Source organism: Nocardioides sp., assembly GCF_029937575.1.
Taxonomy (GTDB): Bacteria; Actinomycetota; Actinomycetes; order Propionibacteriales; family Nocardioidaceae; genus Nocardioides.
The window spans coordinates 230-57,900 of the sequence record NZ_JAPYPS010000019.1 but is presented as its reverse complement, the minus strand read 5'-3'; the positions used below and the strand labels follow the sequence as shown (position 1 = coordinate 57,900).

The 57,671-nt window shown below is 70.2% G+C and carries 48 protein-coding genes (1 of these 48 cut by a window edge); 14 read left to right on the top strand and 34 right to left on the bottom strand.

All coding sequences use genetic code 11. The features are described 5' to 3' along the window. From Q1K33_RS09090 to trpS, 3 genes are all read left to right on the top strand, one after another. On the top strand, positions 1–826 hold the 3' portion of the coding sequence (locus Q1K33_RS09090) for a hypothetical protein (protein WP_300403054.1). 473 nt of this gene lie to the left of the window's left edge; 826 of the gene's 1,299 nt are visible here — the last part of the coding sequence; its start codon lies off the left edge, out of view; the stop codon is at positions 824–826. A 39-nt stretch (positions 827–865) separates the two neighbouring features. Then, the gene (locus tag Q1K33_RS09085) at positions 866–1,687 is read left to right on the top strand and encodes a potassium channel family protein (protein ID WP_300403051.1); all 822 of its coding nucleotides are present in this window, start codon (positions 866–868) and stop codon (positions 1,685–1,687) included. Positions 1,688–1,983: 296 nt separating this feature from the next. After that, positions 1,984–3,021, top strand: a complete 1,038-nt coding sequence (trpS, locus tag Q1K33_RS09080) for a tryptophan--tRNA ligase (RefSeq protein ID WP_300403048.1) — start codon at positions 1,984–1,986, stop codon at positions 3,019–3,021. A 4-nt stretch (positions 3,022–3,025) separates the two neighbouring features. Here trpS and Q1K33_RS09075 read toward each other — a convergent pair whose 3' ends face one another. After that, on the bottom strand, positions 3,026–3,949 hold the full coding sequence (locus Q1K33_RS09075) for a haloalkane dehalogenase (protein ID WP_300403045.1): 924 nt from the start codon (positions 3,947–3,949) through the stop codon (positions 3,026–3,028). A gap of 172 nt (positions 3,950–4,121) precedes the next feature. Between Q1K33_RS09075 and Q1K33_RS09070 the strand changes: the two genes are divergently transcribed. Then, a complete protein-coding gene (locus Q1K33_RS09070) occupies positions 4,122–5,060 on the top strand; it encodes a VOC family protein (RefSeq protein ID WP_300403043.1) in 939 nt (312 codons plus the stop codon). Positions 5,061–5,099: 39 nt separating this feature from the next. Here the strand turns inward: Q1K33_RS09070 and Q1K33_RS09065 are convergent, their stop codons facing one another. The 9 genes from Q1K33_RS09065 to Q1K33_RS09025 form a co-directional block, all read right to left on the bottom strand. Next, positions 5,100–6,605, bottom strand: a complete 1,506-nt coding sequence (locus tag Q1K33_RS09065; RefSeq protein WP_300403040.1) for a carboxyl transferase domain-containing protein — start codon at positions 6,603–6,605, stop codon at positions 5,100–5,102. Continuing rightward, positions 6,602–7,783, bottom strand: a complete 1,182-nt coding sequence (locus Q1K33_RS09060) for a CoA transferase (protein ID WP_300403037.1) — start codon at positions 7,781–7,783, stop codon at positions 6,602–6,604. Before Q1K33_RS09060 ends, Q1K33_RS09065 begins: the two co-directional genes overlap by 4 nt. Further along, positions 7,780–8,643: a fumarylacetoacetate hydrolase family protein gene (locus Q1K33_RS09055; RefSeq protein ID WP_300403035.1), complete on the bottom strand. Its 864-nt coding sequence runs from the start codon at positions 8,641–8,643 to the stop codon at positions 7,780–7,782. The genes Q1K33_RS09060 and Q1K33_RS09055 overlap by 4 nt, the downstream gene beginning before the upstream one ends. Then, entirely contained in the window at positions 8,640–10,121 is a 1,482-nt protein-coding gene (locus Q1K33_RS09050) for an NAD-dependent succinate-semialdehyde dehydrogenase (protein ID WP_300403033.1), read from the bottom strand. The genes Q1K33_RS09055 and Q1K33_RS09050 overlap by 4 nt, the downstream gene beginning before the upstream one ends. Positions 10,122–10,134: 13 nt before the next feature. Continuing rightward, a complete protein-coding gene (locus Q1K33_RS09045; protein ID WP_300403030.1) occupies positions 10,135–11,097 on the bottom strand; it encodes a cyclase family protein in 963 nt (320 codons plus the stop codon). A 52-nt stretch (positions 11,098–11,149) separates the two neighbouring features. Further along, positions 11,150–11,980, bottom strand: coding sequence for a prephenate dehydratase domain-containing protein (locus Q1K33_RS09040; protein WP_300403029.1), 831 nt, complete (start codon positions 11,978–11,980; stop codon positions 11,150–11,152). Between the two features lie 130 nt (positions 11,981–12,110). Further along, positions 12,111–12,788: a GntR family transcriptional regulator gene (locus Q1K33_RS09035; RefSeq protein ID WP_300403027.1), complete on the bottom strand. Its 678-nt coding sequence runs from the start codon at positions 12,786–12,788 to the stop codon at positions 12,111–12,113. A 55-nt stretch (positions 12,789–12,843) separates the two neighbouring features. Further along, a complete protein-coding gene (locus tag Q1K33_RS09030) occupies positions 12,844–13,860 on the bottom strand; it encodes a dihydrodipicolinate synthase family protein (RefSeq protein WP_300403025.1) in 1,017 nt (338 codons plus the stop codon). Between the two features lie 32 nt (positions 13,861–13,892). Further along, positions 13,893–14,879, bottom strand: a complete 987-nt coding sequence (locus Q1K33_RS09025) for a hypothetical protein (RefSeq protein WP_300403023.1) — start codon at positions 14,877–14,879, stop codon at positions 13,893–13,895. A gap of 235 nt (positions 14,880–15,114) precedes the next feature. Here Q1K33_RS09025 and Q1K33_RS09020 point away from each other — a divergent pair, with 235 nt between their 5' ends. Then, positions 15,115–16,161, top strand: coding sequence for a hypothetical protein (locus Q1K33_RS09020; protein WP_300403019.1), 1,047 nt, complete (start codon positions 15,115–15,117; stop codon positions 16,159–16,161). Further along, positions 16,158–17,822: an FAD-dependent monooxygenase gene (locus tag Q1K33_RS09015; protein WP_300403016.1), complete on the top strand. Its 1,665-nt coding sequence runs from the start codon at positions 16,158–16,160 to the stop codon at positions 17,820–17,822. The genes Q1K33_RS09020 and Q1K33_RS09015 overlap by 4 nt, the downstream gene beginning before the upstream one ends. 94 nt (positions 17,823–17,916) lie before the next feature. Here the strand turns inward: Q1K33_RS09015 and Q1K33_RS09010 are convergent, their stop codons facing one another. From Q1K33_RS09010 to Q1K33_RS08975, 8 genes are all read right to left on the bottom strand, one after another. Beyond that, positions 17,917–19,674, bottom strand: a complete 1,758-nt coding sequence (locus tag Q1K33_RS09010; protein ID WP_300403013.1) for a thiamine pyrophosphate-binding protein — start codon at positions 19,672–19,674, stop codon at positions 17,917–17,919. 36 nt (positions 19,675–19,710) lie between these two features. Beyond that, positions 19,711–21,168 (bottom strand): aldehyde dehydrogenase family protein, encoded by a 1,458-nt coding sequence (locus tag Q1K33_RS09005; RefSeq protein WP_300403010.1) that lies wholly within the window; start codon positions 21,166–21,168, stop codon positions 19,711–19,713. Positions 21,169–21,314: 146 nt separating this feature from the next. Continuing rightward, positions 21,315–22,385, bottom strand: a complete 1,071-nt coding sequence (locus tag Q1K33_RS09000; RefSeq protein ID WP_300403007.1) for an ABC transporter substrate-binding protein — start codon at positions 22,383–22,385, stop codon at positions 21,315–21,317. Further along, positions 22,385–23,185, bottom strand: a complete 801-nt coding sequence (locus Q1K33_RS08995; protein WP_300403004.1) for an ABC transporter permease — start codon at positions 23,183–23,185, stop codon at positions 22,385–22,387. The genes Q1K33_RS09000 and Q1K33_RS08995 overlap by 1 nt, the downstream gene beginning before the upstream one ends. A gap of 62 nt (positions 23,186–23,247) precedes the next feature. Then, positions 23,248–24,144 (bottom strand): ABC transporter ATP-binding protein, encoded by an 897-nt coding sequence (locus Q1K33_RS08990; protein WP_300403001.1) that lies wholly within the window; start codon positions 24,142–24,144, stop codon positions 23,248–23,250. Between the two features lie 197 nt (positions 24,145–24,341). After that, the gene (locus Q1K33_RS08985; protein WP_300402998.1) at positions 24,342–25,322 is read right to left on the bottom strand and encodes a hypothetical protein; all 981 of its coding nucleotides are present in this window, start codon (positions 25,320–25,322) and stop codon (positions 24,342–24,344) included. 76 nt (positions 25,323–25,398) lie between these two features. Continuing rightward, entirely contained in the window at positions 25,399–27,111 is a 1,713-nt protein-coding gene (locus Q1K33_RS08980) for a copper resistance protein CopC (protein WP_300402995.1), read from the bottom strand. Beyond that, a complete protein-coding gene (locus tag Q1K33_RS08975; RefSeq protein WP_300402992.1) occupies positions 27,108–27,848 on the bottom strand; it encodes a YcnI family protein in 741 nt (246 codons plus the stop codon). The genes Q1K33_RS08980 and Q1K33_RS08975 overlap by 4 nt, the downstream gene beginning before the upstream one ends. Before the next feature lie 242 nt (positions 27,849–28,090). On the opposite strand from Q1K33_RS08975, the gene Q1K33_RS08970 reads away from it, so the two are divergent. Next, on the top strand, positions 28,091–28,312 hold the full coding sequence (locus Q1K33_RS08970; protein WP_300402989.1) for a tautomerase family protein: 222 nt from the start codon (positions 28,091–28,093) through the stop codon (positions 28,310–28,312). 162 nt (positions 28,313–28,474) lie between these two features. Here Q1K33_RS08970 and Q1K33_RS08965 read toward each other — a convergent pair whose 3' ends face one another. The 10 genes from Q1K33_RS08965 to kduI form a co-directional block, all read right to left on the bottom strand. Next, positions 28,475–33,922, bottom strand: a complete 5,448-nt coding sequence (locus Q1K33_RS08965) for a LamG-like jellyroll fold domain-containing protein (protein WP_300402986.1) — start codon at positions 33,920–33,922, stop codon at positions 28,475–28,477. 279 nt (positions 33,923–34,201) lie between these two features. Then, complete coding sequence (locus Q1K33_RS08960) at positions 34,202–35,323, bottom strand: sugar kinase (RefSeq protein ID WP_300402983.1); 1,122 nt, start codon at positions 35,321–35,323, stop codon at positions 34,202–34,204. Next, complete coding sequence (eda, locus tag Q1K33_RS08955) at positions 35,320–35,976, bottom strand: bifunctional 4-hydroxy-2-oxoglutarate aldolase/2-dehydro-3-deoxy-phosphogluconate aldolase (RefSeq protein ID WP_300402981.1); 657 nt, start codon at positions 35,974–35,976, stop codon at positions 35,320–35,322. The genes Q1K33_RS08960 and eda overlap by 4 nt, the downstream gene beginning before the upstream one ends. Beyond that, the gene (locus Q1K33_RS08950; protein ID WP_300402978.1) at positions 35,973–37,469 is read right to left on the bottom strand and encodes an aldehyde dehydrogenase family protein; all 1,497 of its coding nucleotides are present in this window, start codon (positions 37,467–37,469) and stop codon (positions 35,973–35,975) included. Before Q1K33_RS08950 ends, eda begins: the two co-directional genes overlap by 4 nt. Positions 37,470–37,594: 125 nt before the next feature. Then, positions 37,595–38,587 carry an ABC transporter permease gene (locus Q1K33_RS08945; protein WP_300402974.1) on the bottom strand — a complete coding sequence of 331 codons (993 nt, stop codon included), beginning with the start codon at positions 38,585–38,587 and terminating at the stop codon, positions 37,595–37,597. Further along, positions 38,584–40,155 (bottom strand): sugar ABC transporter ATP-binding protein, encoded by a 1,572-nt coding sequence (locus tag Q1K33_RS08940; RefSeq protein ID WP_300402971.1) that lies wholly within the window; start codon positions 40,153–40,155, stop codon positions 38,584–38,586. Before Q1K33_RS08940 ends, Q1K33_RS08945 begins: the two co-directional genes overlap by 4 nt. Then, positions 40,152–41,162 (bottom strand): ABC transporter permease, encoded by a 1,011-nt coding sequence (locus Q1K33_RS08935; RefSeq protein WP_300403075.1) that lies wholly within the window; start codon positions 41,160–41,162, stop codon positions 40,152–40,154. The genes Q1K33_RS08940 and Q1K33_RS08935 overlap by 4 nt, the downstream gene beginning before the upstream one ends. Positions 41,163–41,164: 2 nt before the next feature. After that, positions 41,165–42,253, bottom strand: a complete 1,089-nt coding sequence (locus Q1K33_RS08930; RefSeq protein WP_300402969.1) for a sugar ABC transporter substrate-binding protein — start codon at positions 42,251–42,253, stop codon at positions 41,165–41,167. Between the two features lie 139 nt (positions 42,254–42,392). Further along, the gene (locus Q1K33_RS08925; RefSeq protein ID WP_300402966.1) at positions 42,393–43,172 is read right to left on the bottom strand and encodes an SDR family oxidoreductase; all 780 of its coding nucleotides are present in this window, start codon (positions 43,170–43,172) and stop codon (positions 42,393–42,395) included. Beyond that, a complete protein-coding gene (kduI, locus tag Q1K33_RS08920; protein WP_300402963.1) occupies positions 43,169–43,951 on the bottom strand; it encodes a 5-dehydro-4-deoxy-D-glucuronate isomerase in 783 nt (260 codons plus the stop codon). Before kduI ends, Q1K33_RS08925 begins: the two co-directional genes overlap by 4 nt. A gap of 192 nt (positions 43,952–44,143) precedes the next feature. Between kduI and Q1K33_RS08915 the strand changes: the two genes are divergently transcribed. Beyond that, complete coding sequence (locus Q1K33_RS08915) at positions 44,144–44,947, top strand: IclR family transcriptional regulator (protein WP_300402960.1); 804 nt, start codon at positions 44,144–44,146, stop codon at positions 44,945–44,947. A 76-nt stretch (positions 44,948–45,023) separates the two neighbouring features. On the opposite strand, the gene Q1K33_RS08910 is transcribed toward Q1K33_RS08915, so the two are convergent. The 3 genes from Q1K33_RS08910 to Q1K33_RS08900 are packed head-to-tail and all read right to left on the bottom strand — an operon-like array spanning position 45,024 to position 47,576. Next, the gene (locus Q1K33_RS08910) at positions 45,024–45,758 is read right to left on the bottom strand and encodes a hypothetical protein (RefSeq protein ID WP_300402957.1); all 735 of its coding nucleotides are present in this window, start codon (positions 45,756–45,758) and stop codon (positions 45,024–45,026) included. A gap of 37 nt (positions 45,759–45,795) precedes the next feature. Next, a complete protein-coding gene (gene proC / locus Q1K33_RS08905; RefSeq protein WP_300402954.1) occupies positions 45,796–46,596 on the bottom strand; it encodes a pyrroline-5-carboxylate reductase in 801 nt (266 codons plus the stop codon). Positions 46,597–46,640: 44 nt separating this feature from the next. Continuing rightward, positions 46,641–47,576: a proline dehydrogenase family protein gene (locus tag Q1K33_RS08900; RefSeq protein ID WP_363319665.1), complete on the bottom strand. Its 936-nt coding sequence runs from the start codon at positions 47,574–47,576 to the stop codon at positions 46,641–46,643. Between the two features lie 113 nt (positions 47,577–47,689). Between Q1K33_RS08900 and Q1K33_RS08895 the strand changes: the two genes are divergently transcribed. Continuing rightward, positions 47,690–49,477 carry an ATP-binding protein gene (locus Q1K33_RS08895; protein ID WP_300402951.1) on the top strand — a complete coding sequence of 596 codons (1,788 nt, stop codon included), beginning with the start codon at positions 47,690–47,692 and terminating at the stop codon, positions 49,475–49,477. A gap of 48 nt (positions 49,478–49,525) precedes the next feature. Here Q1K33_RS08895 and Q1K33_RS08890 read toward each other — a convergent pair whose 3' ends face one another. Next, complete coding sequence (locus Q1K33_RS08890) at positions 49,526–50,314, bottom strand: sugar phosphate isomerase/epimerase (RefSeq protein WP_300402948.1); 789 nt, start codon at positions 50,312–50,314, stop codon at positions 49,526–49,528. Between the two features lie 65 nt (positions 50,315–50,379). Beyond that, on the bottom strand, positions 50,380–51,327 hold the full coding sequence (locus tag Q1K33_RS08885) for a Ppx/GppA family phosphatase (protein WP_300402945.1): 948 nt from the start codon (positions 51,325–51,327) through the stop codon (positions 50,380–50,382). A gap of 43 nt (positions 51,328–51,370) precedes the next feature. Between Q1K33_RS08885 and Q1K33_RS08880 the strand changes: the two genes are divergently transcribed. The 3 genes from Q1K33_RS08880 (at position 51,371) to Q1K33_RS08870 (ending at position 53,636) form a co-directional block, all read left to right on the top strand. After that, positions 51,371–52,162, top strand: a complete 792-nt coding sequence (locus Q1K33_RS08880) for a hypothetical protein (RefSeq protein WP_300402941.1) — start codon at positions 51,371–51,373, stop codon at positions 52,160–52,162. A gap of 129 nt (positions 52,163–52,291) precedes the next feature. After that, positions 52,292–52,930 carry a VOC family protein gene (locus tag Q1K33_RS08875; RefSeq protein WP_300402938.1) on the top strand — a complete coding sequence of 213 codons (639 nt, stop codon included), beginning with the start codon at positions 52,292–52,294 and terminating at the stop codon, positions 52,928–52,930. A gap of 115 nt (positions 52,931–53,045) precedes the next feature. Continuing rightward, entirely contained in the window at positions 53,046–53,636 is a 591-nt protein-coding gene (locus tag Q1K33_RS08870) for a class I SAM-dependent methyltransferase (protein WP_300402935.1), read from the top strand. Between the two features lie 16 nt (positions 53,637–53,652). Here Q1K33_RS08870 and Q1K33_RS08865 read toward each other — a convergent pair whose 3' ends face one another. Continuing rightward, positions 53,653–54,717: a LacI family DNA-binding transcriptional regulator gene (locus tag Q1K33_RS08865; RefSeq protein WP_300402932.1), complete on the bottom strand. Its 1,065-nt coding sequence runs from the start codon at positions 54,715–54,717 to the stop codon at positions 53,653–53,655. A 127-nt stretch (positions 54,718–54,844) separates the two neighbouring features. Between Q1K33_RS08865 and radA the strand changes: the two genes are divergently transcribed. After that, entirely contained in the window at positions 54,845–56,278 is a 1,434-nt protein-coding gene (radA, locus tag Q1K33_RS08860; RefSeq protein WP_300402929.1) for a DNA repair protein RadA, read from the top strand. A 127-nt stretch (positions 56,279–56,405) separates the two neighbouring features. Continuing rightward, positions 56,406–57,491, top strand: coding sequence for a DNA integrity scanning diadenylate cyclase DisA (gene disA / locus Q1K33_RS08855; RefSeq protein WP_300402926.1), 1,086 nt, complete (start codon positions 56,406–56,408; stop codon positions 57,489–57,491). Positions 57,492–57,671 lie beyond the last annotated feature (180 nt).

Genomic DNA, 57,671 nt, shown 5'->3' with positions numbered 1-57,671 from the left:
GACCTCGCCGTACGACGTGGGCTCGCGCGTGGGACCGGCCCTCGCGGTCGTCGCGGTGTGGGCTGCCCAGCCGGCCGCGCCGGTGCTGCAGATGGCCTACACCGAGTCGTTCAGCATGCTGCTGCTGGTCGCCTTCCTGCTCCTGCTCGTCCGCGGGAGCTGGGTCGGGTGCGGACTGACCGCGCTGCTGCTCGGGCTGACGCGACCCATCGCCCTGCCGCTGTCGGTCGTCGTCCTGGTCGCGGTGTGGCTGCGCTGGCGCGAGCGTGAGACCCGCCCCGTGGGCGTAGGCGAGCGGCTGGGCATCGGCGTCGCGGTGGTTGCGACCGGCATCTCCGGGATCATGTGGACCACGCTCGCCTGGGCCGGCACCGGTCAGCGCGACGCCTACCCGACGACGATGACCGCGTGGCGGGGCGAGGCGGCGATCGACCCGATCGAGCCGTGGCGACGCACCATCGAGTGGGCGTGGGAGCAGCGCACCCCCGAGACCGTCGTCCCCGCCCTGAGCATGGTGCTCGCCCTCGTGCTGTCGCTGGTCCTGCTCGTGCCGCGCCTCGCGCCGGGGATCGACGTACGCCTGCGCGTGTGGGCCGTGGCGTACGCCGTCTACCTGCTCGCCGTCGTCGACGGCAACACCAGCATCGTGCGCTACCTCGTGCCGCTCTTCCCGGTCGCGGCCGTCCTGGTCGGGGCCCACCGGATGTCGCTGTCGCGGTGGTGGCGCTGGCGTACGGCGTTCTGGGTGCTGGCGGGCTTCGTCGGCCAGGTCGGGTGGATCTGGTGGCTGGTGGTCTTCGAGCCGCCCAGCGACTTCCCTCCGTGACCCCCAGCGGGTGAGCACGGGTCGTGACAGCCTGGAGCGATGGCGAAGGTCACCCAGAAGGTCAGCAAGGCGGCGGGAGCGGGACTGAAGAAGGTGGTGCCGCGCTCGGTGCCGAGGTTCAGCCTGCGCCGCGACGTGCCGATGACCCTGGCCGCGGTCGCCTTCCTGGCGGCGTACGCCTGGCCGATCCTCGACCCCGGGCTCGAGCAGGAGTGGGTGGCGCTGTGCCGCTCGGTGACGGCGGCGACGTGGCTGGTCTTCGTCGTGGACTACGTGATCCGTTTCATCGGGGCCGGGCACCGGTGGCAGTTCGTGCGCCAGCACCCGCTCGACCTGGCGATCGTCGTGCTGCCGATCCTGCAACCGCTGCGGCTGCTGCAGCTGCTCACGCTGCTGTCGGTCCTCAACCGGTACGCCGGCGGGTCGCTGCGCGGCCGGGTGGCGCTCTACGTCGCCGGCGCCTCCTCGATCGTGATGTTCGTGGCCAGCCTGGCCGTCCTCGACGCCGAGCGCGGCGCGCCGGACGCCAACATCGGGGGCTTCGCCGACGCGCTGTGGTGGGCGATGACGACCGTGACCACCGTCGGCTACGGCGACCACTTCCCCGTGACGACGACGGGACGCTTCGTCGCCGCCGGCCTGATGCTCGCCGGCATCGCCCTGCTCGGTGTCGTCACCGCCTCCCTCGCCTCCTGGCTGCTCGACCGGGTGCAGGACATCGAGGACGACGCCGGCCAGGCCACGCACGGGGACATCAAGGCGCTCGTCGACGAGGTCGCGGCGCTGCGCCGTGAGCTGACCGAGGCTCGGGGCACCGCTGGCGGGCCGGACTCGTCGGCGCCCGCATCGCCGCGGGGTTGAGGCCGCGCGCTCCGGGGGGATGTTACTGACCGCTGTGACTACTACCTGACGGTTGTAACCGCTGGGCAGTAGTCACAGCGGTCAGTAACATGCCCGGCCGGCGGGCCGCCGTGGCATGATAGCCGCGTGCTGACGACGTCCTCGATGCAGTGGTGGCCCGCCTGACCCGGCGGACCATCCCTGGTCGCGTGCACTGACGCACCGACACCAACGGCCGCCCACGGGCGGCCGTTCGGCATTTCCGTCGACTCGACCGGACGGCGCCGACCCGTGGGCTCTCATCCCAGGAGACCCCCATGACCCGCACCGACCAGCTCTGCCAGCCCGACCAGCCCGACCAGCCCGACCACCTCGCTCCCGCCCACCGGACCCGACCGCGCGCGCTGTCGCTGCTCAAGCCCACCGGCCACCTGACGCTCGGCAACTACCTCGGCGCCCTGCGGCCGATGGCCGCGACGCAGGAGCATGCCGACTGCTTCTTCGGCCTCGCAGACCTGCACTCGCTCACGATCCCCCACGACGCCGCACGGCTCCGCTCCCTGGTCGCCGAGCAGGCCGCGACCCTGATCGCCGTCGGCCTCGACGCCGCCACGCTGTTCGTGCAGAGCCACGTGCCGACGCACAGCCAGCTCGCCTACCTCCTCGAGTGCGTGGCGACGACTGGCGAGCTCGGCCGGATGATCCAGTTCAAGGAGAAGGGGCGCGGCGTCGAGTCCACCCGCGCGAGCCTGCTCACCTACCCGGTGCTGATGGCGGCCGACATCCTGCTCTACCGCCCCGAGCAGGTGCCCGTGGGCGACGACCAGCGCCAGCACGTCGAGCTCACCCGCGACCTCGCCGTGCGCTTCAACGCCACCTACGGCCAGGTCTTCACGGTCCCGGAGATCACGACCCCGCCCGTGGCCGCGCGGGTCATGGACCTCGCCGAGCCGACCAGCAAGATGGGCAAGTCGGGAGCGGCGGACGGTCCCGGCGTGATCCGGCTGCTCGACCCTCCCGATGTCGTACGGCGCAAGGTCGCCCGCGCCGTGACCGACAGCGACACCGGCCCGGACGCCGTGCGGCGTGATCGCGCGGAGAAGCCGGGCGTCACCAACCTGCTCGACATCCTGGAGGCGTGCGGCGGGAGCGCCGAGGGACTCACGACCTACGGCGCTCTCAAGCGCGCCGTCACCGACGCGGTGGTCGCCGAGCTCGATCCGGTCCAGAAGCGGTACGCCGAGGTGGCCGCCGAGCGTGCGTACGTCACCGAGACCTACGCGCGCGGTGCCGAGCGGGCTCGGTCGGTCACCCAGCCGGTGCTGGCTGCGGCGTACGCGGCGATCGGGTTGTGACGCCTCAGCCGACGAAGCGCGCCACGATCTCGCCCAGCTCGGCTCCGGCGTCCTCCTGCAGGAAGTGCCCGGCGCGCTCGACGGTCGGGTGCTCGAGACCGGCGGCACCGGGGATCATCTTGCGCAGGATCGGCGCCATTGCCCCGGTGATCGGGTCGGAGTCGCTGAACGCCGTCAGGAACGGCTTGTCCCACGTCTGCAGGACCTCCCACGCCGCCCGGTTGGCCTCGGTGGCGGGGTCATCGGGACGGGTCGGGACGAGGGTCGGCATCGCGCGCGCCCCGGCCTTGGCCTCCTCGACGGGGAACGGGGCGTCGTACGCCGTCCGGTCGGCGTCGTCGAGGCCGCGCACGCACCCCGACTCGACGAACCGCCCCACGTCGAGGGTCGGCGCCTTCTCGACGGCGTTGCGGAACTGCCACCAGATCTCGGGCATGTCGAAGTCCCCTGTCGGCAGACCGGTGTTGGCGGTCACCACGGAGGCGAAGCGCCCGGGGTGCTCGGCCACGAGGCGCAGCCCGATCAGGCCACCCCAGTCCTGGCCGAGGAGGGTCGCTCCCGCGAGGTCGAGGTGGTCGACCACCAGGCTGCGCACCCACTCGACGTGGCGTGCGTAGGTGTGGTCGGTGATCGCCAGCGGCTTGTCCGAGCGACCGAAGCCGACGAGGTCCGGCACGACGCAGCGGGCGCCGGCGGCGCTCACCGCGTCGACGACGTCGCGGTAGAGGTAGGACCAGGTCGGCTCTCCGTGCAGCATCAGCACGACCGGCCCGCCGGCCGCCCAGCCGTCGGGCACCACGTCGACGTACGCCATTCGTAGGGGCTCCCCGCCGTCCGGGTCGGCCACCTCGGCGTACGACGTCTCGGTGCCGGCGCGGGGCCAGTCGATGTCGGCGAAGGCGTCCTCGGGCGTGCGGTAGGTCTGCATGCTCCGACTATGGCATCCGCCCCATGGTCGAGACGCCTAGGAGGACTCGACATGCACTTCACCACTTGAAGGACGCAAGTGTATACACTAGTCTCTTGAGCAGAGTCCCAGCGCTGCTGGGAGACAAAGATCGACGAGCCGAGGAATTCACCACGGCGTGGAGGGCACGGGAATGGATCAGGCAGTAGAGCGACTCGGCTATGTGGTGATGGGCGTGCCAGACGTTGCAGGATCAGCCGACTTCTATCGCGACGTCGGCCACCTCACGGTGCACGACTCCTCGGCTGGGACCGCCTTCCTCGGTGGAGGCTACGACCATCACTGGCTGCGCTTGGAGCAGCAGGACCAGCGTCGCGGGTTGCTCCGGGTCGGCTTCGAACTCGGCAGCGACGACGCCCTCGGCGACGTGACCGACCGCCTGGATGCGCGGGGCATCGCCTACGAGGAGTTCGGCGACCTCGACGGCGACGCCATCGACCGAGGCGTCCGCTTCACCGACCCCGACGGCCTCGAGATCGACGTCTACACGCAGATGTTGTCGCGCGGTACGAAGCCAGGTCAGAACCTGGTACGGATGCAGGAGATGCTGCACGCCGTCTGGTTCTCCACCGATCCCGTCGCCGCGCACGACTTCTACAGCGGGGTGCTCGGCTTCCGTGCGTCCGACTGGATCAAGCGCAACGCCGTGTTCATGCGCTCTGGCAACAACTACCACCACTCCATGGGCATTTTCCGCGGCAGTCCAGAGCGGGCCGCGACGATGGACCACTTCTGCATCCTGGTCGAGAGCATCGACGACGTCATGCGAGCCCGCAACATCGCAACCAGCAGGGGGGCGACCCTGCAGAAGGACGTCCTGCGTCACGCCGCCTCGGGCTCCATCAGCGTCTACATCGCCGACCCGGCCGCCGGCATCTCCTTCGAGTTCTGCACCGAGCACGACATCGTGGACGCCGACCACCGGGCGCGCATCCTCGAGGCCACCCCGATCAGCCGCGACGTCTGGATGCAGGGCACCTCCCGCGAGGAGATCAAGCGCCTGACGAACGCCGCCATGGGCGTCACCTCCAGCGACGAGGGCCTGGCCCGGATCGCCAACTCGATCGCCTGAACGACCCTGCTCCATCCCGCGCGACGGTCGGCCGAGAGATCAGCTGACCGTCGCGTCGGCGCGTTCGCCCGACCCGGCTGGCCCTGCCGACAGGCCCGGATCGGCCGGCTGCGGCTCCCCGGCCAACTCACGCACCAGGGCATCGGCGGCAGCGCCGGCGACCCGGCGGCAGAAGCCCTGCGGGTCGTCGTCTGCCGGCGGGTCCTCGGCCACGAGCACGTCGACGATCCCGTCGGCGAGCAGGTCGTGCGCTCTCACCCGCTGGTGGGCGGCAAGCTCCGCTGCCCGCTCCCCGGTGCCGTGCAGGATCGCGCTGGCACCGGCCGGCGGCAGGGGCGAGAGCCACGCGTGCTGGGCGGCCACGACGCGGTCGGCAGGAAGCAGCGCCAGGGCAGCCCCGCCGCATCCCTCGCCCAGCAGGATCGAGACGGTCGGGACCCGGGTGCTGACGAGCTCCTGGAGGAGTCGTGCGATCTCTCCTGCGATCGCTCCCTCCTCCGCGTCGACCGACAGGTCGCCGCCGGAGGTGTCGATGATCGTCAGCACAGGCAGCCCGAGCTCGTCGGCCAGACGCACCATCCGGCGGGCGGCACGCAGGTCCGCAGGCCCCAGCGGCCCGAGCGCCTCCTGCGCGGCGCGGTCCTGCGCGACCACGACACATGAGACGCCGCAGACCTCCGCAACGCACCCCAGGATACGGGCGCCGCGCTCTCCTTGCCCGGTGCCCGACAGCTTCACGACGCGCCTGGCGGTCGTGCTCAACAACTCGCGAGCGCCCGGGCGCCGTGCTGACGCGGTGACTTGGATCGAGGTCCAGGCCTCGACCGGGGGCTCGGCCGAGGCCCCGGCTCCGTCCCGCAAACCACTCCGGTCCGCGACCAGACCGGGCGCGCCGACATGGCGAAGCAGGTCGCTCATCACCGCCGCGAGCTCTCCGCCCGACAGCACGCCGTCCACGACCCCCACCCGATGCAGATTCTCCGCCGTCTGGATCCCCTCGGGGAACGGCGAGCCCTTCAGTGCCTCGAAGACCGACGGGCCCAGGAACCCGATCAAGGCCCCGGGTTCGGCGAAGGTCACCTGTCCCAGGGACCCCCACGAGGCCAGCGCGCCGCCAGTCGTGGGGTGCCGGAGGTACACGGCATACAGCAGGCCGGACCCCTTGTGGGCCGCGACGGCTCGCGCGAGGTCGATCATCTTGACGAAGGCTGGAGTCCCCTCCTGCATCCGGGTGCCGCCCGATGCCGGTGCCGCGAGCAGTGGCAGCCTCTCGCGGGTCGCCCGACGCACCGCCTCGACCACCCGGAGCGCCGCGGCCGCGCCCACCGACCCGCCCAGGAATCCGAACTCGCCGACCACGAGTGCGACGTCCCGACCGCCGATCCGTGCTCGACCCGTCACAGCCGCCTCGTCGGCGCCACTGCGGGCGTGGGCGCGCCGCAGCGCGGCCGCGTAGTCGGGGTCGTCCGGCAGGTCGATCGGCAGGTCCCAGGAGCGGAAGGAACCCTCGTCCACGAGGGTGTCGATGAAGTCGGCGGCGCTCATCGCGGCGACGCGAGCCACGCTCGGATGGACGCCCCGTGCTCGTCGAGGACAGGCGGGGCAGCGTGGTCTCCAGGCGTTCGCTCGTCGCCCTCCGGGGAGAAGAAGCGCAGCGGCGGTCCGGGCAGACGAAGGCCACCCAGCGTGCTGTGCTGCACATCGACGACCAGTCCCTGACTTCGCGTCTGATCCCACTCGTAGACCTCGTCTATCGAACGCACCCGTCCGGCGGGGACACCCAGCTCGGCGAGGCGGTCCAACAGGTCAACGGCCTCCCAGGAGGCGAAGGCACGCTCGATCACGGCCACGAGGGCGTCACGCCGGACCACCCGGTCGCTGTTCGTGGCGAAGGCCGGATCCGTCGCCTCGAGATCGAAGCCCGCACAGAAGCGCAGCCACAGCGCCTCGCTGCCGACCGAGAGCTGAACGGCGCCGTCGGCGCAACGAAACAGTCCGTACGGCGCGATCGCGCCGTGGTGGTTCCCGTCGGCCCGCGCGACCTGACCGCCGACCGTCCATCGGGTGCCCTGGAAGGCGTGCACACCGACCGCCGCTGCGAGCAAGGAGGTGCGCACGACCTGGCCCTGTCCGGTGGTCTCCCGGTGGTGGAGCGCTGCGAGGACGCCATAGGCGCCGTACATGCCAGCGAGAAGGTCGCAGATCGGCACACCCATCCGCTGCGGCTGGTCGGGTGTCGGACCTGTGATCGACATCAGACCACCCTCGCCCTGGGCGATCTGGTCGTAGCCGGCGCGGCCACCCTCGGGTCCGTCGTGCCCGAACCCGCTGATCGACAGCTGGACGAGTCGCGGGTTGAGTGCGCTCAACATGCCCGGGTCCAGGCCCAGTCGCTCCATCACCCCGGTGCGGAAGTTCTCGACCACGACGTCGGCGCGCGAGACCAGGTCGAGCAGCACGCGCAGGTCGTCGCCATCCTTCAGGTCGAGGCAGATGGACTCCTTGTTGCGGTTGGCCGACAGGAAGTACGTCGACTCCCGCTCACCGTGGGGCGGGTCGACGAACGGAGGACCCCACCCGCGGGTGTCGTCGCCACGATCGGGGGACTCGACCTTGATCACGCGGGCTCCGAGGTCGGCCAGCATCATCGTGGCGTGCGGCCCTGCCAGGGCGCGGGAGAGGTCGACCACCAGCACGCCCGACAGCGGGCCCGTGGACGTCAACGCTCCTCCGGTCGCCGCGCCTCGTGCCTGACGATCGCGTTGGTGAGGGTGCCCAGCGACTCGACCTCGACCTCGACGACGTCGCCGGCGTTCAGCAGCCACGGCGGGGTCCGGGTATAGCCGACCCCCGACGGGGTGCCGGTGGCCAGGAGGTCGCCGGGTCGCAAGGTGATGGTTCTGCTGACCAGCGACAGCGTGTCACCGACCGTATAGACCATCTCGTCGGTGCGGCCCTGCTGCACAACCTCACCGTTGACCCGCGTCACGACCTCGAGCCCGTCACGCAGATCCCCCACCTCTCCGGCCGGGACGATCGGACCCAACGGACCGGAGTGATCGGCGTTCTTGCCCAGGATCCACTGGGAGGTGAGCTTCTGCGCCCGGCGCGCGGTCACGTCGTTGAAGGTCGAGTAGCCGACCACGGCGGCCAGCGCCTCCTCGGGGCTGGCATCGACCAGGGTCTCTCCGATGTAGGCCACGACCTCGCCCTCCCAGTCGAGGCCGTCCTCGTCGGGCGGCACCGGGATGGCCTGGCCCCCGACCGAGAGCGAGCTGGTCCAGCGCGCGAAGATCGTCGGGTGCTTCGGCACCCCGTCCCCGGCGTAGGAGCCCTCGGCCACGTGCTTGAGGTAGTTGAGGCCGATGCACAGCACCCGCGCACCGGGGAGCACTGGCGGGACCAGCTCGACCTCGGCGGTCGGGACCAATGCTCGCGATGAGTCCGCCTCGCCGACTCTGCTGAGCCAGCACGACGGTGCCTGCCAGAACTCCTCGAGCGAGGTGAGGACCCGGACGCCATCGGATCGCAGAACACCGACCGACACGGCGCCGTGCTGGCGCAGGCCGACGACCCGGGTCACGGGCTGTGCCTCGGGGCGGGCAACGCGGCGTACGTCGTGTCCTGGTACTCGGAGAGGCCCTCGAAGCCGCCTTCGCGGCCGAGTCCCGACTCCTTGACCCCGCCGAACGGGGCGGCGGCGTTGGACACCACGCCCACGTTGATGCCGACCATGCCGGTGTGCAGATGATCGACCATCGCGAGAGTCCGGTCGAGGTCGCGGGTGTAGACGTAGCTGACCAGGCCGTAGTCGGTGTCGTTGGCGAGCCGCACGGCCTCCGCGTCACTCGTGAAGGTCACCACGGGTGCCATCGGGCCGAAGATCTCCTCGGCCAGGACTGCGCTGCCCTCAGCGACGTCGGCCAGGACGGTCGGCTCGACGAAGCGACCCGAGCTCGCGCCCCCACCGGTGACGACCGTGGCGCCCTTGGCGACGGCGTCGGCGAGCAGCTCCTCGAACTTGGCGACGGCGGCGTCGTCGACCAGGGGGCCGACCTCGACTCCTTCGACCCAGCCCGGGCCCGACTCCATCGCGGCGATGCGGGCGGCCAGGCGTGTGGTGAAGTCCTGCGCGATGCCGGCCGCGACGATGAAGCGATTCGCGGCGGTGCAGGCTTGGCCGACGTTGCGCATCTTCGCGACGATCGCACCCTCGACGGCTGCGTCGAGGTCGGCGTCCTCGAAGACCAGGAACGGCGCGTTGCCGCCCAGTTCCATCGAGGTACGCATGACGTGGCGCGCGCACTGCCCGAGCAGGATCTTGCCCACGGCCGTGGATCCGGTGAAGGAAAGCTTGCGCGCCAGGCCGGTCTCGATCATCGCCGTCGTGACCGCCCCCGAGCGCGACGTGGTCACGACGTTCACGGCTCCGGCCGGCGCGCCGGCCGACTCGATCACCTCGGCCAGCAGGAGGCTGCTCAGCGGCGTCTGACCGGCGGGTTTGAGGACCGAGGGGCAGCCGGCGGCGAGGGCCGGGGCGATCTTGCGCGCCCCCATGGCCAGGGGAAAATTCCACGGCGTGATGAGCAGGCAGGGACCCACCGGCTTGTGCGAGACGAGGATGCGCGTCGACCCGTTCGGGGAGAGTCGATAGTCACCCGCAACCCGGACGGCCTCGTCGGCGAACCACCCGAAGAAGTCGGCGGAGTAGTTCACCTCGGCCCGGGCCTCAGGAAGGGCCTTGCCCATCTCCGCGGTGATGAGCAGCGCGAACTCCTCGATCCGGTCTCGCAGCTCGGTCTCGACCCGACGCAACAGTCGGGCGCGCTCGGTGGGCGTCATCGCGTGCAGGGCACCCTGGGCGGCGGCCGCCGCACGCAGCGCCTCCACCCCGTCCTGCTCGGTGCCGTCCGCGACCTCGGCGAGGATCTCCCCGGGGGCCGGGTTGTCGACGGCGATGGTGGCACCACCGGTGGCCGGCCGCCAGGATCCACCGATCAGCAGGCCGGTCGGCACCGCGGGCAGCGTGGGGGTCTGGTACTTCTCGGGACTGATGGTCATCTCTTCCTTCTCTCTACAGGACTGCGACGCCGGCGACCGGCGAGCCGGAGGCCCCGGTGATGGGCAGGGCGGGCGCGGCGAACAGGAACTCGTAGGTGTCGAGGCGGGCGCAAGTCTCCGCAAGCTCGGCGAAGTCGAAGATCTCGCCGATCGCCAGGCCCATGTGCACCAGCGCCACCACGTGGAAGGGCTGGAAGCAGTCCACCTCGTTGGGCCGCACCTCGACCCCCCACGTGTCCGAGGCCACGGCCGCGATCTCCTTCTCGTGGATCCAGGGCGCGGTGTGCAGCGAGATCCCCGGCGAAGCGCCTCCGGCGTAGTCCCCCCACGCCTCGCGCCGTGCCTCGAGGAAACCGGTGCGGATGAGCAGGCAGTCCCCCGTGCGGATCTCGACGCCCTGCGCCGCGGCGGTGGCCTCGAGCTCCTCCACCGAGATCGCGTGCCCGGGCTCGAGAGCCTCGACCCCCAGGTGACGTGCGACGTCCAGGAAGACGCCGCGCATCACCAGCTTGCCGGCGTAGTTCTCGATCCCGTTGCGGGCAGCACCCGCCGACGAGACCAGGCCGGCCGAGTGGCCGCCGTACATCTTGCCCTTCCAGAAGATGTGCGAGAGGGAGTCCCACTGGGTGCCCGCCTGGTTGGGAACGATCAGGATGTCGTCAGAGCGCCCGTAGCCCTTCGCCGGGCCGAAACCGGCCGGCAGGATCTCCTGGGCCCCCGCAACGTGATCGGCGCCGGTGGCGGTCATGATGTTGCGGGGGTTGGCCCGCAGGCTGCCCGTCTGAGGGCCCCGCTGGTCGTAAGGCAGCGATACGTTGACGCTGATGCCGTGCTCCACGAGTGCTGCGGCAGCCCGGAGCTGTGCGGGTCCGATGTGGTTGAGCGTGCCGAGCTGGTCGTCGCCGCCCCACCTGCCCCAGTTGCTGCACGCGTCGATGTACTTCTGCAGAAGGTCGGCACCTTCGAAGTCGGTCATGTCTGCTCCTTGATCGGGCTCGGCCTTCCGGGAGGGTGGCCGTGATGGATGGTCAGCGAACGGTGGTCGTCGAGAACACCCCGACGAGGTGGTCGCCCACGGCATCGAGGACGTCGTCCGGGACGGCCCGGTCGTCGACGGTGCGGGCGGTGACGAGGTAGCGATAGTTGAAGAGGTCGCCGGTCGGCTGGTTCGTGACGGTGCGGACCTGAAGGCCGCTGCCCGACAACGTGGCCAGGGAGCGGGTGAGCGCCGCCGAGCCGACGACTCGCAGCGCGACGTGAGTGGCGCCCGTCGGTCGCGAGGGTCGGGCGGCGAGGGCCCACCATCCGCCGAGGGCTCCACCGTCCACCTCGGTCTCGAGGACCTCAAGACCGAGGTGGTGCGCCAGCGCCTCGGTGGCGATGACCGCTGTCGTCCCGTCCCCGTCGAGCACCTCCTGTGCAGCCACGACGGAGTTCTGCTCGTGCATGGCCGCACTCGCGTGAGGCATCCGGGTGCGCAGGAACTCCGCGCACTGACGGATGGATCCGTGACCGCCCACGTGCGTGACCTGGTCGATCCGAGTGCCGGGGCGACCGAGGAGCGCGCACCGGTAGGGCACCACGATCTCGTCGACGACGAAGAGCGGATCGCCTGCCAGGATCCTCGCGGCGGTGTCCGTGCAGGCCGTGCGGGAGGTCTCCGAGGTCAACACCCCAGCGTCGACCACGCCGTCCAGGACAGCCTCGGCGACCGCATCCATCGTCGGGAAGTAGTCGCACTGCGCGTCGGGTGCCGAGCGGTGCCGGAGCAAAGCCTCGGTTGCCTGGCCGGCGAAGGTGAAGCTACTTCCCAGTGTCGCGAACCGAGCTCGCGCTCCTGCGTCCCTGCCGTATTGCATACGCACCTGCCTTCGTCGGTGTTGTGCGGCTGTGCCAACTGTATTCAGTTTGCACAACGCTGGCAAGCGTGACAAACGCCACGGGGCGCCCCGTGAGGCGCCCCGTGGCGTTTGTTCGATCAGGCTGGGCTCAGGTGTCGCTGCCGAGCTTGGTCAGGCGGTCCCGCGTGTGTGACACGTGCTCGCCGATGGTCTCGCGGATCTCGGCATCGTCGCCGCGCTCGATGGCGTCCAGGATCGCCTGGTGCTCGACCAGCACCTCCCTGCGGCGCGCCGGATCGGGCTCCGCGAGGTGGAGGTAACGGTAGATACGGAACCGCACCTCGTCGATGATCGAGGCCACCGCCGAGTCGCGCCCGTTGATGGCGCGATGGAAGTCGATGTCGGCCTGCAACCACTCCTCGCTTCCCATCGACAGCTTCAGCCCCTTCGCCGCCGCCCGGGCATCCGGGAGCTCATTCTCGACGAAGCCCTCCCGGCGGCGCGCCCGCAGGGCCGCGAAGACCTCGAGCTCGGCACGCAGGTCGTAGAGCTCGAGCACCTGCTCGCTCGACAACTTGGTGACCACGAAACGCTGGAACGGGTTGGCCTCGAGGAGTCGCTCCGCCTGGAGTCGCCGCAGCGCCTCCCGCACCGGCACCCGGCTCACCCCGAGCCGGTTGGCGAGATCAACCTGGTTGATCTCGGTCCCCCCCGCGATCTCGCCACGCATGATGGCATCGCGCACCTGCTCGTACACGTGGTCCCCGAGAGTTTGCCGGGAGACGGCCTTCATGCCGGACTCCGCCACGACCGCTTGCTTCTTCATGCTCGCATCCTAGACCCGTATACAGTTGCCTGTCGTCGTCACGCGAGCAGAAGTCTCAATCCGAGGTCCGCCCGACGAAGTAGAGCTCGTCCCCATCTTCGGTCACCGGGAGGTTCGAGTCCACCAACGCCTTGCGGAAGGCGCCCATCTCCCCCGCATGCAGGCGGGTCGCCGGCGTGCGCATCGGGCCGCCGTTGAACCCGGCGAGCCAGGCCTGGTACTTCCACGCTGCCCGGTTGACCGAGTGGGCGTGCGGCAAAGGCGCCACGGTCCCGTTGGCACGCCACGCGGGAGCGATCTCCCACAGCAGGTCCATCGCCTCGTCGACCTTGCCGGCCTGGGACAGCGCCAGCATCCTCGGCGCCGCGTCGGAGAAGTACTCCGTGTTGGAGGTAGCGATCACCTGGAGCGGGACCAGGTTCGCCAGGGCTATGGCCTCCTGCAGGATCGGCATCGTGATGAGCACTCGTTCGGCGAGCCTGTTCCAGGCGTGCGAGAACCCAGCGACCGACGGGAAGCCGCCCTCGGCCTTGACGGACACGACATTGGGGCAGGCATCGGTGAGCTCGACGAGCATGTCGACGGGAATGGACGCCGAGTGCAGGCGTTCGAAGCCCCAGTGCGTCATTGGGAAGAGGATCACCGCAAGGTCCGTGGCGTCGCAGAAGGCCTTGGTGTAGTCGAAGATGTCCTGCAGGCTCGTGGGATAGAAGCAAGACGGGTACGACAGCAGGGCCAGCTTCGCGCCCGCCGCATGCGCCCTGCGGGCCGCCTCGATGTTCTCCTCCAACGTGTTGAAGGAGGCGTGGAAGATCAGGTTCAGGGCGCCGTTCGCCTCGTCCTGGGCGATCTCTGTGAAGTGGACGTACTCCTCGAGCGAGATGCTGAGCTCTCCGACCAGCAGAGTGCCCGTGAAGCCGAGGTCGATGACCTTGCGGACGTCGTGACGGATCCCCTTCTCGTTGAGTCGCGTCAGGTCCTGGCTGAAGCTGGGGATCACCACGTTGTTGACTCCGTGGAAGTGCTCCCAGGCCCAGGCCCGGAGGTCCTGCTTGTCGATCGTTGACGGCATCGGTCGTTCTCCTGTTCAGATGGGTGGGGCGGTCAGCGGTTGCCCTTGGGCAATGCGATGTCGTCCCAGGTGGTGCCGAGACCGAGCTCGGCGGCACGTCGGAACGCGAGGTCGGCGGCGACCATGTCCTGCAGGGCCGTGCCGACAGACTTGAAGATGCTGAGGTCCTGGGGCGATCCGGGGATCGCGACCTGGGCCTGGAGCAGGTCGTCCAGGGCGACGACCCGTGCAAGGTCCCCTCCCTGCGCGGCATAGTCGCGGACGTCTCCCGACTCGCCGGCGATCTGACCCGGGTCAGCATCGAAGACCAGGATGTCGGCCCGCCCGAGGATGGCCGCCTCGAGCTCACGCAGCTCCTGGTGCGTGGACCCGATGGCGGACAGGTGCGTGCCCGCCTCGATCCACTCGGACCGGCAGGCGATCGGCCCGCCGTAGCCGGTGTTGGTCGCGGTCACGAGGTGCTCCACCCCAGCGGCCGCCTCCTGGGCGGACTCGCACACCATGACCTCGATGTCGTAGTCCGCCAGCATCGCTTCTGCGAAGCGAGCACGGCTCTCCGGGTTGGGGCTGAATACCTTGATCTCGCGGGGCGCGTCGAGCAGGGCGAAGGTCCGCACGTGGGCAGCTGCCTCCAGACCCGTACCGAGGACGCCCAGCGTCTGCGCCTTCACGCCCATCGCTCGCGCCGCCACGGCACTGGTCGCGGCCGTGCGCGCAGCGGTCAGATAGCACGCGTCCATCACCGACAGGACCTCACCCGTGACGCTCGACATCAGCAGGATGACATACCGCACGCCCGTGCCCCCGCCTCCGAAGAAGGTCTTCAACCCCATCACCTCGGAGCTGGGGACGACAGCCGGCATCACACGCAGGAAGCGGCCGGCCCCGGCGAGGTTCAGCCGGTCCGGGACGTCGGATGGGGTGGTGCGCTCGTCGATTATCGCCTGCTCGATGGCCGCAACCAGGTCCGGAGGGTCGAGGAGACTGCGAATGTGTTCGTCGGTGAGCAGGATCGTCATGACGATCGGGTCCTCTCTGGTGAGCACCGGGCAAGATGCGGGAGTAGCGACAGTGTGAAGTGTATACAGTGTATTGCAGACTATCGCCACGTCAAGACAGATTTCACACTGTCGCTCGAGGCGTAGCAAAGTGTATACTGTGCGCAGACAAGCAGAGGGTGTCGCCCGTGGTGGAGCATGGCTCCAGAGCTCGGTGCCGACGCTCCCCAAGACAGCCCGACGACAGGTGGCAACGATGAGCAAAGTGACGATCAGCCTGGCCTACGCACGCAACGCGTGGACCGCCCCGATCCTCGACGGAGAGGTGGAGGTGGAGGGCGTCGACCTGGTGACCTCGGTCGTTCCCCCCAACGACCTCTTCTACCGCCAGCTGCGGCACCAGGAGTTCCATGCCTCGGAGTTCTCCATCGGACAGCTGATCAGCATGAACGCCAACGGCCTGCGCGGCTGGAAGGGCATTCCGGCCTTCCCGTCGCGCGGCTACTTCCACACCCGGATCTACATCAACCGGCACTCGGGCATCGAGTCACTGGCCGACTTGAAGGGCAAGCGCATCGGGCTCCCGGAGTACCAGCAGACCGCGGCCTTGTGGACGCGAGGCGTGCTCGAGCACGACTACGGCATCAAGCCCACCGACATGCACTGGGTGATGGGCCGTCCGCTGTCCCGCAGCCACGGGGTCCATGCCGGCTTCACGCCCCCCGAGGGCCTCAGCTTCGAGCACCTGAGCGAGGGTGAGAACATCGCGGCCTGGCTCGTCGAGGGCAAGATCGACGCGATCGTCGCCTACAGCGGCGGCCTGCAGCGCAGCGGCCTCGCACTGGGCCAGGAGCCGCCGAAGCGCACCGCGGCACGCAGCGAGATCGATCCGGCCTGGTATGACCTGGACGAGCACCCGGCAACTCGAGCGCTCCACCCCGACCATGCGTCCGCGGGCTACGCGTACTTCCAGAAGCACGGCGTGTTCCACATGAACCACCTCCTGGTCCTGCAGGAGGAGATCACCGAGAAGTACCCGTGGGTCGCCCGCAACCTCTACGACGCCTTCGTGGAGGCCCGGGCCATCGGCATCCAACGCATGGAGCGCGCCCTGGAACCCAGCCGGGCCCTCGGCGCGGTGGACATCGACAAGTTCCGGGCCGGGACCGAGGCCATGCAGTACGGGTACAACGCCAACGAGAACCTCCTCGAGACGATCACGCAGTACCACCACGAGCAGGGGCTCTCGGCAGCGAAGGTGGAGCCCCGCTCGATGTTCGCCGAGACCGTGAGCGCCCTGTGACCGCCGACCCGGCGGCGGGGACCGGAGCGACGGACCCGTCCACGGTCGCACTCGACTTCGACGTGGTGATCGCCGGGGGTGGACCCGTGGGACTCACCCTGGCCATCGACCTGGGCCAGCGCGGCCTCCGGTGCCTGCTGGTGGAGGCGCGCACGGAGTCGTTGTTCCTCCCCAAGATGGAACGCTGCAATGCGCGCTCCATGGAGATCTACCGTCGCCTGGGGCTCGCCGACGAGATCCGCTCCGCCAGCTCCCCGACGGACGCCAGCATGGACATCGGCGTCGTCACGACCCTGGTGGGCGAACCCGTCATCCGGCTTCCCTACCCCACCGTCGACGAGGGCCGGGAGTCGTCCGCACAGTGCCGCGACGGCTCGATCCCACTCGAGCCCTACCAGGTGATCTCGCAGTACACCTTGGAACCTCTGTTGCGCGAGCACGCCGAGAAGCTCGAGAATGTCGAGGTCCTCTTCGGTCACGAGCTGGCCTCCCACACCGACCAGGGTGACCACGTGACGTCCGAGATCCGGACTGCAAGCGGCACCTCGTTCACGGTGCGCAGCGCCTACCTGGTCGGGTGCGACGGCGGCCGTAGCGTGGTGCGCAAGGAGCTGGGGTTCAAGCTCGAGGGGGACGGCTCCCTGGCGGAGCGCAACCAGATCTTCTTCCGCTCCCCCGACCTCTTCGAGAAGGCCGGTGCGAAGCCGTGCCGCATGTACTTCTTCATGAATGCCGATCGCTCGGTGCTCACGGTGCAGGACGATCCGACCTACCTGAGGATCAACACCCGTTTCGAGGGCGACGAGGCCGAGACCACGCAGTTCGTCCGAGACCTGGTCGGACTCGACATCGAGGTCGACCTCATCTCCACGAACGCGTGGAAGCTGCACCTCCTCGTGGCCGACCACTTCGGGAAAGGTCGAGTCTTCCTAGCCGGGGACTCACTCCGGCTGGTCATCCCGACCGGCGGCCTCGGTCTGAACACCGGCATCGGCGACGCCACCGACCTCGCGTGGAAGCTGGAGGCAGCCGTGCGCGGGTGGGGTGGTGAGCGGCTGCTCGCCTCCTACGAGGCAGAGCGACGCCCGGTGGCGTTGCGAAGCGTCGCCGGCTCCCGCTACGCCCACCAGGGTCAGCGCGCCTGGCAGGAGCTGATGCGCCCCGAGATCGACGCGTCCCACCCCGAGGCGGCCGGCGTCCAGCGTGCGGTCACCCACGTGGCGGCCACGACCCAGCGGCGTACCCATGAGATGGTCGGTACCGAGCTGGGCTACACCTACATCGGCTCGCCGGTGATCGTGGAGGGCGACGACGAGCTCGATCTCCCCGACGTGCCCGAGGTCTACCTGCCCACTGCACGCCCCGGAGCCCGGCTCCCTCACATGTGGCTGGAAGATGGCGTGGCCCTGCACGACCAGCTCGGACGTCAGGAGTTCACTCTGCTGCGACTCGCCGACGTGGGAGGCATCGAGGACTTCCGAGCCGCTTTCGAGCGCCTCGGGGTGCCGCTGAGGGTGCTCGAGGTACCGAGCGACGACCTGGCTGCGGCATACGGCGCCCCGGCCGTGCTCGTGCGACCCGACCTACACGTGGCCTGGCGCGGCGACCCCGCGCAAGGGGATGCGCTGTCCTTGGCCGCACGGGTGAGCGGCCGGGACTGAGCTCGATGCCCACGCGAGAGGGGCCTGTGATCCGATCGGATCACAGGCCCCTTTCGCTGTGCTGGCCGGCTGCGGGCCAAGTCTGGACCCAGGGTCAGCCCTTGCCGTAGCCGTGCGGGTTGACCCGCACGTCGACCAGCACGGTGCCGCCGGCCCGCACCTCGTCCAGCGCCTTGCCCAGCGTGAGCAGGAGCTCGTCGGGCTCGATCACCGGTCCGTACGCCGTGAGCCCGTGGCCCCGGGCGATGCCGGCCAGGTCCGGGTCGGGATCGCGCAGGTGTTGACCGACGATCCGGTTCTCGACCGGACGACCGCGGCGCTCGGCCACCGTCGCCTGGTGCTTCTCGTCGTTGTGATAGCTCCGGTTGTTGGCGATGATCACCAGCAGGGGCAGGCGATAGTGCGCCGCGCTCCACAGCGCGGAACTCCCCATGAGGTAGTCACCGTCCCCGAGAACTGCAACCGGCAGCCTCCCGGTGCCGTCCAGCGCCAGGGCTGCGCCCACGGCGATGCCCGGGCCCGAGGCGAGGCCGCCGCCTCCGTCACGGCCCAGGAAGTCCAAGGGGTGCGCGAATCGGGCGTCGGCCCCGGACCACCCCAGAGGCAACTGGGTGTAGCTCAGCTCACCGTCGTCAGCGAGGTCTCGCAACGCCTCGGCAAGATCACGCATCAGGATCTGGTCGCCCTCCACCTGCGGACGTGCGGCCACCTCATCCGGGTACGACGGGGGCCAGGCCTCCCGCTGCTGTGGCTGCTCGTCCCCGAGCTCGGCGAGAAGCGCGGTGATCAGCTCGTCGGGACCGGCCGTGATCTCCAGGTCGGTCGCGACCGGAGCGTAGTGGTCCTTGGTCCATCCGTTGAGCAGCGCGTTGACGTTGCGTACGTTCACGACGCGCGGCCGCTGCCCGTCGCCGTACGCTGCCTTCAGAGGACCCGCCAGGTCGGTCCAGTTGAGGGCGAGGACGAGGTCGGCGCTGCGCAGCAGCTGGAGTCCGGTGGCGCTGAGCCTTCCTGCGCTCACCTGGGCCGGGTGCGCGGGGTGGTCGGTGGGGAACACCGCGGGGTTGCGCAGGTCGGTGAGGACCGCGACCCCGGATCGCTCAGCCAGCTGCACCCGGGAGTGCCAGGAGGCCTCGTCCCTGCCGGCGCGCCCGATCATCAGCACAGGTCGCTCCGCGTCTCGCAGAGCAGCTGCGAGGTCACCGACCGTGCCCGCGTCGGGTGCCGGCGGCAGCGGCACCGGGTAGCGATCCGGGTCGGGGATCGTCACCGGGCTCTCGATCGGGTCCTCCTGCAGCTCGGTGTCGAGGCACACGTAGACGGGTGCTGAAGGCTCGGCCTGTGTCAGCACGTACCCACGCATCACCGAGTCGACCGCCGCCTGTACCGAGGCCGGCTGATCGTCCCACTTCACGTAGTGGCGCACCAGCGCGGCTTGATCGGCGGAGGTGTGGATCCAGTCGATCCAGGGACGTCGCTTGGCGGCGTCAGCGGGTCCCGCGGCGCCCAGGATCACCATCGGCACCCGGTCGCCGTACGCGTTGTAGATCGCCATCGTCGCGTGCAGGAGCCCGATGTTGGCGTGCAGTGCCACCAGCATCGGCCTGCCGGTGACCTTGGCATAGCCCTGGGCGATGGCCACGGCGTGCTCCTCGTGGAGGCACACGATCATCTGCGGTCCCGTGTTGCCGAGGTAGTTGACGAGGCTGTCGTGCAGTCCTCGGTAGCTGGCCCCCGGAACCATCGCGACGTAGGGCAGGTCGAGTCGGCTCAAGAGCTCGGCAACGGCGTCGCTGCCGAACTCGAGCTCGGGCTTGTCGGTAACGGGGACGACGAGCTTCTCGGGCTTCACGCAGACGCCCCTTCCTGGCCTGGCTCGGCCATGGTCTCAGTAGCGGACGTGGACGGTCTTGGTCTCGGTGTAGCTCAGCATCTCCTCGAAGCACTCCTCGCGCCCGATACCGGAGTTCTTGTAGCCCCCGAAGCCCGTCCCCAGGAAGTGCCTCGAGACGCCGTTGACCCACACGTAGCCCGCGCGGACCTCGCGGGAGGCACGGTTGGCCTTGCGCAGGTCGTTGGTCCAGATGGACGCAGTCAGCCCGTACTCGACGTCGTTGGCCAGCGCCAACGCCTCGTCGAAGTCACCGCTGTAGCGAACCACCGACATCACCGGCCCGAAGATCTCCTCGCGGAAGATGCGCATGTCGGGCGTCACGTCCGCGAAGACTGTCGGGCGCAGCCAGAAGCCCTTCTCGAACTCGGCGCCGTCGGGTCGCACGCCGCCTGACACGAGGCGCGCGCCGTCGTCCTTGCCCGCCTGGATGTAGTGCAGCGCCTTCTCCAGCTGGCCTCGGTTGTTCATCGGCCCCGCACCGGTCTCCTCCAGGGACGGGTCGCCCAGGGCGATCGCGTCGGCCTTGGCCACGATGCGCTCGAGGACCTCGTCGTAGATGGCGTCGGGCAGCAGGATGCGGCTCATCGAACCGCACGACTGACCCATCCAGCCGAAGTTCATCCCACCGATCGCGTTGCTGGCGACCGTCTCCGGATCTGCGTCGTCGAAGACGATCATCGGGTTCTTGCCGCCGAGCTCGAGGCTCAGGTGCTTGACACCGACCTCGGCCGCAGCCCGCTGGATGGCCATCCCGGTCGGGACGGAGCCGATGAAGGAGATGCGCTTGACCTGGGGGTGCTGGACCAGCGGGAGCCCCGCCCCCAGCCCGTCACCGGTCACGATGTTGACGACTCCCGGCGGCAGGGTCTCGGCGACAATCTCGCCCAGCAGCGCCGAGGAGAGAGGCGACTGCTCCGAGGGCTTGATCACGACCGCGTTGCCGGCCATCAGCGGCGCGCCGAACTTCGCCGCGAAGAGGATGGGGTGGTTGAACGGGACGATCCGCCCCACCACGCCGTACGGCTGGTGCTCCGAGTAGTGCAGGAACTCACCGCTCGCGGGCACGGTCTCACCCTTGAGCTCGGTGCCGAGGCCGGCGAAGTACTCGATGCCCCGCACGGCGTTGGAGATGTCGTGGCGCAGCTTCGCGATCGTGTTGCCCGTGTCGCGGACCTCGACGGCGAGCAGCCGCTCGCCCTCCTCGGAGAGCCTCGCGGCGTACCGCTTGAGGATCTTGGCGCGCTCGATGACCGACAGCGCTGCCCAGTCCTTCTGCGCGTCCTGCGCCGCGTCCACGGCGATCGCCACGTCCTCGGGTCCCGCGGCCGGCACCCGACCGATGACCTGCTCGGTGGCGGGGTCGATGGACTCCAGCCAGTTGCCGGTCGTGCTCTCGACGAGCTTTCCGTTGATCAGCATGCGCCCGTCGATGTAGGCCGGGTTCTCGATCATCGGCGCGTCCTCTTTCTGTTGCGGCGGCCCCCTGGGCCGCGGCTGCGTTCGTGTTGACGGCGGGCTCCCGCCCGCGTGCCGGCCGTGGGGCGGGTCTCCCGCCCCACGACCGTTGGCTCGGCTCCCGAGATGGTGCGGTCAGGAGATCAGCCCTCGAACTCCGGGAAGTCCATGAAGATCTTCTTGTAGTCGTCCGTGATCGGCTGGCCCGTTGCCCGCATGAAGCTCACGAGCTTGTCGGCTGCCTCGGGGTCGACCTCCGGCTGCTGGGCGATGGAACCCCCCGCACGCTGGCTGGCGACACCGGCCAGGACGGCTTCCTTCGGAGAACCGTCGAAGTGGTTCTCGTACATCCACTCGTCGACGGTCTCCGAGTCGTTGTAGACGAGCGACTGAGCCTCTGCCAGTGCCTCCCGGAAGTCGTCGACGAGCTCCCTGTTGTTCTCGTAGAACTCCGGCGTGACGGCGACGACCGAGGTGAGCGTGTTCTGCAGCTCGGGGACCTCGCCAGCAGTGACGTCGAGGAAGACCTTGGCGTAACCCTCGGCCTCGGCCACCTGCGGCAACGGCGATCCCATGCTGCCGGCGACGACCTTCTGCTCCTGCAGGGCAGCGAGCGTGCCCGAGCTCGAGCCCAGGGAGTTGGCGTTGAAGTCGTCTTGCGACAGCCCGGCCAGCTCGAACATGTAGCGCGCCATGTAGACCGAGGATCCCTCTGGGCTGGAGACGCCCCACGGCTTGTCCTTGAGGAACTCGATCTTCTCCTGGAAGGTCGAGTCGTCGTCAAGTCCACTCTTCTCGTAGGCCTCCGTCTCGATGAGGACCGACTCGGGGAACCCGTTGCCGACCTGGGCGATGACGTAGAACGCCTGGTCCTGCTCAAGGGCGGCCAGCGGGTTGACCGCCGAGGTGATCGCCATGTCGACGCTGCCGCCCATGGACGCGGCGAGCCCTCGCGCACCGTCGATCTCCACGAACTCGGTCTCGATGTCGTACTTGTCGAAGATGCCGGCGCCCGCTCCGTAGAGGAAGGCGGAGTTCATCGTCGACACGAACGGTGCCGCGACCCGGATGACCCGGTTGCCTTCCTCGTTGGCCTCGATCGTGTCGCCGTTGCCTCCGCAAGCGGCCAGGAGCCCGGACGCCAGCGTGAGAGCGCCGACGGTGGCAAGCGTTCGGCGGAACCGACGGCTGCCTCGTGCGATGGGGATGTTCATTACTTTCGTTCTCCTTCACCTTGCCACAGCGCTACCTTGCGCTGCAGAGCGGTCAATAGGCTGTCGATCAGCATGGCGGTGAACGTGATGGTCAGGACCGCCACGAGCACGCCCGCTGTGTCGAACCGGTGGCCCGAGTCGAGTGCCAGGTGGCCGAGACCCTGGTTGGACGCGACGAACTCACCGACGACTGCACCGATCAGCGCGATGGGAAAGGCGACGCGCAGGCTGGTGAGCAGCCACGTGGTCGCCGAGGGGAAGTACAAGCCGGCGATGATCTGTCGCTGGTTGGCCCCCATGAGCCGGAACTGGTCGAGCAGGTTGCGGTCGATGGCACGGGTGGCGTTCCAGACGTTGTAGAAGATCACCCACATGCAGGAGAAGGCCGAGATCACGACCTTCATCTGCAGGTCGACGCCGAACCAGACCACGATCAGCGGGGCGAGCATGATCTTGGGCGTCGAGTAGAGCATCGCGGCGAAGGGCCGAATGGTGCGGGCGACCGACTCGAAGATGCCGAACGCCAGGCCGAGAGAGCTGCCGATCACGGCCCCGATCGCGAAGCCCATCAGACACGCTCGCATCGTGTAACTGAGGTCGCTCAGCAGCTGTCCGCCCTCCATGAAGTCCCCGAACCGCTCGAAGACGAGCTGGGGGCTGGAGACGATGAAGACCGGGAAGACGCGACCGCTGCAGAACTGCCAGAGGCCGAGCATCGCCACGACGATGACGGCGCGGATGCCCCAGAGCATGAGCATGTCGAGCGCCCAGGCAGAGCGTTGGCTGCGCTGCTTCTTCACCGGGCGTCTCTTCGGCGGCGCTCCACGATCGGTCCGGGTCGGCGCAACTGCGTGGGTGGTCATCAGGCTCCTCTGCTTTCCTGGGCTGCCGCCCGTAGTGCCTCGGCGTCGCGACGGACGAACGAGTCGTTGTCGAGTGCCTTGCCGTCGTCGCTGAGATGGCCGGCGATCACCTTCCAGAGCCGGGCCTCGTGCTCGGCGTACGCCGGCGACTGTCGCAGCTCCACAGGGGACACTCCGCGTGGGAGATCGTCGAGGTGGTCGACCTGGTCGATCGTCCCGGGCGCCCCAGCCATGGCGACGACGCTGTCGCCGAGGGTCAGCGCCTCGTTGAGATCGTGAGTTACGAAGATCGTGGTGAGGTCGGTCCCCTGGATACGCGACTTCAAGAACTCCTGCATCCGAACCCGCAGCACGGCGTCCAGGGCTCCGAACGGCTCATCCATCAGCAGGAGCGTCGGCTGGGTCACCAGGGTCCGCCCGAGCTGGACCCGCTGCCGCATGCCGCCGGACAGCTCGCGCGGGTAGCGGTCGAGCCAGTCGCCGAGCCCGACGCTAGCTGCCATGTCGGCGGCGCGGGACTTCCGCTCGGCCCTCGGCACTCCCCTGAGCTTCAGTGGCAGGGCGATGTTGCCCAGCACCGTCTTCCACGGCAGCAACGTCTCCTTCTGGGTGACATAGCCCACGTCGGGGTGCAGCTTCTTCCACTCCTGCCCGAGGTACAAGAACTCGCCGTCGGAGACCTTCATCAGCCCCGAGCACACGTGGAGCAGCGTGGACTTGCCGCATCCACTAGGGCCCACGACGCAGACGAACTCACCGCGGCCGACGCTGAGGTCCACGTCGATCACCGCAGGCCTGGTGACCTGCCTTCCGGGATAGGTCACCTCGGCGTGCTTGAACTCCACGACGGGGGTCCGCGTCACGTCTCCTGTGCCCTGGGGCGAAGCGCCGCTCATCTGCGTTTTTCCTCCTCAGCCTCCCGATCGGGACGGCGTCGTACGGGGATCGGATGTTGCTCCCCCGAGTGGTCTCTCGTGACAGCATCGCGCTCGTTGCTGTGACTGCGATCACCCGGTCAATGTGTATACAGATTACTGACGTCGCTACGCGAGTCAAGACCTATCGGCAGATTGGCCACAAACTTCTTGGCGGGCTAGTCGTCACGCACGCCGGCGGCAATGCAGTCCGCGAGGTCGATCTGGCGTGAGGTGAGCCCGTCCGCGTGCGACTGTCGAGCGACCATCTCGAGCATGTCGACATTGGCCACACGCCCGTAGGGGAACGGGTCGGGTCCGAACATGTCCCGCTGGGCGTCCATGTCGTCGTTGCCGCCACGGAAGACGCCGGCGGCGGTCGGATCGCGGCGATACGCGACCCGCTTCGCGCGTTCGAATGCATCCAGCAGCGCTTCAGCCACCCACGGGTGGCGCTCCACGACTCGCCGCTGGACGAGCACGACGTGGTTGACCGGGAGGAAGCCGACGGCCGCCTGGAAGTCGCCGAAGAACGCCCTCCCCCGATCGGGAAAGAGTCGGTGCACCCGGCCGCTGGCAGTGTCGAGGGGCACGTCGAGCGATCCGAAGGCCGCGTGGACCCGCCCTTCCTGCAACAGCCGGTCGAGCTCTGTCGGGTTGGACCACGTCAGGCTGACACCCGCAGGGGGCTCGTCGGCGAACCCCAGCTGTCGTGTGTGGCTGTGCTCCCCCTCGCGACCTAGGTACCACTCGATGTCGCGGGACCGGATTCCCCAGAGCGTCTCGAGCTGGGCACGCATCCAGAGCCCGGCCGTCATGGTGTAGTCGGGCAGCCCGAACCGCTTGCCTGCGAGGTCGGCGCCCCCGTCGATCTCGGCGTCACGGTGCACCCACGTGTTGATGCCGAGGGTCGCCTTGCTGGCGAAGACCGGGATCATCACCCAGTCCCACAGGTCCAGCGGCCGGTCCCGGGTCACCAGGTAGTTGGAGATCGAGAACTCGAAGACGTCGAAGTCACTGTGGCGCAAGTGGTGCTCGTGGAGGTCGCCCGCATCACCCGTCTCCCAGTCCAGGTCGATCCCACTGGGGCTGACTGTCACGTCGAGCAACGGCAGCACCCGTGGGTTGGGCATGAAACTGGCACGCAGGCGCAAAGCCATCTCGGAGTCCTTCTCGTCAGGTGATGATGGCTTACTGTATACAGTTGATCGGCCACCCGCCTGGCAACCGGCGACGTTAGTCCGGGGCGGCATCCCCCGCAGCCGACGGCACCTCGAAGGCCAGCGTCGCGATCGGGTTGTCGAAGGCGCTCGTGCGCAGGGACACCTGCACGCGCCACTCACCGGACGAGGGCAGGACGACCTCGGCGGTGTGCGAGCCGACGACTCCCGGGTTGAGAGGGACCGTCCCGAGATCGACCTCGTCGTTGAAGAGCCGCACGCTCGGCGGCACCATGAACTCGGCCGGCGCACCCGCCGAGTCCGTGAGCTCGATGGTCACGGTGTTGGGGCCCACGGCCAGGGGCGCGAGCGTGGCCAGCACCTTGACGTCGTCGAGCATCGCCGAGCGCGGCTCCTGTCCAGGACGAGGACCGGCGCTCAACGCCTCGTCCGGCTCCGGGCTCCGGTCGACCAGGACGCCGGTCAGGGCCAGGACGACCAGCAGCACCACCGCCTCGGCACGCACCGACCCGACGATCATCGACGCGGCCGTGCGGCGACCCTTCCGCTTGCTCGCGTCCGTCAGGAGTGGCAGCAGCCGGTAGCGGTTCCAGGCGGCGAGGAGCACCGCCACGCCGACGACGCTCACCTTGACGAGAAGCAGACGGCCGTAGCCCGTCTCGAGGATCGCCCCCCAGGACCCGAGGATCCGCCACGTCAGCACCGAGCCGGCCACGACCAGCAGCGCGAGGGTGCCGGCGGCCCAGGTCGAGAAGCGGACCAGCACGTCGCCGGCTACCGCTCCCCGCTCGGCCAGGTCGCGCAGCGCCAGCGCGAGACCCACCAGGCCGCCCAGCCACAGCGCCCCCGTCACGAGGTGGAGAGCGTCGGTGCCGACGACGAGCCACTCGGGGCTCACCGCTCGGGTGTGACCGGTCAGGGCCGGAGCGATCGTGGCGAGCAGCGCCGCCCCCAGCGCCGCCGCGGCCCGTCGCCCGACCACCGCGTGGTCACCGAGGAGCCCGACCGCCGCGCCGAGCCCACCCGCCACGACGACAGCGACGGCGTACACCTCGACGGGCAGGACGCGCCAGGTGTCGAGGCTCCCGAGGGCTCCGAGGTCGGTGCCGAGCTGGTAGGTGGCCGTGAGCGGGAGGGCGACCCCCCACGAGAGAGCAGCGAGCCCCGCCGAGGCTCTGGCGAGCCGCACGACGCGACGCAGCACCGGTGCGCTCAGCTGGTGCGGGCCCAGGAAGAGCACGAGGAAGGCCACGAGCCCTGCGGCCAGCAGGAGTCCGACGTACCCGGCGGCACGCGCGACGCTGAGGGCCGCCGGCGCGTCCGTGGCCCCACCGACGTCGGGGGGCACCAGAGCGGCGCCCGCGCTCGGAGCACCGACCGAGAAGCTGAGCGACCCGCTGACCGGGTGACCGTCCTCGGAGATGACCCGCCACACCACGACGAGCGTCCCGTCGGCGACCGGCTCGGCGAGCGTGACGACGAGGTCGGAGCCGCTGCTGGTCGCCGTGGAGGCGACCACCTGCCCCGTGGAGTCGAAGACCTGCGTGCCGTCGGGCACCGCGGCGACGGACTCGGTGTAGCTGAACCGGATCGCTTCCGGAGCGGCGGCAAGGACCTCACCCTGCTGGGGATCGGTCCCGATCAGGGTGGCGTGCGCGCCGGCAGGCCCCGCGGGCCCGAGCACCAGGCCGACGACGAGGAGCGCCAGCGTGACGAGCGACCGGGCGAACGACGACCGCGAGGTCGAGCGCCGCGGAGGTCGGCTCACACGCGGCGGCGTTGGAGCACGAGGGCCGCGCCGCCGAGCAGCACACCGATGAGTCCGGCGACGAGCCCGAGGACCGGGACCACGTTGCCGGACCTGGTCTCCGGGGCCACGCTCGAGGCCCGCTGGACGTCGTCGGAGGAGGCAGCCACGCCTTCGGCTGCCCCGTTCTCCTCGCCGTGATGCCCCCCACCGGTCGCCTCGGTGAGCACGAAGGCCGGTGCGGGCAGCTCGAGCTCGTCCTCCGCCTGCCCCTCCTGCGGCACCTGGATCCAGGCCGACTCGCCCTGCTCGCACGTCTGGATCGTGGGGAAGACCAAGGCCTCCCCCACGCTCTCGGGCAGCTGGACCGACAGCTCGAAGGCGTCCCGGAAGCCGTCGGGCAGCGGGGTCCTCGCCGTGTAGGTGACCGTGGTGACCCGCTCGGTGATCTCGTTGCCGTGACTGTCGGTGAGGGGCGGGTCGAGCTGCTGGGACTCCTTCTCCACCGTCCACAGGGCGTTGCGGGTGGGGGTCACGGCCGTGATCTCCTCGGGCATCTGGATCGTCACCGACGTGGTCGGCGAGCCGTCGCACCCGTGCGGCACGCTGAGCTCGAGGACGGCGTACGCTCCGGCCGCGGTCGTGGACGGGGTGATCGACACGTGGGCCTGCGCCGGCGCGGAGGCGACCAGGACCGCCGCGGCAGCGGCCGTGACCACCGCACCGAGCCGGGTTGCACGGGGAGCTGGTCGCTGCATCGTGAGGTCCTCTTCTCGCCGCACACCGCGGCGCTCCGGCCCGCGCGGGGTTCGCGGAGGCGAACTCGGTCCGACGACGTGACCTCGACCACACTGAACCAGCCAGCCGAACCTCTGTCAAGAATGTGAACAGATTCCTTGAGCCTGACCCCCCAGTGGGCGTAGCATCGCCGCAAGTTCACATCACCGAACCAAGGTCGTCTTTCTGAACCTTCAGGGACGCCGTCACGAAGGGAAATCCCATGCCCAACATCACCGTCGAGCTGCTGCGTGGCCGGACCGTGGAGCAACGTCGCGACTTCGCCCAGGCCGTGGCCGACCAGGCCGTGGAGATCCTCGGCGCCCGCCGCCAGGACGTCCGGATGGTCTTCAGCGAGATCACCCCCGACATCGTGGCCAACGGCGGCGTGCTGGCCAGCGAGGACGACAGCCGGGCCGGCGTCGTCGCCGCCCTCGCCGACTGACCCGACCGGGCCCCGGCGTACCTCCAAGAGCCGGCAGCCGACCAGAGATGGTCGGCTGCCGGCTCTTGTGCGTCTGCCTGCGGATCGATCCCGCCGGACGCACCAGAGCGGGCCCGGGGGGCTGACTCCCCCGGACCCGCTCAGCTATGGGTGGTCGCGGTGCTACCGCCTCTTGACGCGGATCACCACCGTGGACGACGTCCGCTCCACGAGGTCGCTACCGAGGTAGACGACCTTGACCTTCAGCTTCTTCGTGCGCTTCACACGCGGCAGCTTGACGGTGAGCAACTTGCCGTCCTTGACCGTGCGGGTGATCGTCTTGCCCGGCCGCACCTTGATCTTGACCTGTCCCGTCGCCGGGACCTGGTGTGCTGCGGACACCTTCACCTTCACCTTGGCACGCTTGCCCTGCTTGATCTTCTTGGGCGCCTTGACCTTCAGGCGGGGGGCCACCTTGTCCACCTGCAGGGTGAGGGTGCTCGACGACGCGGCGTGCACGTCGTCACCGCCGTACCGCACCTCGAGCGGGTAGGACCCGGGCACGAGCACCTTGCCGGGCACCGCGATGGTGGCCTCGCCCTCCGCGAGGTCCGCCGAGCCGAGCTCGGTGTCCCCGTCCATCAAGAGCACCGATCCGGTTGCGGCCACCGGTGAGATCGTCACCGTCACCGCGCCCGGACGTCCGTAGACGATCTCGTCGGCCGTGGCCGTCAGCGAGGTCTCGACCAACGGCGACTCGTCGTCCTCCTCGACCGTGACCGTCACCGTGGCGGGTGCGGACTCGCCCGACCCGTCGGTGGCGCGGTAGGTGAAGGTGTCGGCGCCGGCGAAGTCGGCCTCCGGCGTGTAGGTGAACGAGCCGTCCGCCTCGAGCGCGACGGTGCCGTTGGTGGGCTGGGTCAGACCGACCGCGGTGAGGGGGTCGCCCTCGGCGTCGGTGTCGTTGCCCAGGACGCCGGGGGCCGGCACCGTGAGGGGGTCGCCCTCGTCGGTGCTGTAGGCGTCGTCGACCGCCACCGGTACGGCGTTCACGGGCGGGCCCTCGAACAGCTCGCCGACCTGCTCCTCGGTCAGCTCGTAGTCGAACATCCGGAACTCGTCGACCAGGCCGTCGTAGCGCGGGTCGGGCCAGCTGGTGCCGCCGATGAAGTTGGCCGTCGTGGTCCCGTCCACGCCGACGTCCCCGATGCCGAGGCTGAAGTCGTCCCGGGTGCCCACCAGCTCGCCGTCGAAGTACAGCTTCCCGGTCGAGCCACTCATCGTGAAGACCACGTGGGTCCACGCGTTGAGGGGGGTGTCATTGCCTCCACCGAGGGTGAGCCGCTCCTGCGCCGGGTTGCCCGGTGCCTTGAACGTGGCCGCGAACCCGGTGGGGCCGTCGGCCTGCGTGGAGGACTGCAGCAGGAAGAACGTGTCCGTGCTGCTGCCGATCTGGACCAACGGCACCCAGTTGGGCAGGGCGTCGGGTCGGGTCCAGATCGAGACGGTGAACTCCTCGTCCATGTCCTCGGCGATGTTGTCCGGGAGCCGGACGTGGTTGCCGGTGCCGGCTCCGCCACCGGGAAGCGAGACACCAGCCGCGAACTGGCCGTCCTGGGTCCACGTCGTGTCACCCATCAGGGTCGCGTCGCCCACGGAGGGGTCCCCGCCCGTGTTGGCTGCCGTCGTGCCCGCGCCCTCGTCGAAGGCGTAGTGGATCGGCACACCCTCTCCCGGCGGGGGCCGCTCGACGGTGTGCGTCACCGAGGCGACCGAGTCCCGCCAGCCCTCGTCGGCGCTGTAGCGGACCTCGATCTCGTGGTCGCCGCGACCGAGCGTGAGCTCCGGGAACGTCGCCGCTCCACTGGCCAGCTCGACCGGGACACCGACACGTGCCGCGTCGACCCACAGCTCGACCGAGCCGTCGGCGGACTGCTCGGTCTCGTCCTGCACCGATGTCGAGACCGTCAACGGAGCCGCGAACGGCGACGGCGAGACGGGTGTCACTGACACCGACGTCGTCGTGCGCAGCGCCGAGCCGTCGGCGTGCAGCCGCGACACGTCGTCCCCGGTGAGGGCCGAGGTGTAGACGCGCACGTCGTCCATCAGTCCGTCGTAGGACGGGTCCGGGAACCCGTTGCGGCCCAGCCAGTTGTTGCTGGTCGGCCCGACGTCGCTCATCGTGATCGTCAGGTCGTCACGGGAGGCGATCGGCTCGCCGTTCAGGTAGAGCGTGCCGACTGCTCCCTCACGGGTGAAGGCGACGTGGTTCCACTCCTCGGCGACCACGTCCTGGGTCGGCGTGGCGTAGACGCGCTCCTGGTCCGGGCTGCCCTTCTGCTTGAAGGTCGCCGCCAGACCGGTGTTGCCGTCGGCCTGGGTCTGCATCTGGATCTGGAAGAAGCTTCCGTCGCCACCGAGACCGTCCCCGATGTGGAAGAGACCGATCCAGTTCCCCTTGGTGTCGGGTCGGACCCAGAACGCGGTGGAGAAGTCGTCCTCGCCCTGCAGGAGGTTGTCCGGCAGGTCGGCTGCGTTGGCGTTCGTGCCACCCACCAGGTCCAGCGCTCCCCCGAAGACGCCGTTCTCGGACCAGGTGGTGTCGCCGGTGAGCACTGCGGCGCCGGCGGTCCCCTGGGTGCCGCTGTTGGCGGCCGCGGACCCCTCACCCTCCTCGAACTCGTAGTGGACCGGGACGTCGCCCAGGCCCGGGTCGACGCCGATGACGACGAGGTCGTCGACCACCAGCCCGGCCCCGGAGCCGGGAGCGGCGAGGCGCAGCGTCTCCGAGCGGCTGTCGGCGGTGAACGTCTCGATGAGCGTGTCGAACGTCGTTCCGCTGCCGGCCTGCGAGGGGGTGTCGGTCCCCGCGGTGACGGTGGTGTCCAGCGAGCCGACACTCAGCTGAGCGGCGGCCGGACCGACCCCCGTCGCGTCGCGGCTGTCCCGGGCGAAGCGCAGGGACACCCGGTACTCGCGGCCCGGGTCCAGACCGTCGAGCGTGCGCTCGAGCGAGCCCGTGTCACCCAGTGCCAGGTGGTAGCCGGCGGAGCCGAGACCACCGTTGGCACCGTTGGCGGCGCGCACGAGCTGCACGCCGTCGTCGACGGCCCACGGGGCCATCCGTCCGTTGCCGGCGTCGACGTCGACGACGGCCGGCGGGTTCGCCGAGCGCCACTCGGTCGGGATCCGCGGGTACTCGAACTGGTCGACCAGCTCGGGCGAGCGCGCGTCCATCTCGACCTCGGGGCTGATGTTCATCATCGAGGCGACCGACGGGGTGCCGTCCTCGTCGAAGACGAACAGCATGTAGGCGCCCGGAGGCGCGTAGGTCCCGTCCACGGGGGAGGTGATGCTCACGGTGTCCGACCCGTCGGCCTGGGTGAAGTCCAGGTCCTGGAAGTTCTGGTCGTTGTTGAAGCCGTGCGTCACCGATCCGTTGCGGACCAGGGTCACGCGGGACACGTCGGTGCCGGTCGCGATCTCGAAGGTGCCGTCGTAGCCGATCTCCAGCGGTGCGTCGGTGATCTCCGGACGCACGGCCGGCTCGTCGCCGTCGAACAGGTAGGCCGGCGAGTAGTACTCGACGTCGGTGTAGCTGCGCGGGCCGGGAGTGCCGCCGCCGCCCATCATCACGCGACCGTCGGGCAGCAGGAGCGCCGTCGAGTGGTAGAGGCGGGCGTGCTCGTAGGGAGCCTCCACCTCGGACCACTCACCGGTGTCCGGGTTCCAGATCTCGGCGTTGGTGACGTAGCCGTCGTTGCCGTTGTTGACCCGCGACCCCCCGGTGACCAGGACGTCCCCGTCGGGCAGGACCGTCGAGGTGGGCCAGTGCCGCTCGTAGGTCATCGGCTCGGTCGGCTCGACGATCGGCGACGCCGTCCCGTCGGGTCCGGTGATGTCGACGGTGAACCCGGCGCTCGCGCCGTCCGGCCCTCCGCCGTTGCCCCACCAGCCGCCGCCGACCTGCAGGATCTTGCCCGGTCGGTACATCGTGGCCGTGGACGTGGCGCCCACCGGGTTGCCCAGGTCGCCCTGGTTGGCCGAGGCGGCCGGCACCTTGCCGCGCAGGATCATCTCGCCGTCCCCGCTGGGGTCCAGCTCGAACATCTGCGTGCCGCTGATGTTGAAGACGTTGCCGTTGCCGGGCGCGACGAACGCGCGCGGATACCACCAGCGGTTCTCGTCCTGGCCCTCGTGGTCGGCCCCGCCGTCGCCGTACGCGACCGCGCTGGTGGCGCCGTCGAGCAGACGCCAGCCGTTGCCCTCGTCGGGGGCGTAGAGCTCAGGCGTCTTCACACCCGGTCCGCCCGGTCCGCCGCGCAGGCTGCCGCCTTGGACGACGATGTCGCCACTGGGCAGCGTGGTCCCGGTCGGGTACCAGCGCGGGTAGTTCATCGGAGCCTCGTCGTGCAGGCCCTTGCTGGTCGAGTAGCTCGTGACGCCGATGGCGGCGTCGTTGGGCGCGTTGGCACCGAGGCCGTCGTCACCGCCGACCGTCATCGTCACCTGGCTGCGGGGATTCTGCACCTGCATGGAGCAGAACAGGTCCGTGTACGTCGTGTTCGGCACCAGGCCGTGCGTGACGTTCGCGAGCGTGCGGGGCACCTCGGGGTTCCACACGTCGATCTCGAACTGGCCACCCTGCGAGACGCAGCTGTTGCCCGTGAAGTCGTACGGCGTGTCGTCGGTGCAGCCGGTCGAGACGCTGCCGAAGGACTGCACCTTGCCGTCCGCGGTCAACGACATGTTGATCGGGACCAGCGGCCACGGCGTGACGCCGCTCCAGGCCCCGGTGTCGCCCTTGGCGGGCGGCGAGCAGTCGGCCGGCAGCAGACCGGCGGCGTAGGCGAGACCGTTGCGCATCTGGGTGCGGATGACGGGCTCGGAGTAGGCGGTGCCCTCGTGACCCATCCCGGAGTACCAGGACCGACCTGCGTCGATCTCCTGGCACCAGGTGATCGGGTGCGAGGTCCCCTGCCGCCCCATGCCGTACGACGACTCGTCGGCCGACAGCAGCGTGCGCACGGTCGGCGCCGGGTTGACCAGCCAGTCGTACCACTCGTCGCTGCGGGTGAACTCGTCCGGGAGTCCCTGGGTCAGCGGGTGGTCCACCGCGGTGACCTCGACCCGGCCCGGGCGGACCGCCGGGTTCTCCGGGTGGCCCTCCGAGGAGGCGCCGACCAGCTGGGCGTAGAACGGGTTGACGTCGTGCTCGCTCTGGCCCACCGACCAGCCGGCGTAGTGGAGCCCGAAGTAGCCTCCGCCGCCGCGGATGTAGTCCTCCAGGGCCGTGCGCTGGGCGTCGTTGAACAGCACCCCGCCGGTCTGGGCGAAGACCACGGCGTCGCGGGTCGCGAGATTCTCGGCCGTGAAGGCGATCGGGTCGTCGGTCTCCTGGATCTCGACCTCCTGCCCGTACTCGTCGGCCAGCTCGCCGGCTAGGTCGCGCACGGCTTCGCGCGCCTGCACGTTGGAGGCGTGGAAGTTGGGCTTGTAGAAGAGCAGGACCCGCAGGGTCCCGTCCTCTGCGGCTGCGGCCGGCGACGCGAGCGCGATCACCGGAAGCGCGACGGCGGCTACCGCCACCGCGACGAGGGGGATCAGCAGACGCCGGAGGCGGTCACTCACCCGCCTCCTGATGGACCTGCGAAGCACGTTCATGAGGCTCCTTTGGTACTCGATTCTTGGTGGTGAAACTTTCGATACTTCTGACCCGATGTGAACTGGATCGGGACGTGCCTGACCGTCGCCGCGACCAGGAAGGTCGGCGATCCGGTGTGACGGGGGTTGGTGACGGGGTTGGTGACGGGGGGTGGTGACGGGGGTTGGTGCCTGGAGTGGGTGGTGAGGGTGGATCAGATCATCTGGTGACCGGTGGGCCGGACGTCCCGACCCACCGGAGCTCTGTCAGCGTCGGACGTGGGCGCTGCTGCCCGTGGCCAAGGCGTGGACCTCCTGCCCGGTGGCCATCGAGGTGTCGCCCGGAGTGGTCATGGCGAGGGCGCCGTGGGCGGCACCCAGCTCGACGCAGGTCTGCAGGTCCTCACCCTCCAGCAGTCCGTGGACGAGGCCGGAGACGAAGCCGTCGCCCCCGCCGACGCGGTCGAGGATGTCGAGGTGGTCGCGCGCCACCGAGGCGAGCACGCCGCTCTCGCGCGACCAGGCGACGCCCTGCCAGTCGTTGTCGCCGGCGTCGTGCACGGTGCGCAGGGTGGTGGCGACGACCGAGAGCCAGGGCATCTTCTGCGTCAGGGTGTCGACCATCGCGGTGAAGCCGTCGACCGGCGAGCGTCGCAGCGGCTCGTCGGCCCGCCCATCGAGAGGCCCGGCGAGAGGCCCGGCGTCGAAGCCCAGCGACGCGTCGAGGTCCTGCTCGTTGCCGATCAGCACGTCCACGTGCTCGGCGAGCCGGGTGTTGACGTCGCGGGCGTACGCACTGCCGCCGATGCCCTCCCACAGGCTGGGCCGGTAGTTGCAGTCGAAGGACACGACGGTGCCGTGCCGGCGTGCGCACGCCATCGCCTCCGCCGCCACGTCCGCGGTGGTGGCGGAGAGCCCGGCGAAGATGCCGCCGGTGTGCAGCCACCGCACGCCGCGTCGACCGAAGAGGTCGTCCCAGTCGATCATCCCCGGGGACAGCTTGCTGACCGCGGTGCCGGCCCGGTCGGAGACGCCCAGTGCGCCGCGGACCCCGAAGCCGCGCTCGGTGAAGTTCAGGCCGTTGCGGCCGGTCCGGCCGATGCCGTCGAAGCCCTGCCACCTGATCAGCGAGGTGTCCACACCGCCCTGCCGGATGAGGTTCTCGACCAGGCGACCGATCTCGTTGTCCACCAGGGCGGTGGCCACGCCGGCGCGCTGGTCGAAGACCGTGCTGAGCCCTCGGGCGACGTTGTACTCCCCGCCGCCCTCCCAGGGCTGGAAGCTCCGAGCGGTCCTGATGCGGCCCTCGCCCGGGTCGAGCCGCAGCATCACCTCGCCCAGCGCGACGACGTCGAGATCGCACTCCCCCGCGGGCCGGATCGTGATCATGCGCTGGCTCCGGCCAGGTCGCCTCGGGGGGCCGCGACCGTGGACGCGACGACCTCGGCGCAGAGGTCGGCGACCTCGCCCCACCTCCGGTCCCGGAGCAGGTCGGCGGCAACCATCCAGCTGCCGCCGACGGCGGCGACCGCCGGGTGAGCCAGGTAGCTCGGCGCCAGGGCAGCGGTGATCCCTCCGGTCGGCAGGAAGCGGACCTGCGGGAAGGCGGCGGCCAGCGCCGCGAGGGTCCGCAGACCCCCGCACGCCTCCGCCGGGAAGAGCTTGACAGTGCTCAGCCCGAGGTCGAGCGCCGCGATGACCTCCGTGGCCGTGCTCACGCCGGGCACGACCGGGACGTCGCGGTCCTGGCACCGCCGTACGACGCTCGCGCTGACGCCCGGGGAGACCACGAAGCGTGCGCCGGCGTCCACGGCCACGTCGACCTGCTCGGCCGAGACGACAGTCCCCGCCCCCACCAGGACGTCACCCCTCGCCGCCAGCGCCTCGAGGACCGCCGAGGCACCGGGACTGCGCAGCGTGACCTCGGCGACCGGCAGGCCGCCGGTCACCAGGGCGCGGCCCAGCCCGTCGGCGCCCTCGACCTCGTCGAGGACGACGACGGGCACGACCCGGTGGGAGCCGAGCAGGTCAGCGAACGTCATCGCAGCTCGGCGATGACGGTCTTCAGCTCGGTGTAGTCGTCCAGGCCGAACGACCCGAGCTCGCGGCCCCAGCCGGACTGCTTGAAGCCACCGCGCGGCAGCGTCACGTCGTCCGCGTGCCAGGTGTTGAGCCAGACCGTGCCGGCGCGCAGGCGCGCGCCCACGCGGTGCGCCGTACCGAGGTCACGCGACCACACGCCCGCGGCCAGGCCGTAGACGGTGTTGTTGGCGGCCTGGACGACCTCGTCCTCGGTGTCGAAGGGGATCGCGGTGACGACCGGTCCGAAGATCTCGTCGGTCTGCACCGCCATGTCCTCGGTGACCGACGTGATCAGCGTGGGCTGCACGAAGTAGCCGCGCTCCAGCGGAGCATCGGCACTGCCGGCGGCCAGGACCGCACCGGCCTCGACCGCGCCGCGGATGTAGCCGAGCACCTTCTCGTGCTGCTCCTGCGAGACCATCGGGCCCATGTGGGCGCCCTCGGCGAACCCGTCGCCCACGGTGATCGCCCGGGCCGCCGCAGCGACGCCCTCGACGACCTGGTCGAAGACCTCGCGCTGCACGTAGAGACGCGAGCCGTTGACGCAGCACTGGCCCTCGTTGAAGTACCCACCGAGGACGGCGCCCGCGATGGCGGCATCGATGTCGGCGTCGGCGAAGATGATGTTGGGCGCCTTGCCACCGAGCTCGAGCGAGACCTTCTTGAGGTTGCTCGACGCGGCGGCCGCGATCTTCTTGCCGACGTCGGTGCTGCCGGTGAAGGCGACCTTGTCGACACCGGGGTGGTCGACGAGTGCGGCGCCGGTGTCGCCGAAGCCGGGCACGACGTTGACCACGCCGGCGGGCACGCCGGCCTCGAGGAGCAGCTCACCGAGCCGCAGCGCCGTCAGGGGCGTCTGCTCGGCGGGCTTGAGGATCACTGTGTTGCCGGCGGTGATGGCCGGCACGATCTTGAAGCACGCCATGAGCAGCGGGAAGTTCCACGGCACGATGCCCGCGACGACCCCGATCGGCTCGCGACGGGTGTAGGCGTGGAAGGAGCGGTCGGGCACCGACATCGGGATCGTGGTGCCCTCCATCTTCGTCGCCCAGCCGGCGAAGTAGCGGAAGAGCTCGGCAGCGGTGGCCACGTCGCCGTCGCGCGCGGCCTCGACCCGCTTGCCGTTGTCGAGGGCCTCGAGCTGGGCGAGCTCGTCGGCGTGGGCGTCGATGAGGTCGCCGATGCGCCACAGCAGGTGGGATCGGTCGCGCGGCGTCATCTTCGACCAGGGCGACGGGGCCTCGAAGGCGTTGCGCGCCGCGACGACGGCACGGTCCACGTCCACGTCGGAGGCGTGGGCGACCTCGACCAGCACCTCCTCGGTCGAGGGGTTCACGGTGGAGAACGTCCTGCCGTCCTTGGCGTCCACCCACTCGCCGTCGATCAACAGCTTCTTGGGCGAGGACAGGAACGAGCGGACTGCGGGCAGGAGCTGAGAGGTGTCGTTCGACATGGTGCCTTCCTGGGTGACGGTGGTCCGGTGGGACCGTTGGTACGACGTGTGGTCGAGGTGGTCGGGAGTGCTGTCAGGCTGTGCGGTCTGGGTGGGCTGGACGGGCTGCGCTGGGCGGGCTGGGGCTACTTGATGATCAGCACCTTGGAGCGGTCGAGGGTCAGCGCCACGGCGACGACGATGATCGCGCCGTAGAGGATCTGCTCGTAGGCCGACGGGACGCCGACGATCGGCAGCCCGACCCGCAGGAGGGTGACGACGAGGGCCCCGGCCAGGGAGCGCCAGAGGCTGCCGTGGCCGCCGGTGATCGCCGTACCGCCGACGACGATCGCCGCCACCGCCGGCAGCAGGAGGTTGTCGGCCATCGTGGGACTGCCGCTGTAGTTGCGCGACACGAGCATCACCGCGGCCAGTCCGGCGCAGGCGCCGGAGACGCAGAAGGCACCGATCTTGACCCGGTCCACCGGGATGCCCGCGAGCCGCGCGGCCGCCTCGGAGTAGCCGGTCGCCTTGATCCAGCTGTCCAGCGGCGTCGCCTTGATCACCAGGGCCAGCGCGCCGACGACCGCGACGGCGACGACGACCGAGGTCGGGACGTAGCCGCCGATGTAGAGGTTCAGCCAGCGGATCGGGCTGTCGTCGACGACTGGCACCGTGCCGGCGTCCGAGACCACGAGCGCCACCGAGGCGAAGATGCTCATCCCACCGAGGGTCACGATGAACGAGGGGATCCGCAGGTACACGTGGGCGGCTCCCTGCACGGCTCCGATCAACGCGGCCACCACGATCACCGCGAACGTCGTCAGGCCGCCGAGGTCCGGCAGCCACAGGGCCAGGAAGACCGTGGACAGCGAGGCCATCGCCGCGATCGACAGGTCGATGCCCCCGCAGAGCACGACGAGGGTCGCCCCGCCGGCGAGCACAGCCAGCGGTGCGGCCGTGTTGATCGCCGCGGTGAGGCTGGAGCGGGTCAGGAAGTCGGGGTCGGCCACGGTCAGGGCGCCGATGATCGCCACCAGGGCGATCACCGGCATGAAGGAGGTGAGCCGGTCCCCGGCCGAGGGACGTCGGTGGACGGCCTCGTCGGCGGTGGGCGTCGCTTGGACGGACGTACTCATACCATCTCCTTGACCAGGTCCAACGGCGTCGGCTTGCTCCCGGCGGGACACCCCACCTCGGCCGTGATCCGGCCGTCGTTCATCACCACGATCCGGTCCGCCATCCCGATCGCCTCCTCGAGGCTGTCGGCCAGCAGCACCGTCGCGACGCCGCTGTTGGCGAGCTCGCGCATCAGCCGGTAGACCTCGGAGCGCGCTCCGATGTCCAGGCCACGGGTCGGGTGGTCGAGCAGCAGCAGGCGGATGTCGCCGCCCACGAGCCACCGGGCGAGCACCACCTTCTGCTGGTTGCCTCCCGAGAGTCGCTGGATCGCGGTCCCGCGGTGGGGCGTGCGGATCGAGAGCCGCTTGATCCAGCTGTCGACCAGAGAGGCCTGCTTGGTCGGTACGACGAGCGGCCCGCGGCAGCGCACCCCCTGCTTGGTCAGGGTCATGTTGTCGGCGACCGACATCGGGCCGACCATGCCCTCGGTCTTGCGCTCGGCCGGCACGTAGCCGACCCCGGCGGCGCACGCCGAGCGGGTGCCGGACAGGTCGAGCGGCTTCCCGTCGAGCTCCACCGACCCCGCAGCGGTCTCCGCGGCGCCGAACAGCGCGCGGCACAGGTCCTCGCGACCCGAGCCGTGCACGCCGACGACGGCGACGATCTCGCCCTCGCCCACGTCCAGGTCGACGTCGCGGAAGGTGGCGCTGGTCAGGCCTCGCACGGAGAGCCGGGGAGCGGCCTCCTCGTCGGAGCCGTGGGTTCGCTCGGCCACGTTGTCGTGGTAGTGGTCCTCCGAGCCCGTGGAGCCGATCATCATCCGGTGCAACTCGGCCGGGACCGCTCCAGCGGTCGTGACCTCGCCGGCGGACTGGCCTCCGCGCAGGACGCTGACCCGGTCGCAGACGTCGAGGACCTCGTCGAGACGGTGGGACACGAAGACGACCGAGGCGAACTCGCGCAGCCGTCGTACCTGCTCGAAGAGGGTCTCGATCTCACTCGGCTCGAGCACCGAGGTCGGCTCGTCGAGGATGATGACGGGCGCGAACTTCGAGCGCTCCTCGATGCGCAGCACCTTGGCGATCTCGACCATCTGTCGCTCCGCGAAGGAGAGCGAGTCGGTGCGGGCCAGGGGGTCGATGCTCGAGCCGATCTTGTCGAGCTGCTCCTGGGCCATCCGCCGCATCGCATCCCAGCGGTAGATCCCGCCGCGCACGCCGACCCCCTCGCTGCCGAGGACGATGTTCTCGGCGGCGGTGAGGTTGGGCACCAGCGACTGCTCCTGGAAGACCATCCCGATGCCGTGGTGGGCGGCGTCGACGACGCTGCGCAGCCGGACCTGCTCGCCGCGGACGTAGATCTCGCCGGCGTCCGGGCGCACGAGTCCGACCAGGGCCTTGAGCAGCGTCGACTTGCCGGCGCCGTTCTCGCCGGCCAGTCCGAGCACCTCGTGCTGGTGCACGACCAGGTCGACGCCGTCGAGGGCCTTGACCCCGGGGTAGTGCTTGACCAGGCCGCGCACCTCCAGCGCCGGCACCGGAGCGCTCCTGCTCAGGTCCAGCTCCAGCTCTGCATCGATGCTCACTTGACCACCTGGTTCCTGTGTCGCAGCGGGACGACTGCCGCGGCGACCGCGGCGACGACGATGAGGCCCTGCACGCCGCCCTGCCAGTAGGGGCTGACGCCGACCTGCACGAGGCCGTTGGTGAGCACGACGATGAGCAGCACACCGACGGTGGTGTGCAGCACGCCGCCCCGGCCCCCGGTGAGCAGGGTGCCGCCGACGACGGCGGCGGTGATGGCCAGGAAGTCGTAACCCTTGCCGGCCTGCACCAGTCCCGCGCCGAGCTGGCTGGTGACCATCACCCCGCCGAGTCCGTAGAAGGCCCCGGCCAGGGTGAAGACGGCCACCTTGTACGGCGCCACCTTCACGCCCGACAGGGCGAGGACCTCCTCGGCACCGCCGATCGCGTAGGCGTAGCGCCCGAGCCGGGTGTAGCGCTGGATCAGCCAACCGACCAGCACGCAGCCGGCCGCGATCCAGGTCAGGTAGGTGAAGCCGAGGAGCCGCTCGACGGCCCAGCTCTCCAGGCCTGCGTCGGAGATGTTGGGCTGCACGCCGGCGAACATCAGCGTGGCCAGACCCAGACCGATGGCGGAGACGCCCAGGGTGGTCATGAACGACGGCACCTTGAGCAGCACGAGCAGCACACCGCTGAGGGCTCCGAGCGATGCTGCGAGCAGCACCGCCAGCACGATCCCGATGAGCCCGAGGTCGTTGTCGTTGCGGTTGTTCTCGACCAGAAGGGCCACGGCGAGCGCGGAGGTGGCCATCACCCCGGCGGCCGAGAGGTCGATCGACCCCATCATCAGCACGAACGTGATCCCACACGCCACGACGGCCAGGACGGCCGCCGCGTCGAGGATGTTCTGGATGTTGCCGACCGTGCGGAACTGCGAGCTGAGCGCGGCGAAGACCGTGAAGATCGCGATCAGCGCGACCGGCGGACCGGCTTCGCGCAGGGACACCCCCCGCCGAGGCCGAGGGGGCGCCGTGACGACTTCTCGGGAGTCCTCGGCGGGGGATGTCATCGTCACGACAGCGGACCTGCCACACGGTTGAAGACGTTGTCGCACTCGAAGTCGGCGGCGTCGGTCTCCGGGGTGAGGTACTCACCCACGTTGTCGTCGGTGATCAGGAACTGCTCGGCGAAGAACGCGCGGTCCTCGTCGGAGACGTCGTCCACCGCCAGGTCGCCGGTGGCGACGCAGTAGCCGATGGCCAGGCCGATCCCGCCCTGCCACGGGCCGTCGCTCGACACCGTCGCGGTCATCTCCCCGCCCTCGATCGCGGTGAGTGCGTCGGGGACGGCGTCGATGCCGACGACCGCGACCTCGCCGGCCCGACCGGCCTGCTGGAGGGCCTCGAGGGCCCCCAGCGCCATGTCGTCGTTGGCCGCCCAGATCCCGAGGACGTCGTCACCGTGCTTGGTGAGCAGCGTCTTGGTCACCTCCAGCGCCTCGGCGCGGGAGAAGTTGGCCGCCTGCTGGTCGAGCAGCGTGACGTCGGGGTTCTCGGCCAGCGTCGCCTCCAGGCCCGCGAAGCGGTCCTTGGCGGCGGCGGTGTCCAGGACGCCCTGCAGCGCGATGATGCCGCCGGAGCCGCCGATCGCCTCCACGAGCGCGTCGCCGATCTGCTGACCGGACTCGACACCGTTGTACGTGATGTGGCTGATCCAGCGCTCATAGTCGGTCGGGTCGAGGTCGGCCGGCTTGTTCCACTGCGTGACGAGGTAGGCGCCGGCCTGGTCGGCACCCTTGACGATCGGGGTGGTGTCGGAGTCACCGTTGGGCAGGACGTTCATCACCAGGCAGGACGTGTCGCCGGCGAGGAGCTGACGGACCTGCTCCTGCTGCTTGGTGGAGTCACCGTCGTAGGTCAGGCGGTTCTGCTCGAGGCCGACCGACGCGGCGAAGGCGTCGCCGCCGTCGAGCCACGAGGCCTCGTACGGGTTGGACTCGTTGCGCACCTGCCCGACGAGCTGGACGTCCTCGGGTGCGCACGAGCCGGAGTCGCCGGCGGCGTCGCTGCCACCCGCGGCTTCCTCGCTGCAGCCGGTCAGGGCGATCGCGGCCAGCGAGAGGCTGAGCAGGGCGATGGCGGGGCGTGACTTCAGGGTCATCGTTGATCCTCGTTCTCTTCGTGCCAGGAAATCCGGCGGGGTTGGATCCGAGAGGGGTACGGCGTGGTGCTGGTGCTGGTGCAACGTGCTGGTGGGTCGGGTGCTGACTGGCGCGAGGCCGGCCGCGATGGTGTCGTGGTCAGCGCGCCATCCATCCACCGTCGACGACCAGCACGTGGCCGTTGACGTAGTCGGCAGCGGGGCTGCTGAGGAAGACGGCGGCACCGGCCACGTCGGCGGCGGTGCCCCATCGACCGGCGGGGATCCGGTCGAGGATCGACTGCGCGCGATCGGCGTCCTCGCGCAGCGCGGTGGTGTTGTCGGTGGCCATGTAGCCGGGAGCGATCGCGTTCACCTGGACGCCGCGCGGTCCCCACTCGTTGGCCAGTGCCTTGGTGATGCCGGCGACCCCGTGCTTGGAGGCTGCGTAGGAGACGACGCGCAGGCCGCCCTGGAAGGCCAGGAGGCTCGCGATGCTGACGATCTTTCCCTGGCCACGCTCCACCATGGGCCGACCGAGCTGCTGGCACAAGAAGAAGAGGCCGGACAGGTTGATGTCGAGGACGCGGTTCCAGGCGTCGGCCGAGACGTTGACGGAGTCCTCGCGGTCGATGATGCCGGCGTTGTTGACCAGGATGTCGATCTGGTGGCGCCCGGTCACCTGCGCCGCGATCCGCTCGACGGCGTCGAGGTCTCCGACGTCCAGGTCATGGACCTCGACCTCGCGGCCCAGGTCGGCGGCCTGTCGCTCGGTCGACTCCTGGCTGCCGGGCAGGCCCACGAGCACGAGGTCGGCTCCGGCCTCGGCCAGCCCGAGGGCCACCGCCTGGCCGAGTCCCCGACCGGCGCCGGTGACCACGGCGCGCTTGCCGTGCAGGTCGAAGGGCGATCGACGCTCGGTCGCCGTCAGGGTGCTCACAGGTCCTCCACCGCGACCGGGGTCAGGTCGGTGTAGCAGTTGTTCTCCCCGGTCATCGCCCAGATGAAGGCGTAGGAGCCGGTGCCGGCGCCGGAGTGGATCGACCACGGCGGCGAGATGACAGCCTGGCGGTCGCTCACCACGAGGTGCCGCGTGGCCCCGGGCTGGCCCATCAGGTGGAAGACCCGGTCGCTCTCGTCGAGGTCGACGTACATGTAGACCTCGGTACGACGGTCGTGCAGGTGCGGGGGGAAGGTGTTCCACACCGAGCCCTCGGAGATGACGGTGAGGCCGAACTGCAGGGCCGCGGTCTTCAGCTCCTGGCCCCAGGCGTAGCGGTAGAGGTTGCGCTCGTTGGCCGCCTCGGGAGTCCCGAGGGCGAGCGGCTCCACCTTGCCGTGCTGGAGCGGCGTGGTGGGGTAGGTCGCGTGGGCCGGTGCCGAGACGAAGTAGAAGGCCGCGTCGGCGCCGGCGAAGACGACCTCGCTGCCACGACCGACGTACAGGCCGTCGAGGTGGTCGAGCTCGAACTTCTCGCCGTCGACGAGCACGTGGCCCGCGGCCCCGACGTTGATGACTCCCAGCTCGCGACCCGTCAGGTGGGTCTGCGCGCCCAGGACCTCCTCCCACGCGGGGAGCTCGAGCTGCTCGTCGTGGGGCATGGCACCACCGATGACCAGGCGGTCGTCGTGGGTGTAGACCCCGTTGACCTCACCCGTGCTGAACAGGTCGCCAGCCAGGAACTGGTCCCTCAGCTCCGCGGTCGTGGCAGTCTCCACGCTCGACGGCGACGTCGAATATCGAACCTGAATCACGAATGATCCTCATTTCTTGAACTACGTTCGTCTATGTGAACTGCAACGTACACGTGACGGCGGTCACGGTCAAGGGGTCGATTGTTGTCCATGTATGCGAACTGGGCGTATGCTTTCGCCACTCCCTCCCATGACCCACCGACAGAAGGCGTCGCGATGAAGGTTGAGAAGACGACGGTCGCCAGCGGCACCAGCACCTCGGTTGCCGGGCCGGTCAAGTCAGCGGCGCGGGCACTGGACCTGCTCGACGAGATCGCCACCCACGGTCCCGGCACCCAGCTCCAGCTGTCGACCCGCCTGAGCATCCCCAAGAGCAGCCTCCACGCGCTGCTCAAGACGATGACGGAGCGCGGCTGGCTGCAGACCGACCCGACCGGCAGCGTCTACCAGCTGGGGATCCACTCGCTGGTCGTGAGCTCGGCCTACCTCACCGGCGACTCGGTGCTCTCGCGCGCCAACCCGGTGATGGACGAGCTCGCCGCCGCCACCGAGGAGACCGTCAACCTGGCGCGTCGCGACGGCGACCACGTCATCTACACCGGCAAGCGCGAGTCCGTGCACCCCCTGCGCATGCACCTCGCGGTCGGGCGACGCCTGCCTGCCTACTCCACCGCGCTGGGTCGCGCCGTGCTGGCCGAGCTGCCCGCCGACGAGCGCGCCCGGCTCGTGCCCGACGAGATCGCTCCCCTGACCGCGAAGACCACGACGGGCAAGGACGAGGTGCTCGCGATCATCGACGCCGCCGAGCGGGACGGCTACACCGTCGAGAGCGAGGAGTCCTGCATGGGCGTGCGCTGCTTCGGCGTCTCGCTCCCCTTCGGGCTCCCCGGCTCCGACGGCCTCAGCGTCGCCGCACCGATCAGCCGGCTGACCGGCGGTCGCGAGGACAACATCATCGAGACCCTGCTGAGCATCAAGGCGCGGCTCTCGACGGTGCGCGAGCACAGCGCCATCCGCTGAAGCGGCCGAGCCTCCGGTCCACTGGTGGGGCGCCTCGACCTCGGTGAGGGTCTAGACCAGCACCACCCAGGCGGCGCTACTTCTTCTGGCGCCGCGACCCGCCGTGCCAGTCCTCGGACTTCCCGACCCCGTCCTCCTCGACCCCCAGGGCACGCAGCTGCGGCAGCTCGCGCAGGCTGCGCTTGAGCTCGGCGAAGCCCGGGAACGTGGCGAGCCCGACCACGTGGTCCCACAGCTCACCGGCCTGCTCGTCGGACGGCAGTCGGCTGATCACCGGGCCGAAGAACGCAGCGCCCTGCGGCGGGGCGATGTGCAGGATCGGCGTACCGACGTCCTTGCCGGTCAGGGTCAGCGCCTCGTCGGTCTCCGCCTGGATCTGGGCGTCCCTGGACGTGTCCTCGAGATGCTCGGCGAGCTCGGTCGGCAGCTCGCAGTCGGCCAGGGCACCCACGATCACCGGCCGCAGGTCGGTCGGCTCGTAGGAGCCCGGCGGCTCGTCGAAGACCCGACTGCTCACCGCCGGGTAGAGCGCCTCCACAGCCGCGGGACCGTGCTCGTCGCGGACGTGGGCGAAGACGCGCAACAGCTTGAGCCCTGCCGTGTGGCCGTCCTCGTACTCCGGCGGGAAGTGGCTGTCGTAGTCGATGTGGGCATTGAGAAGCCGCAGCGAGATGAAGCGCCACTCGACCGTGTAGTCGCGCTGGGCCTGGACCGTGCGCACCCACTTGCTCGTCATCCACGCGAACGGGCACACCGGGTCGAACCAGAAGCGGACGTCGGGGTTCTCGAGGTCGTACGACGAGTCGGTCATGGCGCCAGTCTTGCTCGGAGGTGGTTCGGGGTGGGGCTCAGGAGCCTTCGGCCAGCTCGCGCGACCGGTCGCGCGCGGCCTCCATCGCCGCGAGGAACGCCGCACGCACCTTGTGGTCCTCCAGCTCGCGCAGCGCGCTGGCGGTCGTGCCGCCCGGGGAGGTGACCTGCTCGCGCAGCACCGTCGGGTGGGTACCGGTCTCGCGCAGCATCTTGCCCGACCCGACCAGGGTCTGGATGACGAGCTCGCTCGCCGTCGAGCGCGGCAGTCCGAGGTGGACGCCGGCCTCGATCATCGACTCCACCACGAAGAAGATGTACGCCGGGCCGGAGCCGGAGATCGCGGTGACGGCGTCCTGCTGGCGCTCCGGGATCCGCACGACACGCCCCACGGAGGCGAGCAGCGACTCGGCCTCGGCGAGGTGCGCGTCGGAGCAGTGCGAGCCCGGCGAGATCGCCGCCATCCCCTCGTCGACCAGCGCGGGCGTGTTGGGCATGACCCGCACGACCGCGACACCCTCGGGGACGCGGGCCTCGATGAAGGACGTCGTGATGCCGGCCGCGAGCGAGACGACGAGCTGACCGGCACGCAGCGACGGTGAGATCTCGGCGAGGACGTCGGCCATGTCCTGCGGCTTCACCACGAGTGCGACGGTGTCGGCCTTCGCGGCTGCCTCGATGTTGGACACCACGGCGACGCCGTACCGCTCCTCGAGCTCGCGAGCACGGTCGGCTCGCTTCTCGCCGACCAGGAGCCGGTCGACGCGGCGCCCGGCACGCACGAGCCCGGAGAGGAGGGTCTCCCCCATCACACCGGCTCCGATCACGGCCGTCTGCACTGACGGACCCACCGACGGGGTCGCGGAACCGGTCACAGGGGCACCTACTTCTTGGAGATCAGGGACTTGAGGAAGAACGACAGGTTCTGCGGGCGTTCGGCGAGGCGCCGCATCAGGTAGCCGTACCACTCCTGACCGTAGGGCACGTAGACCCGCACGGTCTCGCCGATTCCGGCCAGGCGCCGCTGCTCGTCGGGACGGATCCCGTAGAGCATCTGGAACTCGTAGCTGCCCTGCGCCCGCCCGTAGCGGCTGGCGAGGGAGGCGGCGATCTCCACCATCCGGGGGTCGTGGGTGGCGATCATCGGGTAGCCGTCCCCGCCGAGCAGCACCTTGAGGCAGCGCACGTAGGATTTGTCGACGTCGATCTTGTCCTGGAAGGCCACGTCGTCGGGCTCGTTGTAGGCGCCCTTGCACAGCCGCACGCGCGACCCCTCGTGGGCGAGCTGGCGGCAGTCGCGCTCGGTGCGGTGCAGGTAGGCCTGCACCACGGCGCCGGTCTCGGGGAAGTCCTTGCGGAGGTCGCGCAGCACGGCGAGCGTGCGATCGGTCGTCGTGTGGTCCTCCATGTCGAGGGTGACCGTCGTGCCGGCGTTGCGGGCCGCCCGACAGATCGTGCGGGCGTTCTCGAGAGCGAGCTTGTCGCCGATCTCGGGGATGGCCTGTCCGATGGCCGACAGCTTCACCGATACCTCCGCGCTGCGCGGCAGCGCCCGCGACCCGAGGGCCGCGAGCAGCTCGACGTACGCCGCCACGGTGGCGTCGGCCTGCTGGGAGTCGAGCGTGTCCTCGCCGAGGTAGTCGAGGGTGACCTTCAGGCCGTCGTCGATCAGGCCGGCACTGGCCTCGACGGCGGCCTCGGTGGACTCGCCGGGGACGTAGCCGGTGACGATCCCGGAGGTCACCGGCATCGTGCTGACGAGCTTCTTCACCCCGCTGCTGCGGGCGAGGAGCAGGATCGGCTGGCGGAGCAGGGACATGGATCCCAATCTACGTGGCCACCACGGAGGTCCGTCCTTCGCATTGCCGCCCGCGGAGTCACGTCGTAGCGCACAATGGCGGCAGGGGACGGGACAGCAGGGAGACGACGAGCATGGCGGAGGGGAGTCTCGGGGTGCCTGCGCGCCCCGGCAACGACGCCTGGTCGGACTCGTCGGCCCGCTCCGTGCTCCAGCTGATGGTCGAGTCGGTGACCGAGATGATCGGCTTCCGGGTGGCCGTGCTCTCGGTGGTGCTGGGCCAGGACCTGGTGACCGTCGCCTATGCCGGGCCCGAGGAGTTCCGCGACGAGGTGATGACGACCGACCCCGCCTCCGTGCTCGACCCGATCCTGCAGCAGGCGGAGACCTGGGGCCGCTTCCGCTTCCTGGCCGCCGAGGATATCGTCGGCGAGCTGGAGGGCACCTGGGTCGAGACCGTCACCGATCCGTTGGAGGCGCCCGACGGCTGGCATCCGCGCGACGTCCTGCTCGGCGTCCTCTCCGACGACCAGGGCAAGATGTGCGGGATCCTGTCGGTGGACATGCCCGTCTCCAGGAGACGCCCGGACGGACACCAGCGGCGGCTGCTCGAGCGGTATGCGGCCCAGGCCGAGCGTGCCGTCATCACCGCGTTCGAGCGCGATGCCCTGATGCAGCAGATCGCCCACGCCGAGGCGGCGCGTCGGCTCGTCCGCTCCGCCTCGATGCCCGCCCAGGCCTCTCTCGAGGCGGTGCTCGACCACACGCACCGGCCACTCGTCGAGGGCTTCGACGCCTCCGGCTCGTGGATCCAGGTGCTGGGCGCCGACGAGTCCCGGCGCGGTCGCGCCCGGGCACGGGACGGCAGCGCCGTGCGACTGCCCGCCGACGTGGCCACCCTGGCCGACGAGCTCGCCCCCCGCCTCTGGGCGCACCAGCAGGTCTTCGTGGTCGACGACAGCGCAGAGCCGAACCTGTCGGCCGGGGTGCTGGACCAGGACCTGCTCGACCAGACCCACGAGCAGCTGCGCGCTCTGGGGCTGGGCTCGGTGCTCGCCGTCCCGTTGGGAGTGGGCCAGGAGTGCCTGGGCTTCCTCGCTCTCACCCGCAGGGCCCAGGACCCCCGTTGGTCCGTCGTCGAGATCGACTCCGCCCTCGAGATCGGCCACGACCTGGGCGCTGCCCTGATGACCGCCCAGGCGCTCGAGAGCCAGCGGGCTCTGGTCGAGGAGCTGCGCCAGGTCGACGACTACCGGACCCACCTGATCGAGACGCTGTCGCACGAGATGCGTACTCCCCTGACGGTCATCACGGGCAACCTCGAGATGCTCGGCGACGTGGAGCTCGACGCGGAGGCGAGCCATCTGCGCGACGCCATGACCCGGGGCACCACCCGGATGCAGCGCGTCGTCGACGACCTCCTCCTCCTGGCGACAGTCAGCCATCCGCACCACCCGCTGGTCCGCACTCCCGTGGACCTGCGTCAGGTCGTTCACGACGTGGTCGCCCTGGTCGAGAACCCGGTGCGCGCCAAGCGGCTCACCCTGGACGTCCGCCTCAGCGACCACGACCTCACGGTCTCCGGACACGATGCCGAGCTCGACCGGCTGCTGAGCAACCTGTTGAGCAACGCGGTGAAGTACACGCCTCGTGACGGGCGGGTCCGACTCTCGGTGGTCCGTCGCGACAGCACCGTCGTCCTCGAGCTCGTCGACAACGGGCTCGGCATCTCCGAGGCCGACCAGGTGGGCCTGTTCACCTCGTTCTACCGGACCACCAACCCGGAGGCGTTGCGTGAGCCCGGCACCGGCCTGGGACTGTCCATCGTGCTGCACATCGCGCAACGCCACGGGGGCACGGTGGCCGTCAGGTCCCGGCTCGGCGAGGGCACGACGTTCACCGTCACGCTGCCGGCGGCCTGAACCGCTCGGCGTGCCCTCCTGGCAGGATCCGGGCGGCGTCGCGGCTCGTCAGGGCGTGGGTACGACGAAGTGCTCGCGCGCGAAGGCCAACGACTCCCGCAGGTCGGCCTCGCGCTCCTCGCGGCTGTTGCACCGCCGGGTGTTGATCTCCAGCACCACGGCGCCGGCGAACGGCGTGGATGCCAGGTGCTTCAGGAAGCCGGCCGCGTCCATCGCTCCGCGTCCGGGCACGAGGTGCTCGTCCTTGGCCGAGCCGCTGCCGTCGGTGAGGTGGACGTGGCGCAGCCGCTCCCCGAGCCGCTGGGCCATCTCGACGACGTCGGAGTGCGCGATCGCGGCGTGCGAGAGGTCGATGGTGGTGTTGGCGTACGGCTCCGCGGAGGGATCCCAGCCCGGGAGGTACATCTCGGCGCCGCGCTTCTTGGTGGCGCGCCAGGGGTACATGTTCTCGACGGCGAAGCGGATGCCGGTGGAGTTCTCGAGCGCGGCGATCCCGTCGACGAAGTCGCGGGCGTACTCCTTCTGCCACCGGAACGGCGGGTGGACGACGACCACGTCGGCGCCCACCTCGTGCGCCATCTCTGCCGACCGCTCGAGCTTGCCCCACGGCTCGGTGCCCCAGACCCGTTGGGTGAGCAGCAGGGTCGGGGCGTGGACGGCGCAGATCGGGATCTCGTGGTGCTCCGAGAGCTGGCGGACCGCCGAGGTCTGCTGGCTGAGCGCGTCGATGCCGACCATCACCTCGACCGCGTCGTAGCCGAGGGCGGAGGCGTAGGCGAACCCGTGGGCGGTCGACTCGGGATAGACCGACGAGGTGGACAGGCCGATGCGGGTCACGCGCGGCTCACCTCGTTGCGATGCCTCACTCCAACTACTCCCTCGTGGTGCTCTGCGCACTCTGGTCAGGTGGCCCGGGGGCCCTCGGTGACGCTGAGCCGGTCGATGCGTTCAAGGATGACGCCCTCACGCAAGGCCCAGGGACAGATCTCCAACGCAGGCAGGTCGAAGATGTCCATGCACGCCTCGGCGACGAGCGCTCCGGGCAGCACCTGGTGGGCGCGGCTGCCGGAGACTCCGGGCAGCGCCGCCAGCTCCTCGGCGCCCATGTCCACCAGCTTGGGGATCCAGTCACGCAGGTCGTCGAGGTGCAGCACCCGCGGCACCAACGGGCCGTCGGCCGACGGCGGGGCACCGCAGATGCGCGCCAAGGAGCGGAAGGTCTTCGAGGTCGCCGCCGCACGGTGCGGAGTGCCGGCGCGCAGCAGGTTGCCCGCGTCGCGGGCGATGTCGGTGCGGATCCGCTTGCGGATCTTCTTCAGGTCCGACTCGTCGAGACGCTCCTCGAAGTGGGCCCGCGCCAGCCGCGCCGCCCCGAGCGGGAGCGACCAGGCCACGTCGGGTCGCTCGTCGCCGCCACCGGCGATCTCCAACGAGCCACCACCGATGTCGAAGACGGCCAGCCGGCCGGCCGACCACCCGAACCAGCGACGTACGGCCAGGAAGGTCAGGCGGGCCTCGTCCTCGCCCGAGAGCACGCCGAGCTCGACGTCGGTCTTGCTGCGCACCGTGGCCAGCACCTCGTCGGAGTTGACCGCGTCACGCACCGCGGACGTGGCGAACGCGAGCATGTCCTCGCAGCCCTTCTCCTCGGCCACGACGAGTGCCTCGGCCGTGAAGTCGACCAACGCCTCGATGCCGCTCGTGGAGACGGCACCGCTCTCGTCGAGGTGCTCGGCGAGGCGCAGCGGCTGCTTGTAGGAGTACGCCGGCAGCGGTGCCGCGCCGTCGTGAGCGTCGACCACCAGCAGGTGGCCGGTGTTGGACCCGATGTCCAGGACGCCCAAGCGCATGGGACCAACCTACCTTCGGCGGGGCCGCCGTAGGCTCGCGCCCATGCCTGAGGTCGATCTCGTCTTTCCGCGCGCGTTCGTGGAGTTCGTCAACCCCGCCGACGAGACCGAGGTGATGCGCTGCGACCTCACGTGGCTGACGAGCGCCTACATGTGCATCTTCGGCCAGGGGTGCGCCGGCATCTACGCCGATGCACCGGACACGGGGTGCTGCACGCTCGGCGCCCACTTCGCCGACAAGGAGGACGAGAAGCGGGTCGCCGGCTTCGTGGCACAGCTGACCCCGGAGCAGTGGCAGTTCCACCCGGGCCGAGCGGTCAAGAAGAAGGACTGGATCGAGACCGACGAGGACGGCGAGCGCAAGACCCTCGCCATCACCGTCGACGGGCAGCAGGCCTGCGTCTTCCACAACCGAGCCGACTTCGCCCCCGGAGGACCCGACGCACAGCCGGTCGGTGCCGGCTGCGCGCTGCACGGCCTGGCTCTCGACCAGGGTCGCAACCCGTTGGAGACCAAGCCCGACGTGTGCTGGCAGCTCCCGATCCGCCGCACGTTCCGCGACGTGGAGCAGCAGGACGGCTCCACCTACACCGAGGTGACGATCGCCGAGTACGACCGCCGCGGCTGGGGCCCCGGCGGCCACGACCTCGACTGGTACTGCTCGGGCAACACCGAGGCCCACGTGGCACCCGACCCCGTCTACGTCACCAACGAGGCCGAGCTGACCGAGCTGATGGGCAAGGCGGCCTACGACGAGCTCGTGCGCCACTGCGAGGCACATCTGCGCTCCCGGTCCGCGCTCGCCATCCATCCGGCCTCCCGCACCACGCCCTGACGCCCTGGCGCAGCCAGGCCGCTCGACGGGGAGCGCAGCGAGCGCCTTGACCATCCGTGGGTGTCTCGACGTCGAGACACCACCACCCCGGGGTCAGCACTGACTGAGGCGGGGCTGAGAATGTTCGGCATGCGACTCGACCATCTCTCGTACGCTGCCGGACCCGATGGCCTCGCCGCCACCGCGGAGAAGATCGGGTCACTGCTGGGCGGCACCTTCGCCGACGGGGGCATCCACCCCCGGTTCGGCACCGTCAACATGACGCTCGCGCTGGCCGACGGCACCTACATCGAGATCGTCGAGGCCCTCGACCACCCCGCCTCCGACAAGGCGCCGTTCGGGCAGGCCGTCAAGGCGCGCTCGGCGCTCGGCGGCGGCTGGCTCGGCTGGGTCGTCTCGGTCGACGACATCTCCGTCGTCGAGGAGCGCCTCGGCCGCTCGGCCGTGGCCGGCAACCGGCACCGCCCCGACGGCACCGAGCTGCGCTGGCAGCAGATCGGCGTCAACGGCACGATCGCCGACCCGCAGCTGCCGTTCTTCGTGCAGTGGGACGTCGCCGCCGAGCTGCACCCGTCCGCCGGGGCCGACGAGGGGATGAGCCTTGCCTGCCTCGAGATCGCCGGCGACCCGCAGCGCGTGAGCGAGTGGCTCGGCGAGACCGTCGAGGCACCGCTGGAGGACGTGAAGGTCGAGTGGGTCGCCCCGCACGGCACCCCGGGCATCCTCGCCGCCCAGGTCCAGACGCCGGCCGGCCTGATCCGGATCTGAGCCGCTGAGCAAGCCGCTTGCGGGGGCGATCCCCAGCCCCAACATCTGGAAGCACACCGCCACCTACGAGATCGAGAACGACGCCGTCGACCCCGACGGTCGGCTCTGGACGGCGATGGCCGACCAGGCCACGTGGGCCGGTCGCGACGTGCTGGACCTCGGCTGCGGGACCGGCTTCCACCTGCCCGCCTTCGCCGAGGACGCACGCACGGTGACCGGCGTCGAGCCGCATCCCGACCTGGCGGCGCTGGCCGCACGCCGTACCCGTCGGCTCGACCACGTCAGCGTGCTGCCCGGCACCGCGCAGGCCATCCCGCTGCCGGACGCCGCGGTCGACGTCGTCCACGTCCGCTGGGCCTACTTCTTCGGCCCCGGGTGCGAGCCCGGCCTCGCCGAGCTGGACCGAGTCGTGCGCCGCGGGGGCACCGCCCTGGTGATCGACAACGACGGCTCGCGCTCGACGTTCGGCTCGTGGTTCCGACGCGGCTACCCGCACCTCCCCTCGCCACACGAGATCGAGCGCTTCTGGGGACTGCGCGGGTGGACCCGCACACCGGTCGACATGGGGTGGCGCTTCACCTCACGCGCCGACCTCGAGGCGGTCGTCCGGATCGAGTTCAGGCCGGAGACCGCCGACGAGATCCTGCGCGAGCACACCGGCCTGGAGGTCGACTACGCGGTCAACCTGTGGAGCCGGACCTACTGACCCGCGGAGCTGCGCCCTACGCCCCGGACGAGGCGCGGATGGTCAGGTGCGGAGTGAGCAGCAGACCGTCGGCGACCTTCGTCGGCACGCCGAGGAGGTCCTCGAGGGCGCGCACGACGGCGACCGCGACCTCCTCGAGCGGCTGACGCACCGAGGTGAGCCCGGGGTAGACCACCTGGGCGACCTGGGAGTCGTCGAAGCCGACGACGGCGATGTCCTTGCCGGGGTGGAGCCCGCGCTCGGCCAGGGTCCGCAGCACCCCCATCGCGAGGGTGTCCGAGGCGCACACGAACGCGGTGGGACGCGCCTCGTCGAGCAGGTGGCTGCTGGCGTCGCGGCCGCTCCACACGGTGTCCTCGACCCGGGAGGCCATGCCGGTGGTGGACAGGCCGCGCTCCTTGAGCGCGCGGCTCCAGCCGGAGCGACGGTCCTCCCCGATCCGGGACTCCTTGCGCCAACCGATCCAGGCGATCCGGGTGTGTCCGCGCTCGAGCAGGTGACGGGTCGCGAGCTCGGTGCCGGCTGCCCCGTCGACGTCGACCCACGGGTGACGCGCCTCCGGGTCGTCCCAGGGACGCCCGAAGGCCACGAACGGCGCGCGTCGCTGACGCAGCCAGGTCGCCTGCGGATTGCCGAGGTAGGTGTCGGTCACGATGAATGCGTCGACCGCCGTCGAGCGCACCAGGTCGTCGTACCCCTCGAGCGGGTCGGCGCCCTCGCCCGAGAAGAGCAGGACGTGGTAGCCGGCCTCGCGCGAGGTCCACACCAGCGAGTGGACGAAGCGGTCCATCGCAGCGTTGGCCGTGCCCTCCTGGACCGGGCTCAGCCGCAGGCCGACCAGGTGCGAGGCGCGGGTGCGCAGGTTGCGGGCGGCCCGGTTGGGCAGGTAGCCGAGCTCCTCGATGGCGTGCTGGACCCGGACGAGCGTCTCGGCGCGCAGCAGGTCGGGGTTGTTGACGGCGTTGGAGACGGTCTGGCGCGAGACCCCGGCGCGCTCGGCGACGTCTGCCAGCGTGGGCGGCGACAGCGGCACGTGGGCGGAGATCCCGGCGAGCCCGGACGTCCCGGTGGTCCTGTCCATCTCACCCCACTCACCCGTCGTCGACGAACCAGTTTAACGATCCAAGGCGCCAGCATAGAGCGATCTGCGGGGCGGCACACGAGTGTCACGTCGGTCGGTGTCGGTGGGCTCGCCTAGCGTTCGGTGCATGGCCAAGTCAGCACCCCGATCTCCCCGACCGAGCTACCGCTGCGCCGAGTGCGGCTGGGAGACCGCCAAGTGGGTGGGGCGCTGCGGCGAGTGCCAGGCCTGGGGCTCGGTCGCCGAGGCCGGCGCCGTCACCGCGCGGACGGCGGCAGGCCCCGTCACGTCACCGGCCGTCCCGATCGCCCAGGTCTCCGTCGACGACTCGGTCGCCCGCGTCAGCGGAGTCCCCGAGCTCGACCGCGTCCTGGGTGGCGGCGTCGTGCCGGGTGCCGCGATCCTGCTGGCCGGCGAGCCCGGGGTCGGCAAGAGCACCCTGCTGCTGGAGGTCGCCGCCCGTTCGGCCGCGACCAGGCAGCGGGTCCTCTACGTCACCGGAGAGGAGTCGGCGAGCCAGGTGCGGCTGCGCGCCGACCGCACGGGAGGGGTCTTCGACGAGCTGTTCCTCGCAGCGGAGACCGACCTCGGAGCCGTGCTGACCCACATCGAGGAGGTGCGCCCCACGCTGCTGGTGGTCGACTCGGTGCAGACGATCGGCGCCTCCGACATCGACGGGGTCCCCGGCGGCGTGACGCAGGTGAAGGAGGTCGCCGCCGCGCTCGTGCGGGTGGCCAAGACCCGCAACATCGCCACCGTCCTGGTCGGTCACGTCACCAAGGACGGCGGCATCGCCGGTCCGCGCGTGCTCGAGCACCTCGTCGACGTGGTGCTGCACTTCGAGGGCGACCGCAACTCCCGCTTCCGGATGCTGCGCGCGGTCAAGAACCGCTTCGGTCCCGTCGACGAGGTCGGCTGCTTCGACCTCGGCCCGGACGGCATCAGCGCGGTCGAGGACCCCACCGGGCTCTTCCTGGAGCAGCACCACGGCCGCGTGTCCGGCACCTGCGTCGCGGTGGCGATGGAGGGCCGGCGTCCGATGCTGGCCGAGGTGCAGGCCCTGGTGACCCTCAGCGGCAGCGAGCGTCCCCGCCGTACGACCTCCGGCATCGACAACTCGCGGCTCGCGATGGTGCTGGCGGTGCTGCACCAGCACTGCAAGATCCGGCTGCACAACCACGACGTGTTCACCTCGACGGTCGGCGGCGCCCGGCTCACCGAGCCGGCCAGCGACCTCGCCGTGGCCGTCGCCCTCGCGTCGTCGCACTTCGTCAGCCCGGCACCGCAGGGTGTCGTGGCGATGGGCGAGATCGGCCTGGCCGGCGAGCTGCGCCGGGTGCGCGACATGCCGCAGCGACTCGCCGAGGCCGCCAGGCTCGGGTTCTCGATGGCCGTCGTCCCCAGCGAGCACACGCTCCCGGGCGGACCCCGCCCGTCCTCGGAGGGCCGGATGGTCGACGGGATGCGCGTCGTCGAGGCCCCCGACGTCCACACCGCGCTGCGCCTGCTCCACCTCAGCGAGCGCACCAAGCATGCGCTCGAGGTCGTCGAGGACCACTGAGGCCCGCGGGACGGGCCCTGACCCTGGGCGCGGCCGGCGCCTCGTCCCTGTCCGGACTTCGTCCGGCATGGCCCGCCACGCCCCTGTCAAGGCAGGTCAAGGCGTTGACCGGTACTAAGGTGCACTCGTGAGTGCCACCGATCGGAGCGAGGAGCAGCTGCGCCTGCGCGCCACCCTCGCCTCCATCGCCCCGGGGACCGCGCTGCGTGACGGCCTCGAGCGGATCCTGCGCGGACGCACCGGTGCCCTCGTCGTCATCGGGCACGACCGCACCGTGGAGTCGATCGCGACGGGCGGGTTCGCCCTGGACGTCCCGTTCACGGCGACAGGACTGCGCGAGCTGGCCAAGATGGATGGCGGCATCATCGTCGACAAGGACATCACCCGGATCATCCGCGCAGCGGTCCACCTGATGCCCGACCACTCGATCCCCTCCGAGGAGACCGGCACCCGCCACCGCACCGCCGACCGGGTGGCCAAGCAGACCGGCTTCCCGGTGATCTCGGTGTCGCAGTCGATGCAGATCATCGCCGCCTACGTCGGCGAGACACGTCACGTCCTGGAGGACTCGGGGCAGATCCTGTCGCGGGCCAACCAGGCCCTGGCGACCCTCGAGCGCTACAAGCTCCGCCTCGACGAGGTGTCGAGCACCCTGTCCGCCCTGGAGATCGAGGACCTCGTCACCGTGCGTGACGTCGCGGTGGTGGCCCAGCGCCTGGAGATGGTGACCCGGATCGCCCGCGAGATCGAGGACTACGTGCTCGAGCTCGGCACCGACGGTCGACTGCTCTCGCTCCAGCTCGAGGAGCTCATCACCGGCGTCGATGCCGAGCGCGAGCTCGTCATCCGCGACTACGTGCCCTCCGGCCGCAAGGGCAAGAGCCCCGAGGTGCTCCTGGCCCGGCTCGAGGCACTCTCCCCCACCGAGCTGGTCGACCCCGGCGCCTCGGCCCGCGTCCTCGGACTCGGCACCGGAGAGCACCTCGACGGTGCGGTCGCCCCTCGCGGCTACCGGCTGCTCGCGAAGGTCCCCCGCCTCCCTCCGGCCGTGGTCGATCGACTGGTGGACCACTTCGGGACCCTGCAGAAGCTGCTCTCGGCAGGCGTCGACGACCTCCAGGCCGTGGACGGCGTGGGCGAGCTGCGCGCCCGCAGCGTACGTGAGGGTCTCAGCCGCCTGGCGGAGTCGACGATCCTCGAGCGGTACGTCTGAGGTCAGTGGACCACGACGAAGGAGTGGACCACGTCGACCGAAGAGATTGAGCAAGCGACGCGACTGAGGTACGAAGTCGCACGAGCGCGACGTCTGAGGTCAGTGGACCACGACGAAGGAGTGGGCCACGTCGACCGAAGAGATTGAGCAAGCGACGCGACTGAGGTACGAAGTCGCACG

Coding starts and splice junctions, on each gene's coding strand:
- Q1K33_RS08885 (WP_300402945.1), bottom strand. CDS start 51,327: ATGCGCTTGGGCGTCCTGGACATCGGGTCCAACACCGGCCACCTGCTG.
- Q1K33_RS08945 (WP_300402974.1), bottom strand. CDS start 38,587: ATGAGTACGTCCGTCCAAGCGACGCCCACCGCCGACGAGGCCGTCCAC.
- Q1K33_RS08935 (WP_300403075.1), bottom strand. CDS start 41,162: ATGACATCCCCCGCCGAGGACTCCCGAGAAGTCGTCACGGCGCCCCCT.
- Q1K33_RS09030 (WP_300403025.1), bottom strand. CDS start 13,860: ATGCCGTCAACGATCGACAAGCAGGACCTCCGGGCCTGGGCCTGGGAG.
- radA (WP_300402929.1), top strand. CDS start 54,845: ATGGCCAAGTCAGCACCCCGATCTCCCCGACCGAGCTACCGCTGCGCC.
- eda (WP_300402981.1), bottom strand. CDS start 35,976: ATGACGTTCGCTGACCTGCTCGGCTCCCACCGGGTCGTGCCCGTCGTC.
- Q1K33_RS09070 (WP_300403043.1), top strand. CDS start 4,122: ATGGATCAGGCAGTAGAGCGACTCGGCTATGTGGTGATGGGCGTGCCA.
- Q1K33_RS08985 (WP_300402998.1), bottom strand. CDS start 25,322: ATGGCTTTGCGCCTGCGTGCCAGTTTCATGCCCAACCCACGGGTGCTG.
- Q1K33_RS09020 (WP_300403019.1), top strand. CDS start 15,115: ATGAGCAAAGTGACGATCAGCCTGGCCTACGCACGCAACGCGTGGACC.
- Q1K33_RS09050 (WP_300403033.1), bottom strand. CDS start 10,121: ATGACCATCAGTCCCGAGAAGTACCAGACCCCCACGCTGCCCGCGGTG.
- Q1K33_RS08930 (WP_300402969.1), bottom strand. CDS start 42,253: ATGACCCTGAAGTCACGCCCCGCCATCGCCCTGCTCAGCCTCTCGCTG.
- Q1K33_RS08910 (WP_300402957.1), bottom strand. CDS start 45,758: ATGACCGACTCGTCGTACGACCTCGAGAACCCCGACGTCCGCTTCTGG.
- trpS (WP_300403048.1), top strand. CDS start 1,984: ATGACCCGCACCGACCAGCTCTGCCAGCCCGACCAGCCCGACCAGCCC.
- Q1K33_RS08970 (WP_300402989.1), top strand. CDS start 28,091: ATGCCCAACATCACCGTCGAGCTGCTGCGTGGCCGGACCGTGGAGCAA.
- Q1K33_RS08880 (WP_300402941.1), top strand. CDS start 51,371: ATGCCTGAGGTCGATCTCGTCTTTCCGCGCGCGTTCGTGGAGTTCGTC.
- Q1K33_RS09045 (WP_300403030.1), bottom strand. CDS start 11,097: ATGACCGACTTCGAAGGTGCCGACCTTCTGCAGAAGTACATCGACGCG.
- Q1K33_RS08960 (WP_300402983.1), bottom strand. CDS start 35,323: ATGATCACGATCCGGCCCGCGGGGGAGTGCGATCTCGACGTCGTCGCG.
- Q1K33_RS09000 (WP_300403007.1), bottom strand. CDS start 22,385: ATGAACATCCCCATCGCACGAGGCAGCCGTCGGTTCCGCCGAACGCTT.
- Q1K33_RS08865 (WP_300402932.1), bottom strand. CDS start 54,717: ATGGACAGGACCACCGGGACGTCCGGGCTCGCCGGGATCTCCGCCCAC.
- Q1K33_RS08875 (WP_300402938.1), top strand. CDS start 52,292: ATGCGACTCGACCATCTCTCGTACGCTGCCGGACCCGATGGCCTCGCC.
- Q1K33_RS09035 (WP_300403027.1), bottom strand. CDS start 12,788: ATGAAGAAGCAAGCGGTCGTGGCGGAGTCCGGCATGAAGGCCGTCTCC.
- Q1K33_RS08870 (WP_300402935.1), top strand. CDS start 53,046: ATGGCCGACCAGGCCACGTGGGCCGGTCGCGACGTGCTGGACCTCGGC.
- Q1K33_RS08915 (WP_300402960.1), top strand. CDS start 44,144: ATGAAGGTTGAGAAGACGACGGTCGCCAGCGGCACCAGCACCTCGGTT.
- Q1K33_RS09085 (WP_300403051.1), top strand. CDS start 866: ATGGCGAAGGTCACCCAGAAGGTCAGCAAGGCGGCGGGAGCGGGACTG.
- Q1K33_RS09040 (WP_300403029.1), bottom strand. CDS start 11,980: ATGCAATACGGCAGGGACGCAGGAGCGCGAGCTCGGTTCGCGACACTG.
- Q1K33_RS09005 (WP_300403010.1), bottom strand. CDS start 21,168: ATGATCGAGAACCCGGCCTACATCGACGGGCGCATGCTGATCAACGGA.
- Q1K33_RS08895 (WP_300402951.1), top strand. CDS start 47,690: ATGGCGGAGGGGAGTCTCGGGGTGCCTGCGCGCCCCGGCAACGACGCC.
- Q1K33_RS08900 (WP_363319665.1), bottom strand. CDS start 47,576: ATGTCCCTGCTCCGCCAGCCGATCCTGCTCCTCGCCCGCAGCAGCGGG.
- Q1K33_RS09065 (WP_300403040.1), bottom strand. CDS start 6,605: ATGAGCGCCGCCGACTTCATCGACACCCTCGTGGACGAGGGTTCCTTC.
- Q1K33_RS08990 (WP_300403001.1), bottom strand. CDS start 24,144: ATGAGCGGCGCTTCGCCCCAGGGCACAGGAGACGTGACGCGGACCCCC.
- Q1K33_RS09025 (WP_300403023.1), bottom strand. CDS start 14,879: ATGACGATCCTGCTCACCGACGAACACATTCGCAGTCTCCTCGACCCT.
- Q1K33_RS08975 (WP_300402992.1), bottom strand. CDS start 27,848: ATGCAGCGACCAGCTCCCCGTGCAACCCGGCTCGGTGCGGTGGTCACG.
- Q1K33_RS09075 (WP_300403045.1), bottom strand. CDS start 3,949: ATGCAGACCTACCGCACGCCCGAGGACGCCTTCGCCGACATCGACTGG.
- Q1K33_RS08950 (WP_300402978.1), bottom strand. CDS start 37,469: ATGTCGAACGACACCTCTCAGCTCCTGCCCGCAGTCCGCTCGTTCCTG.